This window comes from Acinetobacter sp. NIPH 2100 (genome assembly GCF_000369805.1).
GTDB lineage: Bacteria > Pseudomonadota > Gammaproteobacteria > Pseudomonadales > Moraxellaceae > Acinetobacter.
Genome location: NZ_KB850224.1, coordinates 3,264,692 through 3,322,362, shown reverse-complemented (window position 1 = coordinate 3,322,362; position 57,671 = coordinate 3,264,692). Strand labels below are relative to the sequence as shown.

The 57,671-nt window shown below is 39.8% G+C and carries 57 protein-coding genes and 1 tRNA gene (2 of these 58 running past the window's edge); 28 read left to right on the top strand and 30 right to left on the bottom strand.

Annotated elements, in window-relative coordinates; genetic code table 11:
- From iscX to F887_RS02780, 11 genes are all read left to right on the top strand, one after another.
- Nucleotides 1-171: the 3' portion of a Fe-S cluster assembly protein IscX gene (gene iscX / locus F887_RS02730; protein WP_004652532.1), read on the top strand. 30 nt of this gene lie to the left of the window's left edge; only the last 171 of its 201 coding nucleotides appear in the window; its start codon lies off the left edge, out of view; the stop codon is at nucleotides 169-171.
- Nucleotides 172-278: 107 nt separating this feature from the next.
- Nucleotides 279-710: a nucleoside-diphosphate kinase gene (gene ndk, locus F887_RS02735; RefSeq protein WP_005296864.1), complete on the top strand. Its 432-nt coding sequence runs from the start codon at nucleotides 279-281 to the stop codon at nucleotides 708-710.
- Between the two features lie 121 nt (nucleotides 711-831).
- Nucleotides 832-2,067, top strand: coding sequence for a dual-specificity RNA methyltransferase RlmN (rlmN, locus tag F887_RS02740; protein ID WP_005296862.1), 1,236 nt, complete (start codon nucleotides 832-834; stop codon nucleotides 2,065-2,067).
- Nucleotides 2,068-2,084: 17 nt separating this feature from the next.
- On the top strand, nucleotides 2,085-2,891 hold the full coding sequence (gene pilW, locus F887_RS02745) for a type IV pilus biogenesis/stability protein PilW (protein ID WP_005296860.1): 807 nt from the start codon (nucleotides 2,085-2,087) through the stop codon (nucleotides 2,889-2,891).
- Entirely contained in the window at nucleotides 2,882-3,679 is a 798-nt protein-coding gene (locus F887_RS02750; protein ID WP_005296858.1) for a helix-turn-helix domain-containing protein, read from the top strand. The genes pilW and F887_RS02750 overlap by 10 nt, the downstream gene beginning before the upstream one ends.
- 22 nt (nucleotides 3,680-3,701) lie before the next feature.
- Complete coding sequence (gene ispG / locus F887_RS02755) at nucleotides 3,702-4,817, top strand: flavodoxin-dependent (E)-4-hydroxy-3-methylbut-2-enyl-diphosphate synthase (protein ID WP_005296856.1); 1,116 nt, start codon at nucleotides 3,702-3,704, stop codon at nucleotides 4,815-4,817.
- Nucleotides 4,814-6,106 (top strand): histidine--tRNA ligase, encoded by a 1,293-nt coding sequence (hisS, locus tag F887_RS02760; protein WP_005296854.1) that lies wholly within the window; start codon nucleotides 4,814-4,816, stop codon nucleotides 6,104-6,106. The genes ispG and hisS overlap by 4 nt, the downstream gene beginning before the upstream one ends.
- 29 nt (nucleotides 6,107-6,135) lie before the next feature.
- On the top strand, nucleotides 6,136-6,834 hold the full coding sequence (locus F887_RS02765) for a YfgM family protein (protein ID WP_005296851.1): 699 nt from the start codon (nucleotides 6,136-6,138) through the stop codon (nucleotides 6,832-6,834).
- The gene (bamB, locus tag F887_RS02770; RefSeq protein WP_005296848.1) at nucleotides 6,834-7,976 is read left to right on the top strand and encodes an outer membrane protein assembly factor BamB; all 1,143 of its coding nucleotides are present in this window, start codon (nucleotides 6,834-6,836) and stop codon (nucleotides 7,974-7,976) included. The genes F887_RS02765 and bamB overlap by 1 nt, the downstream gene beginning before the upstream one ends.
- 174 nt (nucleotides 7,977-8,150) lie before the next feature.
- Nucleotides 8,151-9,560 carry a ribosome biogenesis GTPase Der gene (gene der, locus F887_RS02775; RefSeq protein ID WP_005149719.1) on the top strand — a complete coding sequence of 470 codons (1,410 nt, stop codon included), beginning with the start codon at nucleotides 8,151-8,153 and terminating at the stop codon, nucleotides 9,558-9,560.
- A 62-nt stretch (nucleotides 9,561-9,622) separates the two neighbouring features.
- Nucleotides 9,623-10,276, top strand: coding sequence for a 4'-phosphopantetheinyl transferase family protein (locus F887_RS02780; protein ID WP_005296845.1), 654 nt, complete (start codon nucleotides 9,623-9,625; stop codon nucleotides 10,274-10,276).
- 94 nt (nucleotides 10,277-10,370) lie between these two features.
- Here F887_RS02780 and secF read toward each other — a convergent pair whose 3' ends face one another.
- The 7 genes from secF to queA all read right to left on the bottom strand — a co-directional run bounded on the left by secF (nucleotide 10,371) and on the right by queA (nucleotide 18,076).
- Nucleotides 10,371-11,339 carry a protein translocase subunit SecF gene (secF, locus tag F887_RS02785; RefSeq protein WP_005296842.1) on the bottom strand — a complete coding sequence of 323 codons (969 nt, stop codon included), beginning with the start codon at nucleotides 11,337-11,339 and terminating at the stop codon, nucleotides 10,371-10,373.
- A 10-nt stretch (nucleotides 11,340-11,349) separates the two neighbouring features.
- Nucleotides 11,350-13,251 (bottom strand): protein translocase subunit SecD, encoded by a 1,902-nt coding sequence (gene secD / locus F887_RS02790; RefSeq protein ID WP_005296839.1) that lies wholly within the window; start codon nucleotides 13,249-13,251, stop codon nucleotides 11,350-11,352.
- A gap of 51 nt (nucleotides 13,252-13,302) precedes the next feature.
- The gene (yajC, locus tag F887_RS02795) at nucleotides 13,303-13,632 is read right to left on the bottom strand and encodes a preprotein translocase subunit YajC (RefSeq protein WP_005149729.1); all 330 of its coding nucleotides are present in this window, start codon (nucleotides 13,630-13,632) and stop codon (nucleotides 13,303-13,305) included.
- 109 nt (nucleotides 13,633-13,741) lie between these two features.
- The gene (gene tgt, locus F887_RS02800; RefSeq protein ID WP_005296836.1) at nucleotides 13,742-14,872 is read right to left on the bottom strand and encodes a tRNA guanosine(34) transglycosylase Tgt; all 1,131 of its coding nucleotides are present in this window, start codon (nucleotides 14,870-14,872) and stop codon (nucleotides 13,742-13,744) included.
- Between the two features lie 331 nt (nucleotides 14,873-15,203).
- On the bottom strand, nucleotides 15,204-15,773 hold the full coding sequence (locus F887_RS02805; protein WP_005296834.1) for a LemA family protein: 570 nt from the start codon (nucleotides 15,771-15,773) through the stop codon (nucleotides 15,204-15,206).
- Between the two features lie 63 nt (nucleotides 15,774-15,836).
- On the bottom strand, nucleotides 15,837-16,865 hold the full coding sequence (locus tag F887_RS02810) for a hypothetical protein (RefSeq protein ID WP_005296831.1): 1,029 nt from the start codon (nucleotides 16,863-16,865) through the stop codon (nucleotides 15,837-15,839).
- A 173-nt stretch (nucleotides 16,866-17,038) separates the two neighbouring features.
- Nucleotides 17,039-18,076 (bottom strand): tRNA preQ1(34) S-adenosylmethionine ribosyltransferase-isomerase QueA, encoded by a 1,038-nt coding sequence (gene queA / locus F887_RS02815; RefSeq protein WP_005296828.1) that lies wholly within the window; start codon nucleotides 18,074-18,076, stop codon nucleotides 17,039-17,041.
- 180 nt (nucleotides 18,077-18,256) lie between these two features.
- Between queA and F887_RS02820 the strand changes: the two genes are divergently transcribed.
- Nucleotides 18,257-18,343 (top strand) — tRNA-Leu (locus tag F887_RS02820).
- A 139-nt stretch (nucleotides 18,344-18,482) separates the two neighbouring features.
- Here F887_RS02820 and F887_RS02825 read toward each other — a convergent pair.
- The 8 genes from F887_RS02825 to F887_RS02860 all read right to left on the bottom strand — a co-directional run bounded on the left by F887_RS02825 (nucleotide 18,483) and on the right by F887_RS02860 (nucleotide 22,868).
- Nucleotides 18,483-18,968, bottom strand: coding sequence for an NF045616 family extracytoplasmic (lipo)protein (locus F887_RS02825; RefSeq protein ID WP_005296826.1), 486 nt, complete (start codon nucleotides 18,966-18,968; stop codon nucleotides 18,483-18,485).
- Nucleotides 18,969-19,020: 52 nt separating this feature from the next.
- Nucleotides 19,021-19,479, bottom strand: coding sequence for a hypothetical protein (locus tag F887_RS02830; RefSeq protein ID WP_005296823.1), 459 nt, complete (start codon nucleotides 19,477-19,479; stop codon nucleotides 19,021-19,023).
- Between the two features lie 142 nt (nucleotides 19,480-19,621).
- Nucleotides 19,622-20,071: a hypothetical protein gene (locus tag F887_RS02835; RefSeq protein WP_005296819.1), complete on the bottom strand. Its 450-nt coding sequence runs from the start codon at nucleotides 20,069-20,071 to the stop codon at nucleotides 19,622-19,624.
- A 94-nt stretch (nucleotides 20,072-20,165) separates the two neighbouring features.
- The gene (locus tag F887_RS02840) at nucleotides 20,166-20,651 is read right to left on the bottom strand and encodes an NF045616 family extracytoplasmic (lipo)protein (RefSeq protein ID WP_005296816.1); all 486 of its coding nucleotides are present in this window, start codon (nucleotides 20,649-20,651) and stop codon (nucleotides 20,166-20,168) included.
- Nucleotides 20,652-20,788: 137 nt separating this feature from the next.
- Nucleotides 20,789-21,232 (bottom strand): hypothetical protein, encoded by a 444-nt coding sequence (locus F887_RS02845; RefSeq protein WP_005296815.1) that lies wholly within the window; start codon nucleotides 21,230-21,232, stop codon nucleotides 20,789-20,791.
- A 13-nt stretch (nucleotides 21,233-21,245) separates the two neighbouring features.
- The gene (locus tag F887_RS02850) at nucleotides 21,246-21,881 is read right to left on the bottom strand and encodes a hypothetical protein (RefSeq protein ID WP_005296813.1); all 636 of its coding nucleotides are present in this window, start codon (nucleotides 21,879-21,881) and stop codon (nucleotides 21,246-21,248) included.
- A 1-nt stretch (nucleotide 21,882) separates the two neighbouring features.
- The gene (locus F887_RS02855; RefSeq protein WP_005296809.1) at nucleotides 21,883-22,419 is read right to left on the bottom strand and encodes a PAAR domain-containing protein; all 537 of its coding nucleotides are present in this window, start codon (nucleotides 22,417-22,419) and stop codon (nucleotides 21,883-21,885) included.
- Nucleotides 22,420-22,436: 17 nt separating this feature from the next.
- A complete protein-coding gene (locus F887_RS02860; protein ID WP_005296806.1) occupies nucleotides 22,437-22,868 on the bottom strand; it encodes a PAAR domain-containing protein in 432 nt (143 codons plus the stop codon).
- Between the two features lie 354 nt (nucleotides 22,869-23,222).
- Here F887_RS02860 and F887_RS02865 point away from each other — a divergent pair, with 354 nt between their 5' ends.
- The 6 genes from F887_RS02865 (at nucleotide 23,223) to F887_RS02890 (ending at nucleotide 31,301) form a co-directional block, all read left to right on the top strand.
- Complete coding sequence (locus F887_RS02865) at nucleotides 23,223-23,849, top strand: hypothetical protein (RefSeq protein ID WP_005296804.1); 627 nt, start codon at nucleotides 23,223-23,225, stop codon at nucleotides 23,847-23,849.
- A 176-nt stretch (nucleotides 23,850-24,025) separates the two neighbouring features.
- Complete coding sequence (locus F887_RS02870; protein ID WP_005296801.1) at nucleotides 24,026-25,297, top strand: sensor histidine kinase; 1,272 nt, start codon at nucleotides 24,026-24,028, stop codon at nucleotides 25,295-25,297.
- A gap of 72 nt (nucleotides 25,298-25,369) precedes the next feature.
- Nucleotides 25,370-28,117, top strand: coding sequence for a bifunctional [glutamate--ammonia ligase]-adenylyl-L-tyrosine phosphorylase/[glutamate--ammonia-ligase] adenylyltransferase (glnE, locus tag F887_RS02875; protein ID WP_005296799.1), 2,748 nt, complete (start codon nucleotides 25,370-25,372; stop codon nucleotides 28,115-28,117).
- Between the two features lie 29 nt (nucleotides 28,118-28,146).
- Complete coding sequence (locus tag F887_RS02880; protein WP_005149867.1) at nucleotides 28,147-29,073, top strand: branched-chain amino acid transaminase; 927 nt, start codon at nucleotides 28,147-28,149, stop codon at nucleotides 29,071-29,073.
- A gap of 138 nt (nucleotides 29,074-29,211) precedes the next feature.
- On the top strand, nucleotides 29,212-30,372 hold the full coding sequence (locus F887_RS02885; protein WP_005296797.1) for a nucleotide sugar dehydrogenase: 1,161 nt from the start codon (nucleotides 29,212-29,214) through the stop codon (nucleotides 30,370-30,372).
- A 173-nt stretch (nucleotides 30,373-30,545) separates the two neighbouring features.
- Nucleotides 30,546-31,301, top strand: a complete 756-nt coding sequence (locus F887_RS02890) for a hypothetical protein (protein WP_005296794.1) — start codon at nucleotides 30,546-30,548, stop codon at nucleotides 31,299-31,301.
- A gap of 75 nt (nucleotides 31,302-31,376) precedes the next feature.
- Here F887_RS02890 and F887_RS02895 read toward each other — a convergent pair whose 3' ends face one another.
- The 3 genes from F887_RS02895 to F887_RS02905 are packed head-to-tail and all read right to left on the bottom strand — an operon-like array spanning nucleotide 31,377 to nucleotide 34,497.
- Nucleotides 31,377-32,411: an NAD-dependent epimerase gene (locus tag F887_RS02895; protein WP_005296792.1), complete on the bottom strand. Its 1,035-nt coding sequence runs from the start codon at nucleotides 32,409-32,411 to the stop codon at nucleotides 31,377-31,379.
- Complete coding sequence (locus tag F887_RS02900; RefSeq protein ID WP_005296789.1) at nucleotides 32,408-33,577, bottom strand: nucleotide sugar dehydrogenase; 1,170 nt, start codon at nucleotides 33,575-33,577, stop codon at nucleotides 32,408-32,410. Before F887_RS02900 ends, F887_RS02895 begins: the two co-directional genes overlap by 4 nt.
- A gap of 35 nt (nucleotides 33,578-33,612) precedes the next feature.
- Nucleotides 33,613-34,497, bottom strand: coding sequence for an ATP-grasp fold amidoligase family protein (locus F887_RS02905; RefSeq protein WP_005296786.1), 885 nt, complete (start codon nucleotides 34,495-34,497; stop codon nucleotides 33,613-33,615).
- Nucleotides 34,498-34,873: 376 nt separating this feature from the next.
- Here F887_RS02905 and F887_RS02910 point away from each other — a divergent pair, with 376 nt between their 5' ends.
- From F887_RS02910 to F887_RS02925, 4 genes are all read left to right on the top strand, one after another.
- Complete coding sequence (locus tag F887_RS02910; RefSeq protein ID WP_005296782.1) at nucleotides 34,874-35,872, top strand: Stealth CR1 domain-containing protein; 999 nt, start codon at nucleotides 34,874-34,876, stop codon at nucleotides 35,870-35,872.
- A 3-nt stretch (nucleotides 35,873-35,875) separates the two neighbouring features.
- Nucleotides 35,876-36,634, top strand: a complete 759-nt coding sequence (locus tag F887_RS02915) for a glycosyltransferase family 25 protein (protein WP_005296779.1) — start codon at nucleotides 35,876-35,878, stop codon at nucleotides 36,632-36,634.
- Nucleotides 36,635-36,708: 74 nt separating this feature from the next.
- On the top strand, nucleotides 36,709-37,623 hold the full coding sequence (locus F887_RS02920; protein WP_005296777.1) for a glycosyltransferase family 32 protein: 915 nt from the start codon (nucleotides 36,709-36,711) through the stop codon (nucleotides 37,621-37,623).
- 90 nt (nucleotides 37,624-37,713) lie between these two features.
- A complete protein-coding gene (locus F887_RS02925) occupies nucleotides 37,714-38,493 on the top strand; it encodes a glycosyltransferase family 25 protein (protein ID WP_005296775.1) in 780 nt (259 codons plus the stop codon).
- A 38-nt stretch (nucleotides 38,494-38,531) separates the two neighbouring features.
- On the opposite strand, the gene F887_RS02930 is transcribed toward F887_RS02925, so the two are convergent.
- Complete coding sequence (locus tag F887_RS02930) at nucleotides 38,532-39,542, bottom strand: glycosyltransferase (protein ID WP_005296773.1); 1,011 nt, start codon at nucleotides 39,540-39,542, stop codon at nucleotides 38,532-38,534.
- Between the two features lie 69 nt (nucleotides 39,543-39,611).
- On the opposite strand from F887_RS02930, the gene F887_RS02935 reads away from it, so the two are divergent.
- Entirely contained in the window at nucleotides 39,612-40,400 is a 789-nt protein-coding gene (locus tag F887_RS02935; protein WP_005296770.1) for a glycosyltransferase family 25 protein, read from the top strand.
- Between the two features lie 6 nt (nucleotides 40,401-40,406).
- Here the strand turns inward: F887_RS02935 and F887_RS02940 are convergent, their stop codons facing one another.
- The 6 genes from F887_RS02940 to F887_RS02965 all read right to left on the bottom strand — a co-directional run bounded on the left by F887_RS02940 (nucleotide 40,407) and on the right by F887_RS02965 (nucleotide 46,322).
- The gene (locus tag F887_RS02940) at nucleotides 40,407-41,183 is read right to left on the bottom strand and encodes a glycosyltransferase family 32 protein (RefSeq protein WP_005296767.1); all 777 of its coding nucleotides are present in this window, start codon (nucleotides 41,181-41,183) and stop codon (nucleotides 40,407-40,409) included.
- A 321-nt stretch (nucleotides 41,184-41,504) separates the two neighbouring features.
- On the bottom strand, nucleotides 41,505-42,275 hold the full coding sequence (locus F887_RS02945; RefSeq protein WP_005296764.1) for a glycosyltransferase family 32 protein: 771 nt from the start codon (nucleotides 42,273-42,275) through the stop codon (nucleotides 41,505-41,507).
- A gap of 129 nt (nucleotides 42,276-42,404) precedes the next feature.
- A complete protein-coding gene (locus F887_RS02950; protein ID WP_005296762.1) occupies nucleotides 42,405-43,274 on the bottom strand; it encodes a lysophospholipid acyltransferase family protein in 870 nt (289 codons plus the stop codon).
- Between the two features lie 4 nt (nucleotides 43,275-43,278).
- A complete protein-coding gene (locus F887_RS02955; RefSeq protein WP_005296760.1) occupies nucleotides 43,279-43,500 on the bottom strand; it encodes a hypothetical protein in 222 nt (73 codons plus the stop codon).
- Nucleotides 43,501-43,625: 125 nt separating this feature from the next.
- The gene (gene aspS, locus F887_RS02960; RefSeq protein ID WP_005296758.1) at nucleotides 43,626-45,407 is read right to left on the bottom strand and encodes an aspartate--tRNA ligase; all 1,782 of its coding nucleotides are present in this window, start codon (nucleotides 45,405-45,407) and stop codon (nucleotides 43,626-43,628) included.
- 144 nt (nucleotides 45,408-45,551) lie between these two features.
- The gene (locus F887_RS02965) at nucleotides 45,552-46,322 is read right to left on the bottom strand and encodes a DUF4184 family protein (protein ID WP_005296755.1); all 771 of its coding nucleotides are present in this window, start codon (nucleotides 46,320-46,322) and stop codon (nucleotides 45,552-45,554) included.
- A gap of 137 nt (nucleotides 46,323-46,459) precedes the next feature.
- Here F887_RS02965 and znuD point away from each other — a divergent pair, with 137 nt between their 5' ends.
- From znuD to F887_RS02980, 3 genes are all read left to right on the top strand, one after another.
- A complete protein-coding gene (gene znuD / locus F887_RS02970) occupies nucleotides 46,460-48,538 on the top strand; it encodes a zinc piracy TonB-dependent receptor ZnuD (RefSeq protein ID WP_005296753.1) in 2,079 nt (692 codons plus the stop codon).
- Nucleotides 48,539-48,617: 79 nt separating this feature from the next.
- On the top strand, nucleotides 48,618-50,081 hold the full coding sequence (locus F887_RS02975) for a phospholipase D family protein (protein WP_155757588.1): 1,464 nt from the start codon (nucleotides 48,618-48,620) through the stop codon (nucleotides 50,079-50,081).
- A gap of 25 nt (nucleotides 50,082-50,106) precedes the next feature.
- Nucleotides 50,107-50,919, top strand: a complete 813-nt coding sequence (locus F887_RS02980; RefSeq protein WP_005296748.1) for a hypothetical protein — start codon at nucleotides 50,107-50,109, stop codon at nucleotides 50,917-50,919.
- Between the two features lie 81 nt (nucleotides 50,920-51,000).
- Here the strand turns inward: F887_RS02980 and F887_RS02985 are convergent, their stop codons facing one another.
- Nucleotides 51,001-51,438 (bottom strand): hypothetical protein, encoded by a 438-nt coding sequence (locus tag F887_RS02985; protein WP_005296745.1) that lies wholly within the window; start codon nucleotides 51,436-51,438, stop codon nucleotides 51,001-51,003.
- Nucleotides 51,439-51,616: 178 nt separating this feature from the next.
- Between F887_RS02985 and F887_RS02990 the strand changes: the two genes are divergently transcribed.
- Both F887_RS02990 and F887_RS02995 read left to right on the top strand, forming a co-directional pair.
- Nucleotides 51,617-52,108 carry an RcnB family protein gene (locus F887_RS02990; RefSeq protein WP_005296743.1) on the top strand — a complete coding sequence of 164 codons (492 nt, stop codon included), beginning with the start codon at nucleotides 51,617-51,619 and terminating at the stop codon, nucleotides 52,106-52,108.
- Between the two features lie 153 nt (nucleotides 52,109-52,261).
- Nucleotides 52,262-52,657: an RcnB family protein gene (locus F887_RS02995; RefSeq protein WP_005296740.1), complete on the top strand. Its 396-nt coding sequence runs from the start codon at nucleotides 52,262-52,264 to the stop codon at nucleotides 52,655-52,657.
- A 42-nt stretch (nucleotides 52,658-52,699) separates the two neighbouring features.
- Here the strand turns inward: F887_RS02995 and F887_RS03000 are convergent, their stop codons facing one another.
- From F887_RS03000 to F887_RS03015, 4 genes are all read right to left on the bottom strand, one after another.
- Nucleotides 52,700-53,197 carry a phosphate-starvation-inducible protein PsiE gene (locus F887_RS03000; protein ID WP_005296737.1) on the bottom strand — a complete coding sequence of 166 codons (498 nt, stop codon included), beginning with the start codon at nucleotides 53,195-53,197 and terminating at the stop codon, nucleotides 52,700-52,702.
- A gap of 121 nt (nucleotides 53,198-53,318) precedes the next feature.
- Nucleotides 53,319-55,100 (bottom strand): acyl-CoA dehydrogenase C-terminal domain-containing protein, encoded by a 1,782-nt coding sequence (locus F887_RS03005; protein ID WP_005296734.1) that lies wholly within the window; start codon nucleotides 55,098-55,100, stop codon nucleotides 53,319-53,321.
- 162 nt (nucleotides 55,101-55,262) lie between these two features.
- Complete coding sequence (locus F887_RS03010) at nucleotides 55,263-57,065, bottom strand: acyl-CoA dehydrogenase C-terminal domain-containing protein (protein ID WP_005296731.1); 1,803 nt, start codon at nucleotides 57,063-57,065, stop codon at nucleotides 55,263-55,265.
- A gap of 290 nt (nucleotides 57,066-57,355) precedes the next feature.
- Nucleotides 57,356-57,671 carry the 3' portion of a hypothetical protein gene (locus tag F887_RS03015; RefSeq protein ID WP_005296727.1) on the bottom strand. The gene runs 59 nt beyond the window's last position, so only the last 316 of its 375 coding nucleotides appear in the window; its start codon lies beyond the right edge, outside the window — the gene reads right to left on this strand; the stop codon is at nucleotides 57,356-57,358.

The window sequence follows — 57,671 nt, the reverse complement described above, 5'->3', positions numbered from 1 at the left end:
ATTGCGATTGAACTCACCGAAGCACATCCAGATGTAGATCCACAATGGATCCGTTTTACCGATTTACATGCATGGGTTTGTGCTTTGCCTGACTTTAGTGATGATCCAAATAAGTCGACTGAAGGTTTGCTTGAAGCCATTCAAATGGCATGGCTGGATGAAGTTCGTTAAAAATTCGTCAGAAAACGCTTAAGTTTTGCATATTCAAGCTGATTATTAGCGATGACATCGGTATAATGCGGCAAATTTTTTAGTTTAAACCATAATAGGAGTCAATCATGGCGATTGAACGTACTTTATCTATCGTAAAACCAGATGCAGTTTCTAAAAACCACATCGGCGACATCTTTGCTCGTTTCGAAAAATCAGGTTTGAAAATTGTTGCTACTAAAATGAAACAACTTTCTCAAGCTGATGCTGAAGGTTTCTATGCTGAGCACAAAGAACGTGGTTTCTTTGCTGACTTAGTTGCATTCATGACTTCTGGTCCAGTCGTTGTTTCTGTTCTTGAAGGCGAAAACGCTGTTCTTGCTCACCGTGAAATCTTGGGTGCAACGAACCCGAAAGAAGCGGCTCCAGGTACAATCCGCGCTGACTTCGCTGTAAGCATCGACGAAAATGCTGCTCACGGTTCTGACTCAGTTGCTTCTGCTGAACGTGAAATCGCTTACTTCTTTGCTGATAACGAGATTTGCCCACGCACTCGTTAATCCAAAGTATTCAGACCAGATAAGTGGTATACTACTTATCTGGTTTTTTATTTCTTATTGCTTGTGTTGTGCGAATAATGCACAGCAATTTTTAGCGTCGATATTGTTTAGGTAAATATACATGAGTTCTGCAGTGGTCGTTTCATCAGAAAATTTGGATGAAAAACAACAGCCTGTTTCTACGCCTGTCGTTTATGCTGCCGAGAAAAAAGTAAATTTGCTTGGCATGTCGCGAGCTGAATTAGAAAAATTCTTCGAAGACTTAGGCGAAAAGAAATTTCGTGCGGGTCAAGTGATGAAATGGATTCATCAATATTTCGTAACCGATTTTGCTGAAATGAGCAATATCTCAGGAAAATTGCGAGAGAAACTCGAAAAGATTTGTGAAATTAAAGCACCTGATGTCGTGCATCGTAACTACTCTAAAGATGGAACCCGTAAGTGGGTGTTCCGTGTTGGAGATGGTGAAGGATCATTGGTTGAAACCGTATTGATTCCTGCGGAAGACAAGACGGGCGCACGTAAGACTTTGTGTATTTCATCGCAAGTGGGCTGTGCCTTGGATTGTTCATTCTGCTCGACAGGTAAGCAAGGGTTCCAACGTGACTTAACCCCAGCCGAAATCATTGGTCAATTGTGGATGGCAAATTATTCCTACATGGAAGACGTGCCTGTTGCCGAACGTGAGCGTACGGTTACCAATGTGGTGATGATGGGAATGGGTGAGCCATTGTTGAATTATGATGCTGTGCTCAGTTCTATGCGGTTGATGCTGGACGATTTTGCTTATGGCATGTCGAAGCGCCGTGTAACGCTATCAACATCTGGCGTGGTGCCTAAAATTGATCAATTGGCACAAGACATTGATGTGGCATTGGCAATTTCACTGCATGCACCGAATGATGAGTTGCGTAACGAACTGGTTCCAATCAATAAAAAATATCCATTACAGCAGTTAATTGCCGCATGTCAGCGTTATTTAACAAAAGATGGTAATGAAAGTGCACGTCGCCACGTTACCATTGAGTATGTGATGTTAGACGGTGTCAATGATAAGCCTGAACATGCACAACAACTTTTAAAGTTATTGAAAAACTTACCGAGTAAGATCAATCTTATTCCATTTAATCCGTTCCCACATGCACCGTATGGTCGTTCGAGTCGTAACCGCATCATTGCGTTCCAAAAAACTTTGTCGGATGCTGGATTTGTGTGTACGATTCGTCAGACACGTGGTGATGATATCGATGCAGCGTGTGGACAATTGGTAGGACAGGTTGCTGACCGTACTCGTCGTGCTGAACAATGGAAAAAGAAAGTGGCGCAACAACAAGAAATTTTGCGCACACAAGGATAATACTTGGGGAAAAGGCGTTGAATACCACTCGACCAAAAACGATTATTGCGACAGCTGTTGTGTTTACTTTACTTGGCCTAACAGCATGTCAAACACCCTCTACAACATTAAAAAAAGATCCAGAAAAAGCAGTGCAAGTTCGGACTCAACTTGCAGCAGAGTATATTCGTAGCCGTGATTTAGATGCAGCCAAGCGTTCGCTTGACCAAGCTTTAAAGATTGATTCCCGTGATGCCAATGCCAATATGATGATGGGAATCCTGCTGCAACAAGAAGGCAGCGCCACCAATATGGAAAAAGCAGAAGCTTATTTTAAGCGTGCAATTTCCTCTGAACCTGATAATGCTCAAGCGCGTAATAATTACGGTACATATTTGTATCAACAGCAACGCTATAATGATGCCATTGAGCAATTTACCCGTGCGGGTGCAACCTTAGGGTATGAACAACGCTTTCAGTCGTTGGAAAACCTAGGGCGAATCTATTTGAAGTTGGGCGATGTTGCGAATGCTGAAAAATCATTCAAACAGGCGCTGCAAGCGAATCGAAACGCAACCATTTCAATGTTAGAGTTGGCGGAAATTTTCTATTTGCAACAAAATAATAGAGATGCAGCGCAACTATACGAACAATATGTTCGTAACGTGGGACAGAAAAACCAAGGTGCTCGGGCGCTTTGGATTGGTCTACGCATTGCTCGAGCGAATGCGGATCAATTAGGAATGCAAGTGTTAGTCAATCAACTACGTGCGCTATTTCCTGATAGTCCAGAATATCAACGTTATTTGCAATTACAGTACAGTACTGAGGCCGTATGGAAATAAATCCAAATTCACATCAGCCAACTGGCTCAACCTCGCCAGCGTCAACGTTAGGAAATATTCAACGACCTGGTGAGTATTTGCGTCAAATTCGTATTGCACAAAAGAAAGAAATTGATGAGATTGCAAACGTATTGAATATGCCTGTCAAAACATTGACAGCATTAGAGCAAGACGACTATAAATCATTACCTGAAGCCACGTTTATCAAAGGCTATTATCGTGCTTATGCAAAGCATTTAAATGCAGATGCCAGTGCGATCATTCAGCGTTTTGATGAAATTTATGCCAATGATACTGGGCTTAAAGCCAGCCATGCTTTGAATAATTCTCCGATTAAAATTATGGGGAAATTATCAGGTTCGAGAAGTGTGCGTAACCGCATCTGGTTAAAGCGCATTGCGATCGTAGTTACGGTTGCCGTATTGGCTTGGTTAGCGGTTATGGCAGTTCAGAACTGGACATCAAGCCATAAAGATGATGAAGATGTACCGAAGATCAAGAATTCTGACGTTCAAATTCTACCAATGAGTGGGACTACCACGGCTGCAACATCTGGTGACCAATTGGTGTTGAGTTTTAATCGTCCGACCTCTGTGCATATTGTAGATGCAACAGGTAAAGTATTGGCAACAGGTCGCCAAGCATCGACATTGACTTTAAGTGGCGAATCGCCATTTCAAATTCGTTTAGATGATGCGACAGCAGTAGCATTGACTTTAAATCAGGAGCAAATTTCATTGTCTCCATATACAGTTAATGGAAAAGCAGAATTCCGTTTGTCTCGTTAATGCCAAAGAGTAGAGCTATACGATGATTGTGAACCCTATTAAACGCCGTCCAACACGTAAAATTCGCGTCGGTTCGGTGTATGTCGGTGGTGATGCCCCGATCAGTGTTCAAAGTATGACGAATACTGAAACCTGTGATGTCGATGCAACTGTCGCACAGATCCAGCGTTGTGCAGATGCAGGTGCAGATATCATGCGTGTTTCTGTGCCTTCGATGGAGGCGGCAGAGGCATTTGGTGCAATTCGTAGACGTGTGACTGTTCCTTTAGTTGCAGATATTCATTTCGATCATCGTATTGCACTTGCTGTTGCAGATTACGGTGCAGATTGTTTGCGTATCAATCCGGGGAATATTGGTTCGGATCAGAAAGTACGTGAAGTGGTTGCTGCGGCAAAACATCATGGTATTTCGATTCGTATCGGTGTGAATGCGGGTTCATTAGAAAAAGATTTACAAGTGAAATATGGTGAGCCAACAGGACAAGCGTTGCTTGAGTCTGCCATGCGCCATATTGATATTCTTGATCGTTTGGATTTTCATGAGTTCAAAGTCAGTGTAAAAGCATCGAATGTGTTTTTAACCATGGATGCTTATCGTTTACTGTCTCAACAGATCGATAATCCGCTACATCTTGGTGTAACTGAGGCAGGGATTTACCGTACTGGTACGGTAAAATCAGCCATTGCACTGGGTGGATTATTGATGGAAGGCATTGGCGATACCATGCGTATCTCGCTGGCTGCTGAACCAGAAGATGAAATTAAAATCGGTTTTGATATTCTAAAATCGTTGGGCTTACGCTCAAACGGTATTAACTTTATTGCTTGCCCAAGCTGTTCACGCCAAGAATTCAATGTAATTCAAGTGATGCAAGCATTGGAAGAGCGTTTAGAAGATATCCGCACCCCGATGGACTTGTCTGTCATCGGGTGTAAAGTGAATGGTCCAGGTGAAGCCAAAGAAGCGGATATCGGGATCGTGGGAGCATCTCCTCGTTCACTGGTCTACCGTAATGGCGAAAAGAGCCATTTAATTGACACAAATCAGTTGGTTGATGAAATTGAAACAATGGTTCGTCAACGTGTTCAAGAGCTTGAAGAAGCAAAATCTAAAGAAATTATTCGTAGTTCATCATGAGTTCAATCGTCGCTATCAAAGGTTTTAATGACATCCTTCCAACGCAAACTGCGGCTTGGAGAAGTCTGGAACAACAACTTGCATCTTTAATGGATGCTTATGGTTATCAACAGATCCGCTTACCGATCGTTGAGCAAACTGGTTTATTCAAACGTGCTATTGGCGATGCGACCGATATCGTTGAAAAAGAAATGTATACCTTTTTCGACAAAGGTAATCCGCCTGAATCACTGACCTTACGTCCAGAAGGGACTGCGGGCTGTGTACGTGCGTTGCTTGAACATAATTTGTTGCGTGGCGCGACACCGCGCGTGTGGTATATGGGACCAATGTTCCGTTATGAAAAACCGCAAAAGGGCCGTTACCGTCAGTTCCACCAGTTTGGTGTGGAAACGTTTGGTGTGGCAACCCCAGATATCGATGCAGAGTTAATTTTACTCACAGCGCGTTTGTGGAAGCGTATGGGGGTTGCTGACAAGGTTCAACTTGAGTTGAATACTTTAGGTGAAACCGACGAGCGTGCAGAATACCGTGCAGCATTGGTTGAGTTTTTAAATCAGCACAAAGAAGCATTGGATGAAGACTCTCAACGTCGTTTGACCACCAATCCATTGCGTATTCTGGATTCTAAAGTTGAATCAACGCAAAAGATTCTGGAAAATGCGCCAAAGTTGCATGATTTCTTAAAAGAAGATTCAATCAATCACTTCCAGCAATTACAGCAATATTTAACCGATGCTGGCATTGAGTTTGTGATTAACCAAAAGTTAGTACGTGGTTTGGACTACTACAACAAAACCGTATTTGAATGGACCACCACGATGTTGGGTTCACAAGGAACGGTATGTGCAGGTGGTCGCTATGACGGCTTGGTTGGACAGCTAAAAGGTAAAGCAGATCAGTCTGTACCTGCGGTTGGTTTTGCGATGGGAATGGAGCGTTTGCTACTGTTACTCGAGCAAGTTGAACAAGCCAAAACAGTACGTGATTGCGAAATCTTCTTATTGGCTGAACCTGCTTATCAAGCCAAAGCTCTAGTTTTGGCTGAACAGATTCGTGATCAGTTGGAAGCGGCAAATAGCCCGATTCGTTTAAAAACAGGTTCACAAGGCAGCATGAAAAGCCAAATGAAAAAGGCCGATCAGTCTGGTGCGATCTTTGCGATGATCTTGGGTGAGCGCGAGTGGGAATCACAGCAGCTTCTCATTAAAGAACTTGCGACAGCAGAACAGTCACAAGTTGCTTTAACTGAGCTAACGCCATTTTTGATCGAAAAATTTAAACAATAAGTTGAAAAATTTAGGAAAAGGACAATCACATGAGTTTAAGTGATGATGAACAACTCGACAGTTTAAAGTCGTTTGCCAAAAAATATGGTTCTGCAATGATTAGCGGAATTCTCATTGCCTTGATTGCCTTTTTCGGGTGGGAATACTGGCAGAAGAAAAATCTTGCTGAAGCCCAGAACCAAACCGCAAAGGTGCAAAAGTTGATGGATGAGGCAAAAGCTGCATCAGGTCAACCGAATGCCTTTGCAAGCTTATCTGAAACAGCTGATAAAATTGTGAAAGATGATGCAGACTCTGCTCAAGCGATTCAAACACAATTTATCATGGCGAAACTTGCTTATGACAAGCAAGATTATGCTGCTGCTGAAAAAGCCTTGAAGAAAGTTGAAAATTCAAAGGTGAAAGATGCAGGTTTGCTGCAAATTGTTAAAATACGTTTAGCTGATACGCAATTGGCGCAAAGCAAATACGATGAAGCTTTGAAAACCTTATCAAGCGTGACTGATCCAGCATTTAAAGCATCGGCAGAAGAGCTGCGCGGTGATATTTTTGTTGCGAAAAAAGACAACGCATCTGCGCGTAAAGCGTATCAAAGTGCATGGGATAACTTGCTCGAACGTAAACAAGAGCGTCAGCTTTTACAAATTAAACTCGAAAGTGTTGGCGTTTTAGTAGATGATCCTGAGTTTGAGCGCCCGATCTTAGATACCAAAGTGGATGAGTCTTAATGCAGAATAAACTAAAACTACCTTTGGCAATTGCAATTGCTTCAGCTTTATTGGTTGGTTGTTCAAGCAATAAAGTAAAAGAAGTCAAACCAAATCCATTGCCAAAAATCACGCAAGAACAAAGTTTAAACCTTGTGTTTTCACAAAGTGTTTCGTCGACCAATGCCGCTGAAGCTTTACGCCTGCAGTTGGATACCGACAACGGTGTAGTTTTTGCGATTGATCCTGATGGTCAGGTGTCTGCGTACAAAGGTAAAGAACGTCTTTGGAAAAGTAAAATTACCAAACAAGAACTCACTGCTGGTGTAGAAGCGGGTGAAGGGATTGTGGTCAGTGGTAATCGCAAAGGTCAGTTATTTGCTTTAGACCAAGCGACTGGCGAGCAAAAATGGACAGCGAAATTGTCTGGGGCAATTTTGTCTCCATCACTGATCCAGTCTGGTCGTGTCATTACCATTGCCAATGATGGTACGGTATTTGCGCACGATGCAGTGACAGGACAACAGGTTTGGGCATATAAGCTGCCAAATGTACAATTCAGTTTGCGTGGCCAGCCAGCACCAGTTCGTTTAGATGAGCGTACCGTACTCATTGGTTCTGCCAATGCCTATGTGTATGCCCTAGATATCATCAGTGGTGTACCGCGTTTCCAACGTCGTGTCGCGATCAGTGAAGGCCGTTCTGATATCCAGCGTTTGGTGGATGTTGTGGGTGATCCAGTTGTTTCAGGACAATATTTGGTGACTACAAGCTTCCAAGGCCAAGTGACTGTGACGGATCTTGCAACACAACGTGTGGTGTGGAGCGAAGATGCAAGCAGCACCAATAGCGCTGAAGTTGCGGATGATAAAGTCTATGTTGCAACAACTGACGGTAAATTGAATGCTTATAATTTAGCGACAGGTGAGTTGGTTTGGCAAAATGAAGAGTTGCTGAACCGTAAGCTCAGCAATCCTGTGATGTTAGGACAGAACCTTGTCGTGGGTGATTTGGATGGTGTGATTCATCTGATTAATCCAGCTTCAGGTAAGCTGATTGGCCGTGCTAAAACTAGTGGTGAAGTGCGTTCATTGCGCGTGATTGACAATCAACTTTATGTTGCGACGCGTAAAGGTGCATTAAGCATTTGGCAGAATCGTTAATTTTTCCTAAATGTGGTAAAATTAAAATAGCGAATTGCACTTTTAACAAATTCTTCGGGGTATTTGTCAGACAAATCCCCGAATTTTTATTATGATCATTTGATCACCAAAATCTTCCCTACAGTTTCTGATACGATGTCATCAATGATGGCTCGTCTGAATTAAGGTTAATTTATGAAACCCGTTATTGCGCTCATTGGTCGACCAAACGTCGGAAAATCAACGCTATTTAACCAAATCACCAAAAGTCGTGATGCTTTGGTTGCCGATTTTGCTGGTTTAACCCGTGACCGTAAATATGGTGATGCTGTTTTTCAAAATAAGTCATTCATTGTCGTCGATACTGGTGGTATCGGTGAGAATGAAGGTGGTATTGACTCGTATATGGCTGAACAGTCGAAAACTGCGATTCATGAAGCAGATATCATTGTTTTTGTTGTGGACGCGCGTGCTGGCTTATTGGCATCAGATGAACAAATTGCACGTGAATTACGTACGCTAGGTAAGAAAGTTTACTTGGTTGCCAACAAGGTGGACGGTGTCCATGCTGAGGCTGCGTTGGTTGAGTTCTACAAGCTCGGTATGGGTGAACCCTTACAAGTTGCTGCAAGTCACGGACGTGGCGTACAGCAAATGCTTGAAGATGTTTTGGCTGAAGTTCCTGAAGATGAAAATCCAGAAGAACATGACAAGGCGACGGGTTTACGTTTGGCGATTATTGGTCGTCCGAATGTCGGTAAATCGACATTGGTCAACCGTTTGTTGGGCGAAGACCGTGTGGTTGCATTTGACCAACCAGGAACAACCCGTGATTCGATTTACATCCCGTTTGAACGTGATGGACGTCAATATACGTTAATCGATACGGCTGGTGTGCGTCGTAAAGGCAAAGTAGAGGAAATGATTGAGAAGTTCTCAATTGTGAAAACCCTACAAGCCATTAAAGATGCGCATGTCATCGTGGTGGTACTGGATGCCCGTGAAGGGGTGGTCGAACAAGATTTACATTTGATTGGTTATGCACTTGAAGCTGGCCGTGCCATGGTGATTGCGATCAACAAATGGGACAACATGACCGAGTATGATCGTAAGCAATGTAAATTGGATGTTGACCGCCGTTTTGACTTTATTCCTTGGGCCAAAGTTCATTTAATTTCAGCATTGCATGGTACTGGCGTCGGGGAAATGTACCCAACGATCCATCGTGCTTATGATTCATCGCATTTAAAAGTTTCTCCTGCGAAATTAACTCAGATCTTGAATGATGCAACTGAAGCACACCAACCGCCGATGATCGGTGGTAAGCGTATCAAAATGCGTTATGCGCATATGGGCGGACAAAATCCACCAACGATCGTGATTCACGGTAACAAGGTAGACAAAACACCTGCGGATTATCGTCGTTATCTTGAGAATGTGTTCCGTAAAGTTTACAAACTGGAAGGAACGCCAGTGCGTGTTGATTTTAAAACTTCTGAAAATCCATTTGAAGGACGTAAGTCACAAGTGGATGAACGCGTTGCTGCACGTAAACGTCGTTATGTACAGAAATTCAAAAAAGCAGAAAAGAAATTCAAGCGTTAAGCTGATCTTGATGCCAAGAGCCCAAAGTTTGCTTTGGGCTTTTTTATATCAAAGGAGAGTGAGTGGTGACACGTCAAATTGAAATCCATGTTCAGGCATTGGCTCAACTCCTTGAACAAAGTAAAACTGATTTTGCCGATTTAAGCAGCTTTAACCATTATAAAAAAGAGCAAATCAAACAGTATCGCAATGTTCTTTTAGCCGAGCGGCTGCGTTGCCCAGTTGAGGCATTAAGCTTTTCAAAACATGAATATGGGAAGCCTTTTTTAAGTTCTCATCTCTTGCATTTTAACCATACGCATAGTCAGCTGTATTATGTATTGGCCATGAGTGAGCGCGTAAAAGATCTTGGTGTTGATGTGGAAGAACTCGATCGTAAAGTCCGTTTTGATGCTTTGGCTCAACATGCCTTTCATGCCGAAGAATATCAAACTTGGCAGCAACAAGATCAAGATCCTGAATATTGGTTTCGTGTTTGGACCACCAAGGAGGCGGTCTTAAAAGCATCGGGTTTAGGCATTCGTTTAGATCTCAATAGTTTAAATACTCAGGTTCATCCATCCCATCAGGGTGGCATATGTTCTCATCCTTTGATCGGGACTTTTGCGTATCAGAATTTTATTTTAAATCAGACGATTGTGCTGACCGTAGCATGGCGGGCAGAGCAGTCCTGCCGTGGTTTTCAATTTCCGCAGATTCAAATCATTCAGCATTAACCGTAATCCAATGCTTCATTGTTCAATGACCCTAAATAAAAAAATGCCAGCATGTCGCTGGCATTTTTTTATTTGAATGAAGAATTGAAAAGATTTAAGGAATCTCTTCTTCTTCAAATTCAGGTTTAACTTGAACAATAAAGTCCTGACGATTTAGACCGCGCCATAATGCGAATGCAGTACCGATATAGATCGATGAGTAGGTTCCGACAAAGATACCGACAAACATTGCCATAGAGAACCAGTGTAAGCCATCACCGCCTAAGAACATCATGGCAAGGACCACGAGTAATAAGGTCATTGAGGTGTGAATGGTACGACGTAAAGTTTCTGTTAGGGCGATATCTACGATTTCACGAGGGCTTGCACCACGAATCTTACGGAAGTTTTCACGGATACGGTCCGAAACAACGATATTATCGTTGAGCGAGAAACCAATCACAGCAAGCACAGCCGCTAACACGGTTAAGTCGAATGGCCATTGGAACAATGCAAAGGCACCAAAAATGATGATAATGTCATGGAATAATGACATTACAGCACCGACAGCCATTTTAAACTCAAAACGAATGGTGACGTAGATCAACATCAGGATCAATGCCAATGCAACGGCACCCGCAGAGCGTACATATAGCTCGTTACCTACCGCACCGCCCACAGCATCGACCTTATGGACTTCTACTGTGTTATTTGGCAATTGCACTGCTTTGGTAATGCTATTGCTCAGGTCTTCTACATTGAGGTCTTCTTGTACGGGCATACGCACGATTAGGTCAGTACTACTTCCTAAAGTTTGTACCACAGCATCTTTAAAGCCTGCACGATCGAGTGCTTGAACCACTTGAGCAGGTTGGACCCCTTGCTTATAGTTCAATTCAGCTGAAATACCACCCGTAAAGTCTAAACCGAGGTTCAGACCTTTGGTCGCAATAAAGAAGATACTGGCAATGGTAAGCAGGATCGAAAAGATGGCCGCAGGTGTAGCAATCTTCATGAACGGGATGATTTTTAGATCATCTGGGCGACCGTATTGCTTTGAGTCTTGTTGAGTCAGATCAGTCATGTGAATCTCCTTAAATACTCAACTTGGTCAAATTACGGCGTTTGCCATAAATGAGCTGTACGATTGCACGTGTTACGGTAATTGCAGTGAACATCGAACAAATAATACCGATCATCAAGGTAACTGCGAAGCCTTTGATCGGACCTGTACCAATCGCGAATAAAATAAACGCAACAATGAAAGTGGTTAAGTTCGAGTCAAGAATGGTGTTATAGGCCCGATCATAACCCGCAACAATTGCCTGTTTTGGCGAGGCGCCCCAGATCATTTCTTCCCGTATTCGTTCACAGATCAGGACGTTGGCATCGACGGCCATACCAATGGTAATGACGATACCTGCAATACCTGGCAGGGTGAGCGAAGCACCAATCCAAGACATCACCGTTAAGATCATGGCAAGGTTAAAGACCAAGGCGAAGTTCGCGATTAAACCGAATAAACGGAAGAACACAACCATCCAGATCGCAACCAGCAAGAAGCCGATTTGAGTAGATAACACACCCTTGTCAATGTTTTCTTGACCCAAGCTTGGACCAACTACACGTTCTTCAACGAAGTACATTGGCGCAGCCAAAGCACCCGCACGTAGCATGAGCGCAAGTTCAGCAGCTTCTTGTGGTGAATCAAGACCGGTAATACGGAATTGTGAACCCAATACCGCTTGAATGGTTGCGGCATTGATGACTACAGATTCGGTATATGGAGTACGGACTTCAGTTTGTACACCTGTGTTTGGATCGGCAACATAAGAGATTTTTTGTTTATTTTCGATAAACAAAACTGCCATACGTTTACCCACAGCACCACGGGTTGCATCAGCCATGAGCTTACCACCTGAAGAATCTAGGGTGATATTAACTTCTGCACCACCAGAGTCTTGGCTAAAGCCAGAGCTTGCATTTTGAACACGTTCGCCCGTCAAAATACGGTTACGTTGCAACAGTAACTGACGACCACTGTCTAAAGACTGATAAGCAAATACTTCAGTGCCTGGAGGAAGTGGCTGACCATTATATTTACCTGTATATGGATCGATATATTGATCATTGCTGTCTGCAACTAAACGGAATTCCAAGTTCGCTGTACGACCCAAGACACGTTTTGCTTCCGCAGTATCCTGTACACCCGGTAATTCAACCACGATACGATTACTACCTTGGGTTTGTACCAGTGCTTCGGCTACACCCAGTTCGTTAATACGGTTACGTAGAGTCGTTAAGTTTTGGTTCACTGCATAAGATTGAATTTCCTGACGACGTGCGTCGGTATAAGTCAGTCTTAAAGTTGCGCCAGATGATGTTGCAACCGCTTGTTGAGTATATTCATTACCATTACGACGTAAAAAATCAGTTGCAGCATCACGGTCTGCATTGCTGGCAAACTGGACAGTAATGGTGTTGTTACTTAACGCAAGGTTGTTAAATTTGATTTTGTTATCACGGAATTGACGACGCAAATCAGTCGCAGATGTTTCCATGCGCTGACTAATTGCTTTATCCATGTCGACTTCGAGCAAGAAGTGTACACCACCACGTAAGTCCAAACCGAGTTTCATCGGTTTTGCCCCAATCTTTTGCAACCATTCTGGTGTAGTCGGTGCAAGGTTGAGCGCAACAACGTAGTCTTCACCTAAATCACGACGCAATACTTCTTTGGCTTTTAACTGTTCTTCAGAAGAGTTTAAGCGTAATAATGCCGCGTTATTGGTAAAGCTATTGTCGTGACTGCTAATGTCGGCAGTTTTTAAAATCTGCTCAGCTTTTTGCACGATGGTCTGATCAATTTTTGTGCCTGCTTTTGCGCCAGAAATTTGGACAGCAGGTTCATCTGGATACAGACTTGGAAGTGCATATAACGTACTGATCACAAGTACCACAAGGATCAGCAAATATTTCCATGCAGGGTAACGCATTTGCTTTCTTCTTAAATGAAAAAGTCGTGCTGAGGCACGACTATTTTATGATTAAAGGTTATTTAGTGTGCCTTCAGGTAAGACTGAAATGACACTCGCACGTTGAATTTTTACATCAACACCACGAGCAAGTTCAACTACTGCAAAGTCACCTTCAAGTTTGGTAATTCTCCCCATTAAACCACCAGCAAACACGATTTCACTGCCTACACCCAAGCTTTCGATTAAAGAACGGTGTTCTTTGGCACGTTTTGCTTGAGGTCTCCAGATTAAGAAATAGAAGATTGCAATAAAAACAGCAATCATCAAGATGTTTGCCATCAGGCTTGGACCTTGTGCAGCCGCAGGCGCAGCGTGAGCAGTAGAGATTAAGAAGCTCATTTCGTTTTCCTAAAATTAAAAAGCCAAAAAATTAACAATAAATTCCAATTCGTTTTGCAATGTACCTTGTCTTGCGATCAGGCGCAAATCTTGATGCATTTACTTCACATTAGTCTTCAGGGCATGGTGGAACTTCTAATCCACGACGCGCATAAAAGTCCTGAACATATTCATCAAATGTGCCGTTATCCAATGCATCACGCATACCTTGAGTGAGGCGTTGGTAGTAACGCAAGTTATGAATGGTACCGAGCATCGATGCCAGCATCTCACCACACTTCTCTAAATGATATAAATAGGCACGACTGAAGTTTTTACAAGTGTAGCAATCACAATGTGGGTCTAAAGGACCTTGATCATGGCGATAGCGACTGTTGCGGATTCGAACCAAACCATCGGTGACAAAGTAATGACCATTACGTGCATTACGGGTCGGCATCACACAGTCAAACATATCGACACCACGACGAACTGCTTCGACGATGTCTTCTGGTTTACCGACACCCATTAAATAGCGAGGTTTGTCTTGTGGCATTTTATTAGGTAAATAATCAAGCACCTTGATCATTTCCTCTTTCGGTTCACCTACCGATAAACCGCCAATTGCATAACCATCAAAACCAACTTCCAATAAGCCAGTCAATGACTCATCACGTAGGTCTTCATACATGCCGCCTTGAATAATGCCGAATAAGGCATTTTTATTCTTGAGCTCATCATGATGGTGGGTTTTACAACGCTTTGCCCAACGTAAAGAGAGTTGTAATGATTTTTGCGCTTCTTCATGGGTTGCAGGGTAAGGGGTACATTCATCAAAGATCATCACGATATCTGAGTTGAGTACGTGTTGGATCTCCATTGAAATTTCTGGAGATAAGAACACCTTAGAACCATCAATCGGAGAGCGGAAGGTCACACCTTCTTCTTTGATTTTACGCATTGCGCCCAAGCTAAAGACTTGGAAACCGCCTGAATCAGTCAAAATCGGTTTATCCCAGCGGATAAACTCATGCAGACCGCCATGCTCTTTAATCACTTCAAGGCCTGGACGTAAATATAAATGGAAGGTATTTCCCAAGATAATTTGTGCTTGAATTTCTTCAATATCACGCGGGAGCATGCCTTTGACTGTACCGTAAGTACCTACTGGCATAAACACAGGGGTTTCAACCACGCCATGTTCTAAAGTAAGTCGACCACGACGGGCGCGCCCCGACTGGCCTAATTTTTCAAATTTCATGTAATAACCTGAGCAAGATCGAAGTGCTACTATGATTGCAGCGCAAGAAGGCGAAAAAACAGTTCGCTGATCGAAAGCGGCTATTTTCCCCGATTATGGCGTGTAGTTCTACTACTAAATGTAGCCATAACCAAAAAATAATAATCTCCCCTAACCCCCTCTTTAAAAAGAGGGGGATAAAAGGCAATATTTCTGACGATAAACTCAAATGCTCCCTCCTTTTTAAAAGGAGGGCTGGGGAGGATTCACGAGGTGAGATAGTAAATCTAAAGCATCAAACTGAATGATTTTCCACTTATAAAAATGGACTACAGTGATCAGTACTAAAGCACTAAAAATTCGGTTTATAGTCAAAATTTTCAGTCGCCAGATTATCCTTAAATGGGCGAATTGCTTTCTTGGATAATGTCAGGGTATTGATCAAGTTGTTTGGAAACACTTCGATTTGGTTATTAAACAATTCCACGTTGCGGTTAAAAATGGTAATTGCAGCACCGACGTTCTCGTTTTGCTCCTGAATATCATCCATCATCTTGCTGTATAGCGCATCTGCTTTCAGTTCAGGATAATTTTCAACCACTATATTGAGGCTACGAATCAGCTCTTTGCTCATTTTCTCGATCTGTTGTAACTGCGAAATATCCGTGTCATTCACATTCAGATTGAGAATTTGCTGGCGCAATTCAGTGACTTTTTCCAAGGTGGATTTTTCAAACTGGGTGTATTGATCCAGTGTTGCTTCCAATGCTTCTAAGGTCTTTATTTTTTGACGTTCGAAGTTAGCCACTTCTGACCACGCACGTTTGGTGGCATTAAAATACCGTACGATGTTGTTGCGAATAGAAACGCCCCATACAATCAGTACTAGAAAAATCCCCAAGAAGATCAGTAAACCTGTCATCGTCATTCCCCTTATTGTTATTTCCCTTAAATTCTCGTTTTGTTAAAAGAGAGCTCGGGAGAATTATTGAATTACATTGAGCATCAATTGTTGAAATTTCTGATATTGCGGCATGGTCATGGTGCGTAAGTGCCCGCGTAATGCTGGAATATCATGAATTTCACTACGTTTACTGGCGGTTTGGAAAAGATTTTGTTCGCCCACGTAACACAGGATTTGCTCTTCATGATGATAAATTAAATCACCTGTAAAATGTTGAAAAAAATCATGTAATTTTAAAGTCAGACTCGGGCTGATTTCTTTCGCTAACTGATGCTGATTGAGGCCAAAAATATTCAATTCTTGATTAATCAAAATATCACTGCTTTGCCATGAACTGGTATAGGGTTCAAAAAAACGAGAACGCTGATTACTCACTGCAATACCATGAGCAGGCATTTGAAAGATAAATGCGCCCCACAAATCTTTATGGATCTCTTTGACGATTTTTTTATCGTTATCTTGGTCCGGAAGAATCGACATTTCGCTGACATAGTGATACTGGAACAGTAATACCTGATGGTCTGTTGTGCCATCGTTCCATGTGGTAGATGCGTATTGGGTAATTTCGTTCGATTCATTGCCACGATTAAACAGCGGGAAATGTTGCTTTAATTTACTCAGGACCAAGAGGGGCTGGGCTTGAATGGGTAAATAAGCAGGCAATTGCTGGAACTGCAAACCATAACGTAATACGGTCATTCGTTCTTCTAAATAACGAATCACCCGTGTTAATGGTTCTTGTGGCTCATAAAGTAAATAGGCTAGAAAGCCTGTCAAAAATGCGCCGAGCAGACTCCAGATATATTGAATATGCGGATGGAGAAAATAGCCAAACACCAAGGTTCCAATACTGACGAGCGCTAATAAGTAGGGCAGCACATTAAAAAAACGCAGGCTATGGTCATCACGCCACGGATGCAGGGCATCTAACAAGTCTTGATCCGTATGCGACTTTTGCCCTGCCTCCCAAAGCCGGGCAATATTATGAAAAACCTGCGCATTTTTTTTACGTCGGATATGCAGTGCTTGTTGTACAGTGTCGATCGGCATGGAATTAATGGATTCATTATAATTGGTCTATATTGTTTTGATTATGCTTTAAATTTCAGAAACTAAGAAGTCTATAATCTAAATCTGACCGTCTTTTTTATTTTAATAAATAGTGGTTTATTTGAAGTTTTGAGGGGATAGGCTAAACCTTGATTTAGCCTATTAATCTGTTTTTAAGCGTCGAGTTTGTCCACTAACATCGCATCGCCATAACTAAAGAAGCGATAACGTTGTTCTACTGCATGAGTATAAGCAGCCAAGATATTATCTCGATTCGATAATGCTGAAACTAGCATCAACAAGGTTGATTCAGGTAAATGGAAGTTGGTAATCAAACGATCCACGATACAGAACTGATAACCTGGATAGATAAATATTTGCGTATCGCCTGTCCAAGCTGCAATTTGGCCTTGATTGGCTTGTGCTGCACTTTCTAGGGCACGGGTCGCCGTAGTGCCTACCGCAATGACTTTATTACCGCGTGCTTTGGTTGCCAAAATTAGGTTAATGGTCGCTTGTGGCACATCACACCATTCACTGTGCATAATGTGATTGGTTATATCCGTAGTGCGTACAGGCATAAACGTTCCCGCACCGACATGTAAAGTGACAAAGGTTTTTTGCACGCCTTTAGCAGCTAATTTTTCTAATAAGCCTTGGTCGAAATGCAGACTGGCTGTTGGTGCAGCGACACTGGCAATTTTTTCAGGATCATGGAACACAGTTTGATAACGTTCAGTATCAATCTCTTCGGCTTCACGGTTGAAATAGGGTGGAATCGGGAGCTGACCGTATTGATCCAGTACCGACAAAATCGGTTGTGAAAACTCAACTACGAACAGATTTTCGTGGCGACCTTGTACGGTGACAGGTACTGCATCTTCACCGATATACAGTTCTGCGCCTGCTTTAGGTGAGTTGCTTGATTTGATATGGCAATGTGCAGTGTGGGTGTCCAACATGCGCTCAACCAGTACTTCGATTGCGCCACCTGTTGCACGTTTGCCTTTTAAGCGTGCTTTCATGACCTTGGTGTCATTCAGCACCAGTAAATCACCGTCCTCAAGTAAATCCAGAATATCGGTAAACGCATGGTCATGATATTGGCCTTGGGCATCGATATGGAGCAGGCGAGATGCGCTACGGCTGTCTAATGGGTAGCGAGCAATAAGTTCATCGGGGAGATCAAACGAAAAGTCGGAGAGTTGCATACATCTGAAACATTGCAAAAATTGGGCGTAGTATAGTCTTTTTTGTGTTTTCTCGCTGAGTTCGCGTGTTTATAAGCAGAAAAATATCTGAATGATTTAAAAGTGAGCAATAAGCGTGAGTTAGTGTTTGACAATAAAATCAAACAGGTTATTATACGCAACACAAAGCATCGCACTCTTCCCGAGGTGGTGAAATTGGTAGACGCGGCGGACTCAAAATCCGCTGTCAGAGATGACGTGTCGGTTCGAGTCCGACCCTCGGGACCAAGATTCAAAGACCCCAAGCTGGTATTAAAGGCTTGGGGTTTTTTAATGTCCATAAAATGAATTAGGTACATATTTCTAACTAAAAGTCTTTGCTAGCGTACACTCCGTTGAAGTGTACGCAAGCAACTTTTAAGATAGCTTAATTTAATAAACTGACTATCCAATAGTATAGATTTTTTAACTTAGTCCAAAGGCTATTGCTAGAGTAATCATATTGGTTCGTGCCACAATATGTACCTTTCTCTAGGTCTGCTTTAGCTTCTAATAATACAATTTTTCCTTCAGGATTTTGATTTACACATATCCTTTGATTATATTCTTTATCGGTTTCAAGCCAGATAGAATAGGGGAAAGTGCCATTGAATTCTGATTTGTTAATTTTAATACAGTTTTCTTTATTAATAGGCATTTTAAGATTAAAGTACGTTCTTGAATAAGAATCATGAAATGTATTAATTCCATCTACTTTTCCCATATAAAGCAATGTTTCATTTTCAGGTGCTTTATTATAGTCTCCTTTTGTAAACACGCAGACATGATTGTCTTTAACTTTTGCATATAGAGAAGAATATGGAGAAGCACTGGCAGTACTACTAATAAGAAGTAATAGATATAATATTTTCATTAAATTTTATCTCATTTTAAGTAATGACTTATTAATAGAAACATCTTTTGAATTAGTAGAGACAACTAGTAATGAAATTTTCATCATTTTTTTCAGAATAAACTATATTTTTATCTTTAATGCAAAAGTTTGTTGACTGCATTACAATGCCTGGTTCATTAAGGATGCCCTCTCTCGATATAGATATATAATATGGTTTTTTTTCTTCAATCCCATAGCTTTTATAGTTATAAATAATAATATTGGTCATTTTTTTCTCAACACTGGTTTCTAAGATTTTTTTATATTCAAAGCTGTTTTCTTTTTTTTCAAGTAAACTTCTTATTTCATAGCCATGAACAATAACCCCTTCATTTTTTAATAGAAAAGTTATATTTGAGTTGTTGAGGGTAGCTTTTATTTTATTTCCTCCTTTTGCTGATAAAAATCCATAAGCAATATAAAATAAATATAAAATAAAAATAGCGATTGTGATTAATATTATTTTATGGCCAATAGATGAATTATTCATTTTCAATAGTTTCTCACGTAGATAATTAGTTTATTACTTGTCTAATCTTTTCTTCATACATGGAAAGAACTTCCTCTTTGCTTCTTCCCTCTGTATTTTTTCTGTTTCGTTCAAGCATATAGATCATACTATGATTGCTTTTTTAACTTTGATCATGACACTTTGTTATGAAGTCTGAATCTTTTTCTCTACTTTTTTGCATTAATACATAATTGTTTTTTAAGCAAAAACCTATGGAATTTAGTCTTGCATTCAATTCTTTGTCATTCTCTTGTGTCATAACATAAAAATAAGCATGGTTTGATCTAATACTATAGTTGTAAATATTACTTATGCTAATATGATCAACTTTCTTATAATATGATTTTTCCAATATTGTTTTATACTCAGATATCTCAGTTGCATTTGATGAGATGTTTTTTTCAAAATCTTTAATTGCATAGTGTTTGACAAATATTTCATTGGGGAACTCAATGGTTAAATCATCATTAACTAAAGTTATCCTAAATTCTTCATGTTTATCTAAAACAAAAATGATATAAATTAAGAGCAAGGCTATTAAGGTGTAGCCAACTAGTTTTTTCTCTTTCATATTTATTTTCTTAATTGCTTCTTTAATTTTCCTTCATGAGCGGCAAACGTATCTTTTAACCGCTGAACTATGCTTAATTAATTTTTAAGATAGGCTAATTTAATAAGCTGACGAACCAATAATAGATATTTTTTAACATTTTCCAAAGGCTATTACTAGAGTAATCATATTGGTTAGTACCACAATATATACCTTTATCAAGGTCTGCTTTAGCTTCTAATAATACAGTTTTACCTTCACTGGTCCTACTTACGCAAATGCTTTGCGCATATGATCGGCCTGTTTCAAGGACAACATCATATGTAAGAGGCTCTTTAAATTCAGAAGATTTAATTTTAATACAGTTTTTTTCAGTAATAGGCGTTTTAAGATTCAAATAAGTTTCTGAATATGAAGAATGAAAGGCATTAATTCCATCTACTTTGCCTATATAAATTAAGGTCTGATTCTCATATGCTTTGTCATAGCCTACTTTTGTAAATACACATACATCATTGTCTTTAATTTTTACATATAATGTGGAATTTGGAGATGCACTGGCAGTACTACTAAGAAGAAGTAATAGATAAAATAATTTCATTAAATTTTATCTCGTTGATTAGCTATATTGTCTTACTTAAAGCTATTCATACTTTTTAATTCATGGTAAATAGCTTTGTTTTAATCTCAACAGCATTGGGACTTAGTTTGAGCACTTACACAGTACTATTTAGAGTCTCATAGATCATGGCATTTCTGAATAAATGTAGGAGTGTTCTCGCTTTTTTGCTTCGTAAGAATTTTATCTTTATATAAACAAAAACCTACTGTGGTGAATCCAACACCAGTTTTATTTAACCCTTGTTCACCTAACAACATATAGTAAGCATGATTTTCTACAATTTTATTTGACTTGTAGTTCTCGAAAATAATCTCTTTCATTTCTTTGTTAATTTCTTTGGAAATAAATAATCTTTTATAAGTTATACCATCTGATTCAAAATTTTCATAATCATTAATTTCATAATGATAAACCAAAACCTTTTTATCTTTAGGAAATGAAAAGTGAAGATTTCCTCGGTTGCTAGAAACAACAATATCAGTTTTTACACTGTTATGATTTGTACATCCAATAACTAGAAATGAGATAAATGAAATAAGCAGTGTATTAAATGGTTTCATATCAGAATCCTTGTTATGGAATAACTTGTCTAACTTTATCTTCGTAAATTTGAACTATACTCGACCAAGCACCTTTAATATTAGTCTTTATATTTTCTATTTTCATATACTGAACCTGTTTGTTGGTATGTTTGATCAACCAATAATCAGCTAAAATCTCTGCTTGAGATTCTAAGTTGTAATCCAATAATTTTTTAGGTAAATGTTCAACTAAATTTGGCATGATTTCTGATTTATATTTTTTAAGTTCATGTATATCGTATAGATAAGGATCTTTCTTAGTGAAATAAGCACATGCATGGATTGAGCCTGCCACCACTAATACATTTACATCTGATTGATATTGCCATACATGACCCATTTCATGTAAAAAAACTTTTTTAAAATCAGTCGTTGCAGCACTATAGTCTGGTAAATAAATTTCTCTAGGAGCATAAATATTACCGTTAGGCGTTACGAAAGTTGTTGGGTCTTGATTAGGTAAATAGTCACCAGTAAAAATCTTAACTTTAGAATAATCAATACTATCTTTAAAAATAAGCTTAGATAAAGCTATTTCACCAGACGTTAGATTACGTGAAGGCAATGTTATTACTCTCTTCACACTATTTTCAACACTATTGGTTGATGCTTTTATATTAATACCCACACTACTTGTCCTGATCCAATTCATAAAAATAAGGAATTTTTTCTTTAAAGAAAAACTCTATATTGGTTATTTCTTCTGCTTTTTCTGAAGTGACTCGTTGAGTTTTACCTTCGCTATCTAAAAGACCTTCATGTAATTGGTTACCAACTTGAAGTTTGTAACCAATATATTTGAAAAGACTGTTGATACTGGAGTCATCAGCTAATTGAAGCTGTTCATCAAACTTTTCATTGGTAGAAGAAGATTGATTTTCCTTGTTTGAATAAGGGCTACCACTCTCACCAACAACATGTGACTGTTGTGGTTGAATTGTCGCCCCACATGTTAATTTATCACCGACATAAGCCACGGGCTTACCATCAAAAATCACATGATCATGGCTTTTTATTACCGTTGACCAACATTTACATTTAGGACAAAAATGCCCATCTCCAGCACGGACAAATAAATTTCCCATTTGAGAACTTTGCATTTGAGTAGCTGGAATGATCCCACCATGATTCGTGATTGCATTATGGATTGCAAAACCTTTAGCCATGATTTACTCCTAAAAAATTAACCATGACTCAAAAAGTTTTCAGGTATTGGTTGATCCTTGTAAATTCTAATAGCAATAGTCGTATTTGGGCTTTCAACAATTTCATCCCCATTCTCTAAACGACTACCTATTAGAGCTGCTGGCGAGCCATCCACAACACATGCAGTACCTGCACCAGAAATTATTTTAGAAGTTGTGCCATCTGCATAAATGACTTCATCACCAACACGAGCAAGGGATAAACCAGCAACTTTTACGGCATGAGAAGATGCATTGACTAAACCGTCATTTCGAGATTTAGCACCATGTGTAGCGACGTAATAGATGGTATGAGGTTTGTTATTCCAATAGGCTTGTTCAATATTATTATAAATCTCTTGAATCTCACTTTCTGAAAGTGTTTCTAATTGCTCAATAGAAAGCTCATGTAAAAACATACGATCTTTCATTATTTTTTCCTATTTTAATTTTCGGCAGAATAGTAGCAAAAATAAATCAAACTAAAAAATATGTAATATGTAACCAATAACCTTAACGCTTGATAATATTGCTTAATTATCGTTGATGAGATACCAAATAGATCTAAAAATAGTATACGACTTGGGGGTGATGGCGTTGAAGTTTTAAGTAAAGAACTGCTTGTGAATTAAGGGAATGATAGTTTTTGGTTAATCTGGCCTGTGAACCAAGATTCAAAAATTCCAATTTGATTTTAAATATTTTGTTTTTAAAATTTATAAATCTATAAGTTAGATATATTTCTCAGTTAGTATTAGCGGTTCAATTTATCAAGGGGGGGAGACGTGTTAGATTCAATAATAAAAGCATTACCAGTATTCTTGGCTATCGTGCCACTGTTTGTTTGGTTGGATAAAACGAAAAGATTTACTCATCGTAGAAAATTCTATTTAGAGAGATTAACGGCTGTAACTGAATATATTGATCATTATTATGAACAAGATAAAGAAAAGATCGAAAAAGATTGTGCTGCACAGGCATTAGTATGTTCTGAAAAGGTGAGTCATCTTGAAGTAGACTATGTAATTAAAGAATATCCCCAAAGATTTTTCATCATGATCAAGAAGCTGATCACTGCCCGTCATATGGTAGATACAACTTTGGATGATGGAAAAATAGTTTTAAAGGTAAAATCTTCAAAACAGAGTTATAAAAAGAAAAGATGGGTCTTGGCTGGATGCTATCTTTTAGCCATGGTAATTATTGAGTCAAATAACGTATTGGTTTTTTTAATGAACCAATTGGGCTTAGCAACATTTCAAGTTGATGCTTGGGTTCTTTTAATAGGAACTGTGATTACAGTTGTTATTGGAATGTTCGTAGCTATTATTTCTGGATTGCTATTTCTAAGTGTGGATGCATTGATTGAGATTTATGATGATTTAAAAGTACAGCATGTACCTAGAGATTAGCTTATCTATTGGGATTTGATCTAAGTTAAAATTTAATGAAATTTCACGTTTTGTTGCGAATTGATTGAATCAACAATTGCCTTTTCTGTTAAAGTTTGTTAATACTAAGTGATAGTTTTCACATTTTTTTTATAAAACGTAAAGAACCGTATAACGATAATATTCGAGAGGCGGGAATGACGATTCAATTATTAGAACTACAGCAAGCTGAAAAGTTAAGTGCTTGTAAAATCTCTCTTTCTTTGGGGCTAACTTCAGAGCAGAACCTGCTTGAGCAATTTTTACAGTTTAACCGAAAATTGATGCAAGCCAGTACCGCATTACTGTCATTTCACCAAGAACCCTATCTGTGGCACCGTTGTCCTGAAAAACTCAAAGCGATTGATTCTGCAAAAGTTACCAAAAGTTTAAATACCCTATTCGTCAATGGTGATCTGGTCGATAGCGATCATCCGCAATACCAAACACTATTAGCATTTCTTGCACCATTGAAAAAGAAAATCCAAACTGCGATCGCTTTACATCTCAGACATCCAGATCAAACCTCACTTGGGTATATCATTCTTTTTGATGAAGCTGCTCAAGGTTTTAATGAATTACAAAAACAACTTCTCCAAGAACATTGCAGCAACTTCATGCAGCAACTGGAATTGAAGTTTAACCATGACGAGCTGAAAGAATTATACGAACAAGAATCCGCACTGAATTTTAGTAAAACCAAATTTTTTTCCATTATTTCACATGACTTACGTGCACCATTTCATGGTCTATTAGGTTTCTCTGAAATCTTAGCCAAAGAACGTGAAACCTTAGATGAATCCAGTATTCAAAATATTGCGGACTATCTCTACGACACTTCGCAATCGACCTATAACTTATTGGAAAGTTTATTGAATTGGTCGATGGCAGAAGGTGGGCGCTTTGTCTATCACCCGATTAATTTCAAGTTACGTCAAATCACCAGTATTGTGACCGATATTCTTAAAACCTTGGCAATCAAGAAGAATATTCAACTGATTAATGAAGTAGATGAAAATCTAAAAGTCTATGCCGATATGAATATGATCACCTCGGTGATTCAGAACTTAGTCTCCAATGCACTGAAATTTACCGATGTCGATGGTACGGGTAAGGTCTATATCCAAGCACAACACAAAGGCACCTATGTCGAAATCTATGTCAAAGATACTGGCTTAGGTATGACCCAGGAACAAATCAAAGATCTGTTTCAGCCGCGCATCACCATGAGCTATAAAGGTACGGCAGGCGAGAAGGGCGCGGGTTTAGGTTTAAGTTTATGTAAACGCTTTGTGGAAATGAATTTGGGTGAAATCAATGTCAGTTCCAATGAGGGTGAAGGTACGATCTTTACCGTATTGCTGCCGATTGAACGTGAACAGGTTGATTTGTGTACCGATCAACAAAAAACTAAAGCGAAATTAGTCTAAAGAGATTTTAAAGATAAGCTTGTAACTGATATAACTAACCAAGATGACATGACATCAGTCGAGCCTTTTTATATGAATGCGCAACAGCTACAAAAAACCTTAGTTGCAAGCCAATATGCTGAACAAGTTTTAAATTTATACAAAACAGAATTAGAACAAGACTATTCCGAAGCTCAATTTCTTGACTCGTTGTCGACTGAAACCATCCATCAAAAAGTCCAATTGGCTGTAGCTGAAGTTACAGACGAACAGGCGTGGATGAAAGCCTTACGTATCTTACGTGCCAAGTTGATGTTCCGCTGGATTTGGCAAGATGCCAATCAACTGACCAATGTGGTGACGCTGACACGTGAACTGTCTGATTTTGCCGATGCCAGTATTTGTGCAGCCAAAGCCTTTGCATTACCGCCTTTATTAGCCAAACACGGGGAACCGATTGGTTACTCTGGGCAATTACAAGACCTGATTGTGATTGGCATGGGTAAGCTCGGTGCACAAGAGCTGAATTTATCCAGCGATATTGACTTGATTTTCGCCTTTGATGAACAGGGCGAAACCAATGGGCGTAAATGTATTGATGTACAGCAGTTTTGCATTCTGTGGGGACAGAAGCTGATTTATTTGCTTGATCATATTACCGCAGATGGTTTTGTATTCCGTGTCGATATGCGTTTACGTCCGTGGGGGGATGGTTCAGCACTAGCGATTAGCCATAGTGGCCTAGAAAAATATTTAAGCCAGCATGGGCGTGAATGGGAACGCTATGCATGGATTAAGGCGCGGGTGATTACGGGCGGCAAAGCGGGTGCAGAATTACTGGATATGTCGCGTCCATTTGTATTCCGCCGTTATGTCGATTATTCCGCTTTCGCAGCCATGCGAGAAATGAAAGCTATGATCGAGCGTGAGGTCATGCGCCGTAATATTGAAGATGACATTAAACTGGGTGCAGGTGGGATTCGTGAAATCGAATTCATCGTGCAGGTGTTCCAGTTGATCTATGGCGGATCGAAGCGTGAATTGCAAGATCGTCAGTGCTTGGTAAATTTGCATCATTTGGGCGAAGCTGAATTATTAGATCAGCAAGCGGTAATCGATCTGGAAGATGCTTATTTATTTCTGAGACGGGTTGAGCACGCGATTCAGGCTTTGAATGATCAGCAAACTCAATCCTTGCCAACCGAACCAGAACTTCGACAACGGATGTTGGATACGCTTGATTTTGCTGATTGGCCTGCGTTCTTAGCCGTGCTGAATCAGAAGCGTGATAAGGTCAAAGTTCAGTTTAAACAGTTGATTCAGGAAAAAGAATTTTCTGAGCCTGTGGATGATTTTGTTCTCCTTGAGCAAAAACTCAATGCAGTGTTGGATGATAACGCCAAGAACCTGATTCAAAACTTTTGGCATGGGCAAGCACTTCGTAAGATCCCAGCCAGTGCTTTAGAACGCTTAAAGAAATTTTGGCCACATTTGATTGAGGCGATTTTACAGTCTGAGCAACCGCAAGTGGCTCTGTTGCGGTTGATGCCTTTAATCGAATCTGTACTACGCCGTACGGTCTATCTGGTGATGCTGATGGAAAGTCGCGGTGCATTGCAGAGACTGGTCAAGATGGCAACTGTCAGCCCGTGGATTTGTGAAGAGTTGGCGCAATATCCAGTGCTTTTAGATGAATTCCTGTCGATGGATTTTGGCTTGCCACAACGTAAAGACCTTGAAGATTCACTGCGTCAGCAATTACTGCGGATTGAGATTGATCAAGTCGAAGATCAGATGCGTGTGCTGCGCTTATTTAAAAAGAGCAATGTCCTTACCGTTGCTGCCAGTGATGTGTTGGCTGAAAGTCCGTTGATGAAAGTCTCAGATGCATTGACTGATATTGCTGAGGTAAGTGTGCAAGCGACACTGCGTTTGGCTTATGAGGCAGTTGCAGAACGTCATGGTTATCCTGTAGGCAATGATGGGCAGCGGCGTAGTCTGGATAACAAAGGCTTCGCAGTGATCGCCTATGGTAAATTGGGTGGCATCGAGTTGGGTTATGGCTCAGATTTGGACTTGGTCTTTATCCACGCTTTTGAAGAACAAAGTGAAACTGATGGCCGCAAAGGTATTAGTGGGGCTGAATTCGCGATTCGTGTGGCACAAAAATTTATGTCACTCATGACTACACAAACCCTAGATGGGCGTGTCTATGAAATTGATACACGTCTTCGACCTTCGGGTGAAGCAGGAATGTTGGTCACCAGTTTAAAAGCCTATGAGCAATATCAGCAAAAGAGCGCATGGTTGTGGGAACATCAAGCTTTGGTGCGTGCCCGTTCGATTGCCGGTGATACTGGATTATGCAAGCAATTTGAACAGATTCGTTGCCAAATTCTGACTCAAGTTCGTGATGAAAATGACGTGCGTGAAGAAGTGCTGAAAATGCGCCAAAAGATGAAAGATCATTTGGGATCATCTTCTGAGCAAAAAAAACATGGGATTTTTCATTTAAAACAGGACTCAGGTGGTATCGTTGATATCGAATTTATGGCACAGTATGCTGTGCTTGCATGGAGTGGGACGAATACAGATCTCGCCCATTTTTCCGACAATGTAAGAATTCTAGAAGATGCTGCTAAAGCAGGCTGCTTATCCAGTGAAGATGCCACAGCATTAATACACGCTTATCTCCGTGAACGAGCTGAGAGCCACCGTCTAGCGCTTGCAAATCAATCTATGCAAGTCAATGCTGCGGATTGGCACGATACCCGCGAGATCGTTTGCAAGTTATGGCAAAGATTAATTGATCCAACTGCGCAAGCATTGGAAAGTGAATAATTGTGTAAAAAGAAAATGGAGTATGTGCGATGAGTTTGGCTGATCGTGATGGTTTTATTTGGCAAGATGGAAAGTTAGTTGATTGGCGTGATGCAAAAATTCACGTCTTAACTCACACACTACACTACAGCATGGGTGTCTTTGAAGGCGTCAGAGCTTACGAAACACCGAATGGTACAGCAATCTTCCGTTTGCAAGATCATACTAAGCGCTTATTAAATTCAGCAAAAATTTATCAAATGAATGTTCCATTTGATCAAGCGACACTAGAACAAGCACAAATTGATGTTGTGCGTGAAAATAAACTAGCATCTTGCTATCTGCGTCCATTGATTTGGATTGGTTCTGAAAAACTCGGTATCGCAGCGACGGATAACACCATTCATGCAGCAGTTGCAGCATGGGGTTGGGGCGCATATCTAGGTGAAGAAGCAATGGCACACGGTATTCGTGTCAAAACTTCTTCATTCACGCACCACCATCCAAACGTGACTATGTGTAAAGCAAAAGCCTGTGGTAACTACACAGTGTCAATCTTGGCACATCAGGAAGTTGCGCGTTCAGGTTATGACGAAGCTATGTTACTTGACCCACAAGGCTTTGTTTGCCAAGGTGCGGGCGAGAACGTGTTCTTGATTAAAGATGGCGTGTTGCATACCCCTGATTTGGCGGGTGGCGCATTGGAAGGGATTACGCGTCAAACGGTAATTACCATTGCCAAAGACCTAGGTTATGAAGTGGTTGAACGCCGTATTACACGTGATGAGTTCTACATCGCAGATGAAGCATTCTTTACCGGTACTGCTGCGGAAGTAACGCCAATTCGTGAATATGATGACCGTGAAATCGGTTGTGGTTCACGTGGTCCAATCACCACTGTAATCCAAAAGACTTTCTTTGATGCGGTACAAGGTCGCAATGACAAGTATGCACACTGGTTAACGTATATTAAATAAGTTGAAACCATTGAAAAGGCGAAGCTTAGGCTTCGCTTTTTTATTGTCTGACTGTCAACAGATTGCAATCGAAGCATCATCAATCTTTCATTTAACTGGACTAGCTTGAGGCTAAGTACAATTAAAAATCGAGAAAGAATGAAAATTACGGTCGTTGGTGCAGGTTATGTCGGCTTATCAAATGCCTTGTTATTTTCAAAACAACACGATGTCATGATTTTGGACATTGATAAAAATAGAGTAAAAAGCATCAACCAGAAAGTGTCACCGATGAGTGATACCTGTATTCAAAGCTATTTATCCGAATCACATATTGAAGCAACTTGCGATAAAGCGCTGGCCTATCAAAATGCCAAACTCATTATTATTGCGACACCAACCAACTATAATCCTGAAACCAATTACTTTGATACCAGCAGCATTGAAGCGGTGATTGAGGATATTCAGAGCATTAACCCCACAGCCTTGATGCTGATCAAATCTACCGTTCCAGTCGGTTATACTGCTGAGACCTCGAAAAAATTCGGTCTTAAAAATTTAATCTTTTCGCCCGAGTTTTTGCGTGAAGGGCAAGCTTTACAAGACAATCTCTATCCCTCACGGATTATTGTGGGAGAAAAATCCAAGCGTGCGGAAAAAATTGCCAAGCTCTATCTCAAGGCAACCATTACAAAAGATGCGGTCTTGTTGTGTGTCGATTCGACCGAAGCTGAAGCGATCAAACTTTTTTCCAATACATACTTGGCCATGCGTGTGGCGTTCTTTAATGAGCTGGATACCTATTGTATGAAGCATAAGCTGAGTGCGTTGGATATTATTAATGGTGTGGGTTTGGATCAGCGTATTGGCGATCATTACAACAACCCTTCCTTTGGTTATGGGGGCTATTGCCTGCCCAAAGACACTAAACAGTTATTGGCCAATTATCATGAAACACCGCAAGAGTTGATTTCAGCGATTATTCGTTCTAATCAAACCCGCAAGCAGGCCATTATTGAAGATATTTTGAGTCGTAAGGTTTCGAGTGTTGGTATTTACCGCCTGACCATGAAAGCGGATTCAGATAATTTCAGAGAGTCGGCAGTACACGATGTGTTACAGGGTTTGGCTGATCAGGGGATTAAAATCATTATTTATGAACCGACCCTCGATGTGAAAGAATATTTGGGTCATCCTGTGGAAGCGAGCTTGCAAAAATTTAAATCAAAATCCGATTTAATTATTGTTAATCGAATGGTGCCGATGTTTAGTGACGTGATGGAAAAGATTTATACTCGAGATTTATTCGGGGTAAATTAGTCGTAATTTGAGTGGGATAAAAAATAAATAAGCTGAATACGTTGACGAATTAATACTAAAAAAAATGATCAGCTCTATGCTAAGATGAGAATATATTCAGTGCATATGATTGAACGCTCTTGGATTTTTATGACAACGCGAACTTCCATATCTCAAGCATTTAAGGTTATCAGATGGTAGATATTCAACAAAATTCGGCAACTCATGAAGACAATGTGATTTTGTGCATGAAGTGGGGAACCAAATATGGTGCTGAGTACGTAAACCGTTTGTATAACATGGTCAAACGTCATCTGACCTTGCCCTTTAAAATGGTGTGTCTGACGGATCGTAGCGAAGGGATTGACCCGAATATTCAATGTTTCCCAATTCCATCATTAGACTTACCTGCAGGCAGCCCTGAACGTGGTTGGAATAAGCTTTCAACCTTTGAGCCAGACTTGTATGGTCTAAAAGGCAATGCATTGTTCCTCGATCTTGATGTGGTCATCATTGATAATATTGACTGTTTCTTCCAAGCGGAAGGCGAGTTTTTGGTGATTCACGACTGGAAACGTCCATGGCGGATCACAGGAAATAGTTCGGTATATCGTTTTAAATTGGGCGCTTTCCCTAAAATTCTGCCGTATTTCCGTGCAAACTTTAGTGAGATCAGTCAAAAATTCCGTAATGAACAAGAGTACTTGTCTTGGTTTGTCCATAACGAAGGCAAACTGAGTTATTGGAATAAAGACTGGTGCAAGAGCTATAAATATCACTGCTTAAGACGAGTGCCATTTGCTTATTTTCAGCCGCCAGTAAAACCGAAAGGCGCAAAAATTATTATTTTCCATGGCGAGATTAATCCACCTGATGCGATCAGTGGTGGTGGCGGTAAGTGGTATCGCTATGTGTTGCCATCGGACTGGATTAAAGAGTCTTGGCAGTAAGCCAAACCATGTCAAGCACGACAATGATGTGCTTGGCGTAATAAAAAATCAGGCGATATGCCTGATTTTTTATTTTTAGTCGATTTGGATGTTGTGATATTGACGATACCAATCAACAAAGTTTTTCACTCCATCGACAACCGAAGTAGCTGGTTTATAGTCCACATAGTTTTCCAGTGCAGAGCTATCGGCAAAGGTATCAGGTACATCACCTGGTTGTAATGGAAGTAAATCTAAAATTGCTTCTTTACCTGCTGCTTTTTCAATGGCCTGAATATATTCAATCAGCTTCACTGTGCGGTTGTTGCCAATATTAAAGAGTCTAAACGGGGCATTACTGGTTGCAGGATTTGGATGGTTGCTGTCCCATGTCTCATCTGGTGTCGCAATTTTATCGCTGGTACGGATAATCCCTTCAACAATATCATCAATATAGGTGAAGTCACGGGTATGATTACCGTGATTAAATACAGGAATTGGTTTACCTTCAAAGATATTCTTGGTGAATTTAAATAACGCCATATCTGGACGTGTCCATGGGCCATACACGGTGAAGAAACGTAAGCCAGTAGTCGGTAATTTAAATAAGTGGCTGTAGCTGTGTGCCATTAACTCATTGGCGCGTTTGGTCGCAGCATAGAATTGCAGGGGATGATCGACGCCATGCTGTTCACTAAATGGCATGGTGGTATTAGCACCATATACACTACTGGTACTGGCATAGGTCAAATGCGGTGTTTCTGCATAACGACAGGCTTCTAAAATATTGGTAAAGGCAATCAAGTTGCTTTCCACATAGCTATGTGGATTTTCAAGCGAGTAACGTACACCTGCCTGTGCCGCTAAGTGAATCACACGATCAAATGTGTGATCTTTAAAACATTGATCCACTATGGCTTTATTGGCAAGGTTTTCACGAATTAAACTAAAGTTGCCCGTATCTTTACTTTCAGCTAAGAGTTGTAATTGCTTTGCACGTGCTTCCTTGAGAGATGGGTCATAATAATCATTAAAATTATCAAAACCGACCACATCATCACCACGTTGAAGTAGTTTCTGTGCAACACTAAAGCCGATGAATCCCGCAGCACCTGTGACTAGAACTTTCATTCATCGCCTCCAAAAATATCTCGTGTATAAACTTTATCTTGTACATCTAGCAAATCATTGGAGAGGCGATTGGCAATAATCACATCACTGGACTGCTTGAATTCATTCAGATCCTGAGTCACCTTTGACTTAAAGAAGGTATCTTCATGAAAGGTTGGTTCATAAATAATAACTTCAACACCTTTCGCCTTCAGTCGTTTCATGACACCCTGAATTGCTGAGGCGCGGTAGTTATCTGAGCCACTTTTCATGACCAGACGATAGATGCCAACCGTTGTTGGATTTCGAGCAAGGATCGAATCGGCAATAAAATCTTTACGTGTTCGATTTGCATCGACAATCGCTTGAATCAAATTGCTTGGGACATTGTTATAGTTTGCCAATAATTGCTTGGTATCTTTTGGTAGGCAATAGCCGCCATAACCAAAGGATGGATTGTTGTAGTGGCTACCAATACGCGGGTCAAGACAGACGCCGTCGATCACTTGCTTGGTGTCTAAGCCAAAGCTTTGTGCATAAGTATCCAATTCATTGAAGAATGCGACGCGCATTGCAAGATAGGTGTTGGCAAATAATTTAATCGCTTCAGCTTCAGTTGAGTGGGTGAGCAAGACGGGAATATCTTGTTTTACCGCACCCTCCACAAGCAAATCTGCAAATTGTTGCGCGCGCTCAGACTGTTCCCCGACAATAATACGAGAAGGGTAAAGGTTATCGTGGAGTGCTTTACCTTCACGCAGAAATTCAGGCGAGAAAATAATATTCTGGGTTTGATACTTCTGTTTGACTTGTTCAGTAAAACCAACAGGAACCGTTGACTTGACGATCATGGTCGCATTTGGATTGACCACTAGCACGTCCTGAATAACACTTTCCACACTTTGGGTATTAAAGTAGTTGGTTTGAGGATCATAATCGGTTGGAGTCGCAATAATAATAAAGTCGGCATTTTGATAGGCCAAATCTTTATCAGTCGTTGCTTTGAAATTTAAGCTCTTTTCTTTTAAAAAGAGTGAAATATCATGGTCTTGAATCGGTGATATTTTATTGTTCAGTAAGTCTACTTTGCTTTGTAAGATATCAAGCGCAATGGTTTCATGGTGTTGTGCAAATAGCATTGCATTTGACAACCCGACATATCCAGTTCCAGCAATCGCTATTTTCATAAATACCTAACAGATTCTAAATACATGATCGACAGTTAATACGAACGCCAGAGCGCGCCTAATTTTAAATCCCATTCCACTGGTGTGATGACCATTCGCCCTGCATTGGGGGTGAGTGTAATTTCACTGAAGTAAACGTGGTCTTGTGATAATAGGAAGTCTACTCGACTATAACCATAGGCGAAACAAAGTTTTTCAGACAATTCAAGGATATCTTTAAATTGCTGGGGCTTTGCCAAAGCAATGGGCGAGTTTTCTTTCAGATCGACCCGAAATGGTTGTAGTTCCCACTCGGTATCATACATATTTGAGTAGTCTTTGCCTTCAGAATCTTGTACATCAATTTCGAGATACTCTGGCTTACCTTCAAAACAATGTACACGGCAAGTGGTAATTGTTGATTGGCTCTCTGGATCAACGTATAAATCAACATACTGCTCAATCAGAACTTGAGGGCAAATATCTTTGTAGTGCCACTCACGTTTTCTAAAATACATGTTCATTTTGAGGTGGTTTTTGATTTTTGCTCTGGCTGCTGCGATATCAAAGCTGTTTTTATCTCGGCAGACCATTGCACTACCACTGTCATGGGTGCATTTTAAAACAAACTGGTTTGGAAGTTGTTCAAAATCAATTTCATCAAAACATTTATAAATTCCAATCAAGGGGACGAAATATGCTTCCCCAACTTTTGCAGAGACCAATTCTCTTACTGCACATTTATCGGCTAATTTTGTAAATAACGGACTTCGCTCGAAAATCATTCGCGCAGTGACTTTTTCATTGAAGCTTTTTGGTGAGCAAAAATTAGGGGTATAGCCTAATTTGCAGATAAACCGTTTAGTGAGATAGGTTTTATCTGAGACAAATTTAGTTCTAATTATTTTTGCTTGATATTCAAAGTAGTTATAGTCAATCATCAGTCAAAAGGTTAAATCCCGTCAAAGTAACCCATAATTATAATAAAAAGCCATAAATTCGTCTAATGAAAATGTGCTAAATATTTTTGAGAAATGATTCCAAAAGGTTTGATTTTGTTAAGGATTGTGAGGGTTTAAGTTGATGTTAACTAAATAGTTTCAAGCGGTGGAATCGGGTTTTGACTGCGCTGTTGGAAAGTGTAAAAAATTTAAGTAATTATAATATATTGATTTATATGCAATGATTGCCTTTTAAAGGTAAAAAGGCATTACCAAAAGAGACTGCCTGTAGGTAGATGAGTGGTGTTATCATATAGCGTTAAATTAAACATGCTTGGCCGTATTTATGGCTTTTTAATCGTTTAAGAGTGAATTGATGAGTGAAATGATGCAACCGGTTGATGTGGTAATTGCTTGGGTTGATGGCAATGATCCAAAGTTAAAGCAGAAACGCATGCAATATCAGGGCAAAACCCAAGCTTCTGATGCTGTTAGCGATACTCGCTTTGCCAGCAACCATGAAATTTATTACAACGTTGCATCAATTTTGAAATATGTTCCATTTTGCCGACATATTTATATTGTGACCGATGGTCAACAGCCGCAATGGATTGAAGATTTCGTCACTGATGGCATTTGTGAGGCTGGTAAGATTCGAATCGTTGATCACCGCGAAATTTTTGCGGGTTATGAACAATATCTTCCAACCTTCAATACCCGTTCGATTGAAACCATGCTCTGGAATATTCAAGGCTTATCCGATTATTTTTTCTACTTGAATGATGACTTTTTCTTTAATGCACCTGCGCAGTTGGAAGATATTCTTGTCGATCAGAAAATGGTGATTTATGGGCATTGGCAAAGTAGCTTTGCCCTGAAAGCAAAGCTTTGGTATCGACAATTATTAAACCAGTATTTTAATAAGCCTATTCAACCTAAACATATGATTGCTCAAATGTTGGGGGCAGATATGCTTGGATTTAAAAAGTTTTTTGAAATTCACCATTATCCGCATGCTGTTGACCGCACGATCCTACGAGATTACTTACTTGAACATCCAGCATTTTTGCAAAAACAAATTCAGTATAAATTTCGCAGTGTAGAGCAAATTAATCCGATTTCACTGATGAATCATTTGAAGATTAAGAACAATGAAGCACTGTTAAAACCAGATCTTGAAATTGCTTATTTGAAAAATGAATCGAGTTTAGGCAACTTCTTGCAAAGTTTGGGCAATGAACAGATTAAGTATGGCTGCATGCAAAGCCTGGATCAGTTGAGTGCTACTGCAACAAATCAAATTTATACAGCTTTAAATCAAGAGTTGGCTGGCTATTTACCACACGTTTTATTGGCTCAGACAGCCGAAGGATAAATGATGAAAGTAGTAACTTATCTGATTAACCTTGATGGCAGTGATCAACGCCTAGCAAATGCGACAGCACAATTGCAGGAACAAGGCTGGCCATTTACACGTTTTTCGGCCTACGATGGTCGTGGTAAAGCATTATCTGAATTTACCAATTATGATGATACCGAAGCACAGAGAATTTTAGGGCGTAGTCTGATTAATTCAGAATTGGGGTGTTATCTAAGTCACTATGGCTGCGCTGAAAAATTTCTTGAAACAGATGCCGATTATTTGGTGGTGCTAGAAGATGATATTCAGGTTCTACCCAACTTTAAGCAGAATCTTGATTCACTTCTTAATTATCTCGATCAGCATAAAGAGCTGGACTGGTATGTGGTGAATATGGCGGCGAAAAAGAAAAAATTAGCAAAAGACATTATTCAAATAGATCAATATCAACTGTGGCATGCATATTATTTTCCGATTCGTGGAGTTGGTCTGCTTTGGTCTCGAAAAGGGGCGGAGGAGTTTGTGAAATTGGGCAAACAGATACATGTCCCTGTTGATATCTTTTTCCAAGGCTGGCTCAGTAAAAATGGCAAAGGTCTAGGCGTTTGGCCGCCTTTTGTCAAACCAGCTGGGTTAGACAGTGATATTTTAGGTACTGTTGCAACTCAGGGGATTCAGCGTAAAGATTTGGAAAATCGTGATTCATCTCATGGATTGAAGAAGCAGAAACGGATGTGGCGTGACCGTTTTTATGCAGTTAAACATTTAATCTTCTAATCTAGATTGTCTATATAAATCACTTCGGTGAAATCAGGCTTAAAGTGATTTATATCCATGGCTGAGTTACCTCTATGAAAATATTTAAAAAAATATTCTATCTCTTAACGTTTTATTCGATGTATGCGAATAAAAAGAGAGGGGTAAATGAAGCAATAGATAATGATGCAGATCTTATTGTTATAAATCCTGGTATTCCCGATGCTGTGATTCCTAAAAAAATCTGGATGTATTGGGAAGGCTCCCTTTCTGGCTTTGTCGCAAAATGTGTTGAGCAAGTGAAAAAGACCAATCCAGACTATGAGGTCAACTTTTTAACACCTGATACGGTTAAGGATTTCTGTGATATTGATTTTGGTCGTTTCCCGCAGGCGACACCGCAGCAAAAGGCCGATCTGCTCCGTTTTGAACTGATTTATCAACATGGAGGAATTTGGCTGGACGCGAGTACGATTGTGTATGAGAGTTTGGACTGGATCCAAGCCTTGGTGGTGAAGAATCAAACCAACAGCTTTGCCTACTATCGTGCTAAAAATACAACGTTAAAACAATTCCCTGTGCTGGAAAATTGGTTGTTAGCGAGTGCAGAGAAAAACATCTTTTTTAAGTATTGGTTTGATGAATTGGTCAAAGCCATTGAAATGAGTCCTAAGGCCTATCTTCAGCAGCTCAAGGAAACAGAACCGAAATATCAGGACCTATTTCAGCAGATTGGTCGTTTAGAATATTTAGTTGCTTACGTGGCTTGTCAGAAGGTAATGCGTAGTCATTTACCAAGTATGAGTTTGATTAATTGCGATAAAAATGCGTTATTTTTCCAAGTGAAACATCAATGGGTCAAAGAAAAAGTACTGATTGATATGGCAATTCATTACTCACCTGTAGAGATGCCAAGATTGATTAAGCTTGCGGGTAAGGAAAGAAAAACACTGAGCCATTATTATGAAAAGGGAATGTATCTGGAAGGTTCTCTTCTCGATCTCTCTTAACCTCTGGCAACTATGCTGTCGATATGAATTGATGGTGAAGGTTGGGTAAAAAGGTAGTAAAATACAACTAATCTTCAGCTTTTTACGACTATGAAAAAATTTGTTATCAGTCTAGCGACAGCCAGTGAACGTAGAGAGCATATTTCTAGTGAGTTTGCTAAAAAAAGTATAAGTTTTGACTTTTTTGATGCTTTGACCCCAGAGCCAGCAGCACTATTTGCTAAAGAACTGAATTTAAACGTTGATGCACAATCTTTAACAAAAGGTGAAGTTGCCTGCTTCATGAGTCATGTTTTTTTGTGGAATAAAATGATTAACGAAAATATTCCACATATGGCGATTTTCGAAGATGATATTTATTTAGGTGAGAATGTTAAAGCATTCCTTACTGATGATTTTTGGATAGATCAGAACTGGCATTTGATTAAGATTGAAGAATTTACGCCAAAAGTTGCATTAGGACAAAAGATTAAAACCTTTAATGGTGAGCCTGAGAGAGCTCTTTTTGATCTTAAGAGTAAAAACCTTGGGACAGCCGGTTATATTCTGTCTTTGCATGGTGCCAAACAATTAATCAGCTACATCCAATCCTTAGATAAGTTGATTGCCTTAGATCACTTGATGTTTGAAAAACTGATTCAAGATAAAATTTTATCTGTATGTCAGATGAAACCAGCTTTATGCATCCAAGACGTGACGCTTTTTTCTACCAAAGATAGTGTGCGCTTTGCCAGCCATTTGTATAAAGAGCGCTTAACCAGAAGACATTATGATAAAAAAACTGGATTGGATAAGATTCTTTTAGAATTAAGTCGAATTTTTCAACAAATCAGAAATCTTATTTTCTTTAAGACTGTTGGATTTAAATAAGAAGTTTCACCCAAGAAGATATTAATACGCTTGGGTGTTTATTTAATAATTTTGCTCAACTTTCTGGCCAAGTAGTGTCCGAATACGCCAAGGTCACGAAATATAAAGAAAAGTTTTTCTCTTTTGGTTTGTATAATGCTGAGATCTGGTTTTAAACTCTTCATTTCTTTTGCAAGTTTTTTCCAGTTCTTATTGGTTGTAAAATAACCTCTGCTTTTCTTTGATTCATCTAGGTAGATATAGGAAAAATGAAGGAGTGGAATTGCAAAGATTTCGCTCTTTTTAGTGTTTTTAATCAGCTCTTTGATTAAAAGAGAGCAGCTATTTAAGAGTTTATTTTTTGTTGCTAGATTATTCTCGCGAGTAGCACTATTTTCTACGATCCTATAATTATAAATGCTATCTGTGATTATAAATATATTTTCAATTTCAGTGAGTATCTTCGATACAATAAATGCATCTTCAAAATGGGTCATATTTGTTGGAAAGGGGTTTTTGAGAAGTAGTTCTCGTTTATATACTCTTAACCAGGAAAACCAATTGTTCTTACTAAAAATCTCACGAAGTATTTCATCATTTATCTTGTACAGACCAGATGAGAATGACGGTTGGGATAGATGATAATTTTTCTCAGGTGCACTTTCGAAAAAACAATAGGCATTAAACTGGATGAGATCTGGAGATGTCTGTATTGCGGTCAGGATTTTAGAAATATAATCATCTGCAATGATGTCATCAGGGTCGATAAAGGTTATATAGTGACCGTTGGCATTCTGTACACCCTTGTTTCTGGCATGGCTTACGCCCTGATTTTGTTGGTGAAGTACAACAAAATTTTGTTTGAGTGGGTTTGGTATGTTATGTGTAAACTCATCAATCATTTGTGCGGACTGATCTGTTGAACCGTCATTAATAATAATTACTTCAACATTATTTTCTATTTGATTGCATAGACTTAGTAGGCATTCATGAATGTATTTTTCAATATTGTATACAGGAATAATAATACTTAAACAGATCATCGAGTGAGTATGGCTAATTTGAGTCATGGCCTATTTTATCCTATAATTATTCAAATAACAGTATGTTGTTAGTATGATCCTGAGAGAGAGCATTGAATGGATATTTCTGTCGTTAGCTTAAAAAATGCGCTTGAAAGAAGGAAGCATATAAACCAGCAATTCATGACTCAACAAATTGAATTTCAATATTTTGATGCGATTGAACCCCATCAGATTGATGAGGCACTCAAAAATACAGGATTAGAGCTAAAGAATTGCTCTTTAACAAAAGGTGAGATTGGATGCCTTTTAAGTCATCTCACTTTGTGGAAAAAAATAATTGATAATAACTTATCCTATATGGCAATTTTTGAAGATGATATTTATTTAGGCTCACAGGCACAATTATTTTTAAAGGATAACTCTTGGATACCAGAAAATGTAGAGGTTATTAAACTTGAAGCGTTTTCAGATTCAGTCCAAGTCGAACTTTTTTCTAGAAAAGCTCTTATTAGTGATCGATCTCTATTCCTTCTCAAAGGGCGGCATTTAGGAACCGCTGGTTATATTATTTCCAATGCAGGAGCTAAGAATTTATTTAAGTATATTAGTGAGCTGGATGCTGTAAAGCCAATTGATGATATTATGTTTGATAGCTATATTACGCAGAAACTGGTATATCAAATGCAACCAGCACTGTGTGTGCAAGATTTTATTTATAATAAGGAAGTTAAGTTTGTAAGTTGTCTTCAATCAGATCGATCTCAAAGACATCAGAGCGAGATGACTGCTCCACTAAAAATAAATAAAATAAGCTTAAAAATAAAAAGAGAAATTTATCGTTTTTTTATTCAGATTTATAATTTACATTATAAGATTTTTGAAAAGAAAATAGAGTTCAAGTAGTTTAATCTACTTGAACTTATGTTTTATATAATAGCGAATCAAATTAAATAAACTTGAAATATTGATTTTCTTTGCTAACTCTTTTAAGAAAAGTTTGTCTATTGCCACATTTGAGGTTAAAACTTTATTGGTATAGTGTACTGTATGTACTTTCTCTTTATAGCTTTCCTTTTTTTCTTTATCTAGCCACGAGCCAATAAAATGATGAGTGGTATAGTTTTGGGGAAGATCTAAACAAAAATAAGAAGAGGAGAAAATATGAATTTTATTAGACCCGTCATTGCCCACTTGATTTTCATCTTGATGCGGGTCAATCCCATAAAAGCGGGTTAAAAGATTGCTAATCGTGACGGTATTAGGCGGCTCATCATTGCTATACGTCTTGGAGTCATAATAATCTAACATTCTTTTGGTGAGCGAATGCTTAGGCATACTGCCCCAGACAGCAGAAGTAAAAGGGATGCTGTCAATTTCAAAACTGCTAAAAGCTTCTAGTGTTAAAAATTCATCTATAGCGTGTTTAATTTCAACATCAGTATCTAGATAAACACCTCCAAACTCATATAGCGCAGATGCTCTAACATAGTCTGAGACAAAGGCATACTTTTTCTCTTCATAGGCTTTTTGGGCAAAAGGGTGGCTATTGATGTCGAAATTTTCTTCATTCCATAGCTTGATTTCCCAGTCTGGGCATTTTTCTTGCCAACCGTTGATATAGTATTGTAATGGTTCAGGAATTTTTTTCCCCCCAAACCAACAGTAGTGAATAATCTTGGGAATCATGGAACAGAATTTAAGTCTAAGATGTCATCATAATATAGCATTATTTTTTTAGAATTATTATGGTCATCGCATTTTTAGTACATAATTTTATATTCAAGTTGTCTATTTTTTATCGCATTAAAGAAATATTTTTTGCGTAGTGCAAAGAGACTAGTCAAGTGCTTTTAATTTTTAAGTAATTGATTCTAATAATTAAAAATGTCGTATTTACTATGTCTACTCCATTTTTATTGAATATAGTTGACTTTTAATCTAAAAAATTATACTTATCAAAAGGTTGCATATTTTTCAATATGCAACTCAATCTGAATTTAATTATTTTTAAAATTTTGAGCGGATGTAATACCGTAGAATGATTAATAGTTGAGTTAGATTTATGTTTTTAGCTAATTTTTTTAGCTGATCTTTTTGCCAAAGCAAATCATCTTCTATTTTGTTTAAATAGTATTTATTATGTAATTGCTGTTTATAGGGTTTCCTATTATGGTGATCTTCTATCCAAGAACCAATAAAATGGTGTGTGCTATAGTTTACGGGTAAATCTAAGCAAAAATAATGGGATGGGAAAATGTGAATAATATTGTTGTTATCATTTCCAATCTGATATGCGTCAGTTTTTTTATTAATATTAAAGTCGTTAACAAGAATATCTGAGACAAAGAGCGTATTCGGTGGAGTTTGATTAGAATAGGTTTTATCGTGGTAGTAATCTAATATTTTTTTTGAAAAGCTGTGTTTTGGTATTGATCCCCATACTGCAGTAAAAGGTAAATCAACACCCTCAAAACCACTAAATGCTTCATAATTTAAGAAACTATCAATAGGTAATTTAAGTTCAACATCTGTATCTAAGTAAACACCACCAAACTCATATAAGGCCCATGCTCGTACATAATCCGAAACAAAAGCATATTTTTTTTGTTGATACGCAGATTGAGTGAAAGTGTGACTATTAATATTAAAACTTTCCTCATTCCAAATTTTTATTTCCCAATCTGGACATTTTTCTTTCCAACCATTGATATAGTGTTGTAAGGGCTCGGGAATACTTTTTCCTCCAAACCAACAATAATGAATAATTTTAGGAATCATTTAGATAGAGAGTAAGTCAAAACAGAATGATAATATATCATTGTTTTCTCAAGTTTTTGTAGTTCTAGCGTTTTAACGTGAATTATTTTTAGAGTATTAACGATGACCATGGACTGGAATAAGCTTTGATTATTTATAATAATCTCTGTCTGTAGATTCACCTCTAAATCGTTTATAGCCCCACATATATTCAGCAGGGAAGCGGTTGATCATCTGCTCAACGGCTTGATTGAGTGCTGTTGTCGCAACTTCGATATCTCGATCATACAGCTGCGGATCATTCAGATCATCACAATAGACATCAAAACCCTCTCCATCATCGCGACGGAAACAGCTTAATCCAACTAAACGACATTGGGTTTTCTGTGCCATTTTGCTGGCAAGAGTACTGGTTAGACAGGGAATACCGAAAAAAGGAACAATGACACCGCCAGAAGGATCAGGGACATGATCTGGTAGAATCACACTGAAACCGCCTTGTTTTAGATTTTTAAACAAAGCTTTTACACCAGAAGCATCTGTTGGGACTAAGGTTGCATTGAGTCGTTGACGAGCATGCAGGGCAAAAGCATTAAAGCCAGAATCTTTCATGGGCTTGTACATGATGGTCGGGATGCCATATTGATGTACCCAAGCATTCATCATTTCCCATGTGCCCAGATGTGGGGTGATAATCAGCGCACCACGTGGATCTTTTAAAGCATCTGTGAGAACTTCAAGATGATGCACCGTATGGATTTGCTGAATGCTCCATTCTGGTGGCATTGCCCAACATTTTCCAGATTCAATATAACTGAGACATTGTTTGGTGACACTTTCTCGAGCGAGCTGTTCTTTCTGATCTTGACTCAGTTGCGGGTAGGCCAATCCAAGATTGACTCTGGTTTTCCACAGCATACTTTTATCTGGATTTTGATTGATAAAGTAGGCTGCCACTTTTGCGATACTACGCAAAAATGCTAAAGGTAGAAGACGAAGTAAAGTAACGTAAAATGACATGATTTTAATCTTGTTTATTTACATTGCCTTTGAGCACCATATAGATTAACGCAACAAAAATCAGTAATGCGCCTGCCAAGCTACTTACGCAGAAGTATAAAATGCGTTGGTTGGTGGTCATATTGAAGAGTTCATTTGCCAAGATGTAACGCATGAAAAACCATTGAGCAAGTGAAAAAATAATAATCACGATTGCATGTCGACGTACATCAGGACGCATTGCCATAAGACTGACCTCTCAATAAAAAGCAGCTTATTATGCCACTAGCGAGCATGATCGCAAAGTAAAACTCACCAATATAAAAAACCCTGCATGGAGCAGGGTCTTTTATTGAATTATAAACGCAGGGTTTATTTTTCTTCAGCTTTTGGTTTTTCGCGTAAACGAATACCTAAGTCACGTAATTGATTCGCTTCAACTGGCGCTGGCGCTTGAGTCAACGGACATTCAGCAGTCTTGGTTTTCGGGAATGCAATCACATCACGAATCGAAGATGCGCCTGTCATCAACATGATCAAACGGTCAAGACCAAATGCCAAACCACCGTGCGGAGGCGCACCGTAACGTAATGCATTCAATAAGAAGCTGAATTTTTCTTCTGCTTCTTCTTCACCAATACCTAAAGCTTCAAAGATCGCTTTTTGCATTTCGAGCGTATAGATACGCAGTGAACCGCCACCGATTTCAGTACCGTTGAGTACCATGTCGTATGCCACAGAAAGTGCTTCACCTGGGTTGCTCTTCACTTCTTCAACACTTGATTTCGGTAGGGTGAATGGGTGGTGAACAGAAGTCCATTTGCCGTCATCAGTTTCTTCGAACATCGGGAAATCAACAACCCACAGTGGCGCCCACTCACAAGTTGATAGATTGAGATCATGACCGATTTTCACACGAAGTGCGCCCATCGCATCATTTACAACTTTGGCTTTGTCTGCACCGAAGAAGACGATGTCACCATTTTCAGCACCAACACGTTTTAATAGATCGAGTACGATTGGCTCGATGAATTTAACGATAGGAGACTGAAGACCTTCAATGCCTTTTTCAAGCTCGTTGACTTTAATATAAGCCAAACCTTTTGCACCGTAGATACCGACGAATTTAGTATATTCGTCGATTGCACTACGTGGTAATGAACCAGCACCTGGCACACGTAAAGCAACGATACGGCCTTTAGGATCTTTTGCAGGGCCTGCGAATACTTTGAACTCAACGTCTTGCATCAAGTCTGCAACATCAATAAGTTTCAAAGGAATACGCATATCTGGCTTGTCTGATGCATAGTCACGCATTGCATCTGCATAAGTCATACGTTCAAATTTATCGAATTTTACATTCAATAATTCGTTGAACATTTTAACTGTTAAGCCTTCCATTAAATCCATGATGTCATCGTCACTCATGAACGATGTTTCAACGTCGATTTGGGTAAATTCAGGCTGACGGTCCGCACGTAAATCTTCGTCACGGAAACATTTAGCAATTTGGTAATAACGATCAATACCACCCACCATTAACAACTGTTTGAACAATTGTGGTGATTGTGGAAGTGCGTAGAAGCTACCATTTGAAACACGGCTTGGTACTAAATAGTCACGTGCACCTTCTGGGGTTGCGCGTGTCAAAATTGGTGTTTCAACGTCAAGGAAACCATGATCTTCAAAATAGTTACGGATCAAGTTGGTGACTTTAGAACGGAAACGTAAGCGTTCTAACATTTCTGGACGACGGATGTCCAAGAAACGGTATTTCAAACGAATTTCTTCTGAAATATTGGTGTTTTCGTCATTCAATGGGAATGGCGGAGTATCAGAAGCTGCAAGAACTTCGATCTCTTTACCTAAAACTTCAATCTGGCCACTCACCATATTGGCATTTTCAGTACCTTCATAGCGACGACGAACACGACCTGTAATTTTTAAAACAAATTCTGAACGTGCTTTATCTGCTGTTGCGAATGCTTCAGGGGTATCTGGATCGATCACGACCTGTACAAGACCATCACGGTCACGCATATCTAGGAAAATCACGCCACCATGGTCACGACGACGGTGAACCCATCCGCATAAAGTAACTGTTTGATCGATTTGGGCTTCAGTTAAAGAGCCACAGTAATGAGTGCGCATCATATTGAATTATTTATCCAAACTATATTGGCTGTAGAAGGTGAATGCGTAAACAGCGCAGCACCAATGAAGGGGAGATTATGCCTTGTTGAACGTATAGTCTCAAGTCTTAATGTTTTCAAGCGAATTTTAAACAGACGCTTTTTGTTAAAATGGTTTCATACGGCCAGTCCGATCTAAAAACAAGAATAATAGACAAGCCATGGTAAAGACAGTTAAGCCAGCTTGCGTAAATTCATTAATCGATTTGCCAATAAAAAAATAACGTTCAGTATTCCAAAGATCAGTATTGATATGGCGGTTATAGTCAAACACTGAGAATAGTCCATATAAGATGGAAAGGATCATGCTAATCAGTGCAAATCCCTTGAGTCGAGTGGGAACGGGATGATGATGTTTATGCGTTTTATAATAATCCCAGCACATTTTTATCAAAAACGGCAAGGCAATAATTGAAGAGCCAATCTGTAAGACAAAATGTAATGGATAACTAAAACCCCAAAATGAAATGTTCTGAGCCAGAATCTCTTTAAAAGCAAAACTTCGAAAATCAAGATGGGTGAGTCCATCCCAGATCAGATGGGTGCTGATCCCAAGGATAAGTGCCAGACAACTCAGAAAGCTGAAAGAAATGAAATCATCCAGTGAGTGGATATTTAAAGGATCTTTAATCTCAAGGCAACGATAGCTGACAGGGCGATAAATAAAATACCACAATAAGCAAAAGCATAGGCCAATAGGCAGATTCGGAAATAAGATACCTGACCATTGGTGTGTTAATGCGATATTTTCTTGGGTAAATAATCGATAAAGATCAGGTGTCATACAGCCAATTGCCAAGGCTGCAACAGGCAAATGCCCCTGACTTAATTTGGATAAAGGTGGGGCAAGTACGGCATGTGAAAGTGTAAAAGGCATATCGTTGAAAAACGACCATTCATTGAATCATGGAGAAGTAGTGTAGCAAATGTTCATTGTTGCACTGTTTTTTATTGCAAAATAAATGAAATGTTATAATATAACAAAAATAACGATCGACTGATTCGAGACACGATATGTCATTTCCACAGAATATTTTGACTTTATCTATTTTAGCTGTTGTATCTGTATCTACTTTTGCAGCAGAAAATGAGCAAGTTGCAACTTTAGATACCATACGAATTAAAGCGCATCCACTAGAGCAAACATCAAAAGACTTTGCAGTTGCAGATACCGTTGTAGATGAAAAACGTCTGCAACAAGGGGCGGTCACCATTGGTGAGGCGTTGAGTAGTGAGCCTGGTATATATTCAAATCAATTTGGTGCGGGTGCTAGTCGCCCTGTGATCCGTGGTCAAGATGGGCCACGCGTTAAAATTTTACAGAACTCTTCTGAAAATATTGATGTATCTACATTGTCTCCTGACCATGCGGTCACTGTAGATCCTGCACTGGCTAAACAGGTTGAAGTGATTCGTGGGCCATCCACTTTGCTATTTGGTGCTGGAACAGTAGGTGGTTTGGTGAATGTGACGGATAGCAAGATCCCAACCAAAATGCCTGAAAATGGCTATGAAGGCAATGTGGGCTTACGTTACAACACGGGTAGTGATGAGAAGCTGGCTACGGCTGGAGTAACAGTGGCCTTAGGTGACCAAGTGGCGTTGCGTGTTGAAGGTTTAAACCGCGAAGCCAATGACTATATTGCACCAGATTATGTGCATGAAGGTGAGAAGGAACGCCGTGTCGGTAATACCTTTGCCAAAGGTGAAACGGTAAATGTCGGTTTGTCTTGGATTTACGATCGTGGCTTTACGGGAATCTCGTATAGCAATCGTCAAGATAAATATGGTTTACCTGGGCATAGCCATGAATATGAAAGCTGTAGCGCGCATCTTACAGGGCGTCCACATCTACATTGTGGTGAGCACGATCATGATGATGGTGATGATCACGACCATGGCCATGACGATCACGACCATGATCACGCACATGAGGCAGGACCTTGGATTGATCTAAAATCTGAGCGTTATGATGTCCGTACAGAGTTGAATGATCCATTTGCAGGCTTTAAAAAGCTACGTGCTCAAGCCAGCTATACTGATTATAAACATGATGAAATTGAAGAAGATACCATTGCAACGCGCTTTAAAAACAAGGGTTATGATGGACGTTTAGAGTTAGTACACAATCCACTGGGTTCATGGGAAGGTGTGATTGGAACGCAATATGGTCAACAAAAATTAGAATTAACAGGTGAAGAAGCCTTCTTGGCACCAAATACCACCAAGAAGTGGAGTGTTTTTGCCTTAGAACACGCTCAATTCAATGATGTACATGTTGAGTTGGCAGCGCGTGCTGATCAACAAAAAATTGATATTGATGATTCAACTAAAAAAGATTTCGACGGTTCAGCCTTTTCTGTTTCTGGTGCAGCCAACTGGGAGTTTGCACCGAACTATAAACTCTCTTTCGTGACCTCTCATCAGGAACGTTTACCATTAGCGCAAGAGTTGTATGCAAATGGCGGACATTTCGCGACCAATACTTATGAATTGGGTGATGATCAGTTGAAGAAAGAGAAGTCAAATAATGTGGAACTTGGTTTCCATTATGACAATAACAAGTTTGATTACCACGTCCATGTTTATCACAACTGGTTTGATGACTATATCTACGCTCAAACTTTGGATCGTTATAAAGATTTCCGCTTGGTCAAATATACCCAAGATCAGGCACGTTTCTATGGTGCTGAAGCAGAGGCGGGTTATCAGATCTCGGACATCTATAAAATTGGTGTATTTGGTGACTATGTACGTGGCAAAATTGACAATGAAAATGCACCACGTGTACCTGCTGGTCGTCTAGGAACTAAAGTAAATGCCAACTTTGGCGATGGCTTTAGTGGTTCGGCTGAGTACTATCATGTCTTCCAGCAAGACAAGATTGCTGCTTATGAAACAGATACCCAAAGCTATAACATGCTGAATTTGGGTGTGGCATACGCAGGTAAATATAGTAAGGCTACTGATTATCGTGTATTCCTGAATGCCAATAACTTGCTCGATGATCAAGTTTACCAACATGCATCGTTCTTATCGACGATTCCGCAAGTGGGACGTAACTTTACCGTTGGTGTTAATTTTAACTTCTAATTTTTCACTTAAATCTTATTGAAAAATCAAAGCATAAGCTCTAGCCTTAAACCATTAGGCTAGGGCTTTTTTTGTTTATATGCGTATCTTCCAACGAATCCATCGAAAATTAAACTGGTCAGGTCGACGTTACATGGCAGTCATATTGAGTATTTTTGTGATTGGATACATTGCTTCGGCAATCTATCACACCGTAAAACCACTTCCGAAAGGGCTGGATTTTACTGGGCAATTGCGTCATGCCAATGTGAAATTTTTAGCAGATCAGACCTATATCGATGCACAAGGTCAGCAGCAAGTTGATCAGCATATTTTCAAAGAAGTATTTCAGCTGATTGATCAGGCACAAACGACGATTGTGCTGGATATGTTCCTGTTTAATCAGGAAGTGGGTAAGTCCAAAGTCAAACAGTTTCCTTTGATGCAAGAGCTGACAGATGCATTAATTGTGAAGCGTCGTTTGCATCCAACTGTTGAAATTGTGGTGATTACCGATCCAATCAATTCGGTTTATGGTGGGCTCACACCGAAGCATTATCTACAGTTACGCCAAGCGGGTGTGGATGTCATCGAAACTGATTTAAAACCCTTGCGCGCTTCTAATCCACTTTGGTCGGGCTTTTGGTATATCTGCTGTCAGAACTTGGGCAATAATCCAGAAGGTGGTTGGCTCAGCAGTCCATTTGGCAATGATAAAATTACCTTAAGAAGTTATCTGGAATTGTTTAACTTTAAGGCCAATCATCGTAAAACCTTGGTGGTTGATACTGCCGAAGGTTGGAAAAGCTTAGTAACTTCAGCAAATCCACATGATGGTAGTTCGCGTCATAGCAATGTAGCGTTGGTGGTGGATGGGCCAACCGCAATTGATGTGTTGCAAACAGAGCAAGCGGTTGCACATATGTCACAAGGTTCAAGCCCATTTGTGATTATGGGAGGACTGACCGAAGACAAAAGCCTGCCACAAGTGCAAGTGTTGACTGAAAAAGCCATCTACGATGCTGTGCTCAAAATGATTCAGACCGCGAAGAGCAAAGAACATTTGGATATGGCGATGTTCTATCTGTCTGAACGAAATATCATTGAAGCCTTGAAACAAGCCAAGCAACGGGGTGTCAACATTCGAATCATGATTGACCCGAATAAAGATGCTTTCGGGCGTCAGAAGAATGGCATTCCCAATCGTCAAGTGGCTTCAGAGCTGAATGCTGTAGGCATTCCGATTCGTTGGTGTGATACCCGTGGTGAACAATGCCATAGCAAAATGATATTCACATATAATGAACAGCAAGCCGAGATGATCCTCGGTTCGGCCAACTTAACCGCACGTAATTTGAAAAACTATAACCTTGAAACCGATATGCATGTGATTGGTTCAGCGCAAGCGCAAGTGTTTAAAGATGTAGGACAGTATTTTAATTCTGCATGGACCAACGCCAATGCACGTCAAATCACGGTTGATTATGCAAAGTATGCAGATGAATCGAAAGTGAAATACTGGATTTATCGTTTTATGGAATGGTCAGGTTTATCCACTTTTTAATTCAGCATATATAGAGTTCTACACAATGGCGAAAATTAAACTGAATATCAGACAGGATGAGCAGATTGATTTAGATGTACATCAATTTAATCATTATGCAGATATTATTGAATTGAAAAATTGTGCAGAACTCTTAGAGTGCTATTTAACGCTAAAACAAGACGTTAAACCGAAGAAAGTATTTTTGGTTTTAGATGATAGATCACAAGCAGAATACACTTCTATGCATGCTCAGTTGGGTGATCAGCTTTATTTTGACGATAGCCAATATTTTGAAGGAATCGAAGATATTGGCAGTCGAGACAGTCATTTAATTGAAAGTAATATTGTCACACCTTTAGTGTTTCAGCATCATGTTCAACAACTGACTCATTTAGACCATCAGCGAAGCTTTGAAAGCCTTGCTGAAAAAATGCAGCACTATGATGAGAATGATTTAGAGGCACTGCTTTATTTCAATCAAAATCTATTGATCGCTACCAATACTGAAATTATGGTTAAAATTGCCGCTGTTGAAACAGAAGCACTTAAATTGGCGATGATGCCGAATGGTTATTTTTCGTGTGATTTTGATTCATTTGAAAACTTTGCCATTATTCAGCAGATGCAGCATTATGGCTTTGAATTTATGGGGCTAGGCGCATCTTTATTGGGGTGGATCAAAACATCAGATTTTAAATCAGATAAAATTGAAGATTTAATTCAGGATCTCGCTTTAATTTATCCTTTAGACTCATCTCATCAAATGGCAATGAAAGCCCTGATTTTAAAAAATAATTATTTGATTTTACCTTATTCTGAATCACCACAAGAATATTTAGGTTACGACTTATCTTGAACAGAATGTGATTTCAACAAGCTGAATTAGGGCGTTTGCTCGGTATTCAACTTGTTGAAAGCTACATCAGCAATAAAAAAATTAAGGGCTTGGCGGAATCAATTGATCTAAATCTTTATCTGCCATTTGATCAAGTTCAGTTAAATCTGTTTTGATTTTCCACTGTTTTTCATCATCGACTGGATTTGGCAAACGTGCTTCTAACCAATCGCAGACCACATCTGGACTAAATTCTGTATGATTGCATTGAATCACCCATGCCAAAAAGTCTTTGGCTTCACCATTCATATAAGGTGGAGGTGAAACTGGAAAAAATTGGGTCGGTAAACGTTCGTTGGTGGATAAATAATTGAGAACATGTCCGAGCTCTTGAACGGTTTGCCATGCGAGAGGATGCTCAACATCAATGTTAAATTTAAACCACCATGCATGTTGACCATCAGCACCATGCGCAACAATTCGCGCTTCTTGTACACTCGGAACTTTGCAAAAGAACTGATAAAGACGATCAAAATTCATTTCAGCCACAGATGTTGTCTCAAAAGCAAAAAAATGATTTTAGCATATCTAGGCAAGGATACAGGTAGATGCAGTTTATCTCAGGAATTGGACAGTTAATCTGAAAAAATATTATTACAACAGTGCTGTTTATTTTTTATTCTAAAATAAAGAGATACTCTGATTTTGGGAGACCTCGATGAAGCACACTAAACTTTATAGCTATGGCTTGACCGCTATGCTGGGCTATCTCCCTGTGATGGTATTTGCGGACAATGCGTGGAGTGGCTATAGCGGGGTCGAGCGTCGTTCTTATCATCAGACTTCTCCTACATATCAGCAACCCGCACAAGATCCATTTGCGTTCTCTAATCAGCGCTCTACACCGACAGCGCCACCGAAAGGCTATTATTACCAGCCCAATCAAAATAACTACTATCCTCATCCAAATCATCGACCTGGCGTTCGTATCGAATATTATCCAGAGACTCAATATGAGCGTAGCTATCGTCGTGAGTCTTTTGTGGTCGGGAATGAATTACCAGGTGAGTTCCGTAGCGAACGTTATGTGGTTCGGGACTGGGGCTATTATTCGTTGCGGGAACCACCGCGTGGTCGACATTGGGTGGTTGTGGATGGACGTTATCTTTTAGTGACTGATGATAATTTTACGATTGAGATTATTCGCTGATTTGAAATCGTTTTTTTCAAAGTAGTATGGAGTGTGTTCTCCATAATTTCTCGCTATTCATTACAAAGCTTTGCAATGTCGCGGGTTTTATTCATGCTTTCTCCCAGAGTTTTTCTTAATCTGATCTCAGATCGAAAAACAGAGGATCAAACAATGAAAAAGACAGTGGTATTGCTTGTATCAACCCTTATGCTCGGTGTATCTGCCTCGGCCATGGCGGATTCAAATCGTTGGAATCATGATCATAAAGATCGCTACGATAACCGCTATGATCGTTATGACCACCGTTATGACCACCGTTATGACCACCGTTATGATCATCGTGAACAACCACGCTGGTCCAATGGTGATCGTGGTAATCATTATGGTCAACGTATTAACTTCAAGCGTGGTGAGCGTTTACCTTCAGAATTCCGTAGTAACCGCTATGTGGTTTCGAACTATCGTACCCACCGTTTATATGAACCACCTCGTGGCTATAACTGGATGCAAGTACAAGGCAAATATGTACTGGTTGATTCCAAATATCGCGTGTTCCGAGTGGCTTAAACGAAGCAATAAAAAAGCAGGCAACCCGCCTGCTTTTTTTGTTTATGCTAACTCATCGTCTTGTGGTCGAGGGGTTTTGTTGGAAGGCAATTGTTGTTCTTGATCTTTACCACGGATTACAGAAGGGTAGTTCCACGACGCAAAACGTACCACCAGAATTGCAAACGCTAAAATTAAGATCGAACCTGTGGTAATCACCAAATCCATCGATGCTTTATGATTGTGCTGAATATCGGCAATCAGTAATCGGGTCAGTGCAGTAATCGCGACATAGATCAGAAAGCGCACTGGCATATGATTAGTTTTGAAATAAATCCCGACCATGGCACCTAATTCTAGATAGATAAACAGCAGCAAGATGTCATCAATGGTGGCGTATTGTTTAACTGTCAGAATTTCAATAACAGTATGCACGGCTGACCATGCAATCATACAGCCAATAATAAACAAGGCTAAGTAATGAAAAGCTTCAACTGCGTAGTGACCAAAGCGGTCAAGTAGACGAGGTAAGCCTTCAAGCTTCTCTTTAGAGTTCGACATAGAGATTTATATTCTCGACAAGATCATTAGAATGTTATGCAAGTTTTATGCTGGTTTTATTATAGCCATAAAAAAACTGCCTCAACCAAATGACTGAGGCAGTTTTTATTAGCAAACTAAATTAAGCTTGATTAGTGAAGTAATCTTCGCTGAAGTTCATGATCAAGTCAGAACCCGCTTTGATTTTCGCTAAACGCGCGTCTAATTCAGGCAAGATACGGTCTACAAAGTATTGTGCTAAAGCAACTTTGTTCTGGTAGAAATCACCAGACTTGTCTTTTGCAGCAGCAGCGATTTTTGCAAACATATATGCAAAGCTGAGTAAACCAACGGCATGTAAGTAATCAACCGCAGCAGCATTCGGGAAATCTACGTTTTCAGCTGCTTGCTCAATGACGAATTGAGTGATTGCTTCAATTTCAGTTGCCGCATCTAAAGTGGCATCTTTAATGAAGTTTAAGTCAGTATCTAATGCGTTGGCAAAGTCACGAATTTCAGTGATGTACTCAGCAATGAATGCACCGCCACATTTAATCGTTTTACGACCAATTAAATCTTGAGACTGAACGCCATTTGTCCCTTCGTAAATCTGAGCAATACGAAGATCACGGATACATTGTTCCATACCCCATTCACGGATATAACCGTGACCGCCAAACACCATTTGTGCATCTAAGGTTGCTTGGAATGCAGTATCAGTGAGGTAAGCTTTTGCGATTGGTGTTAACAGCGCAACACGGTTGTTCGCTTGCTTTACAGCTTCCGCATCAGTTGAGAACTTGGTGATATCTAGTTGTTGACCCACATAGACTGCAAATGCGCGTGATGCTTCGTTGTTGGCACGTACGTTAAGTAACATACGACGCACATCACCGTGAACTAGAATGCTGTCCGCTGGTTTGTTTGGTGATTGAACACCTGTTGCACTACGACCTTGTAAACGGTCAGTCGCGTATTGTGCTGCATTTTGATAAGCAAATTCAGAAGCACCGAGACCTTGAATACCCATCGACAAACGTTCGTAGTTCATCATGACGAACATCGCAGCAAGACCTTCGTTTTCTTTACCAACAAGGTAACCTTTCGCACCATCAAAGTTCATCACGCAAGTTGCAGAAGCTTTAATCCCCATCTTGTGTTCGATAGAACCTGGGCCAACTGGGTTACGTTCACCTAAAGAACCATCTGCATTCACCAAGAATTTAGGTACGATGAATAACGAGATACCACGTGAACCCGCAGGTGCATTTGGTGTCTTCGCAAGGACCAAGTGAATGATGTTTTCAGCTAAATCGTTATCACCACCAGTGATGAAGATTTTCGTACCCGTAATGTTGTAAGTACCATCTTCATTAGGCTCAGCTTTAGTCTTAATAATCCCTAAATCTGTACCTGCATGTGGTTCAGTTAAGCACATGGTGCCTGACCATTCGCCAGAGTAGATTTTAGGTAAAAAAGTTTCTTTTTGCTCTTGTGATGCATAGCTGTTTAAGGCCATACCTGCACCCACAGAAAGAAGCGGGTAGAGCATGAATGATGGATTGGTCGCGAATAGCATTTCATCAGACAGTACAGTCAGCATTTTCGGCATGGCCTGACCGCCCCATTCCTCATCTGCACCTAAGCCGATCCAGCCGCCATCAGCATATTGACGGAATGCTTCTTTGAAGCCTGCAGGGGTGAAAACTTCGCCATTTTCCCAACGTGCGCCTTCTTCATCACCCGTACGGTTTAACGGATGTGTCACATTTTGGGCAAACTTCGCCATTTCTTCTAAAATTGCTTCAGCCGTTGCAGCATCTACATGAGCAAGTTTCTCATTAGACTGCCAAAATTGTTCTGCTTTAAATACATCATTTAAGATGAATTTCATGTCTGCTAAAGGAGCATTGTAAATTGGCATAATCGTTCCCTTCTACGCACAGTTTGATGTGCAAAGTGATCAAATAAAACGAACAAATAAATTGAATAGTGTAAATTTAGCATTGATTAAACAAAAAAAGGACGGTCAAAACTGACCAGTCCTTTTTCTGTGATGAACGTTGCATCTCATTCTAAACTATGTTTAGAAAGAGAAGTGTTCCGCATCGAGTTCAAACAATGGCGCAACGCCAGTTGAAAGTACGTCTACATGCGAACGAACACGTGGCAAGATCTTCTTGAAGTAGAAGCGAGCAGTCGTCACTTTTGCATTGTAGAAGTCAACTTCAGTTGTACCTTCAGCTAATTTCTCTTGAGCAACAAGTGCCATACGCGCCCATAAGTAAGCAAGCGTTACATAACCAGAGAAGTATAGGTAGTCAACCGCAGCTGCACCAACTTCATCAGGGTTTTGCATCGCACGCATACCGATTTGCATGGTGATGTCGCCCCATTCTTTGTTGGCAGCAGCCAATGGCGCAACGAATTCTTGCATCGCAGCATTGTCTTTGTTTGCTTCAACAAATTTGTGGATGATCTTGGTGAAGTCTTTCAACATTGCACCTTGAGTTTGCAAGACTTTACGACCTAACAAGTCAAGTGCTTGAATCTCAGTTGTTCCTTCGTATAAGCAAGCGATACGTGTATCACGTACGATTTGCTCCATACCGTGTTCAGAAATAAAGCCGTGACCACCAAAGACTTGTACACCGTGCTTCGCAGATTCAGAACCTGTTTCAGTTAAGAATGCTTTTGCAATTGGCGTTAACAAAGACAAGATGTTGTCAGCAAACTTACGCTCTTCTTCAGTTTCGCCTTTTTCAACGATATCTGCATATTGAGCCAATAAGTAAACCAACGCACGACCGCCTTCAGCAAATGATTTCTGCGTTAAAAGCATGTTACGAACAGCTGGGTGAACGATAATTGGATCGGCATCTTTCTCTGGTGCTTTAGGACCAGAAAGAGAACGCATTGCCAAACGATCTTTCGCATACGCCAAAGCGCCTTGGAAAGAAGATTCAGATGCAGATAAACCTTGAACCGCTGTACCAATACGTGCTGTGTTCATGAATGTGAACATGCAGTTTAAGCCACGGTTTTCAGGTCCGATCAAGTAACCTTTTGCTTGGTCAAAGTTAATGACACAAGTTGCGTTACCATGAATACCCATTTTGTGTTCGATTGAACCACAACGAACCGCATTACGCTCGCCAACTGAACCGTCAGCATTGACGTGGAATTTAGGTACGATGAATAAAGAAATCCCTTTAGTGCCTTTTGGCGCACCTGGCAAACGCGCAAGTACGATATGGATGATGTTCTCAGCCATGTCGTGTTCACCAGCAGAGATAAAGATTTTCTCGCCAGAGATCGCGTAACTACCATCAGCATTTGGTTCAGCTTTAGAACGGATGATACCCAAGTCTGAACCTGCATGAGATTCAGTTAAGCACATGGTACCTGTCCAAACACCTGAAACAAGGTTTGGCAAGTAAGTGTTCTTTTGCTCATCAGAACCGTGGTGTTCTAAAGTACGAACAGCACCGTGAGATAGGCCAGGGTACATACCCCAAGACCAGTTTGCTGTACCAACCATTTCAGAGATCGAGATCCCTAAAGAGTTTGGTAATGCTTGACCGCCAAATTCTTCATCAGCAGAAAGAGATGGGAAGCCAAGTTCGATATATTTTTGATACGCTTCTTTAAAGCCTGTAGGTGTCGTTACAACACCATCATTCCAAGTACAACCTTCACGGTCGCCGACTTGGTTTAACGGAGAAAGTTCATTCTCACAGAAATCAGCCGCTGCTTCTAAATATTGATCAACCAATTCACGGCTTACAGTGTCTTGAAATGCAGGAAGTTTCGCGTAATGTGCTTCAGCATTTAATAATTCGTGCAATACGAACTGCATATCACGTAAGGGTGCTTTGTATTGTGGCATAGCGGGTTCCTCAATACTGGTTAAACCAGAGTTATAATCTTAGTCAATGATAAATATGCCCAACGGCACCATTTTGTACTGCTAATCGTGCAACAAGTTATAGTTCGGTACAAGCTTTTGCAGGTCATTTCTTAGTGACTGCTAAGTCAAAGTTTATGATTCAACCTGTTTAAGCGTTTAGATTGTAGGTGTTTTTTTAGCTTTTGACTCAAACTGCTTATTTAAAAATCGTAAGCAGCTGTGTAAGTAAAAAAAGGCGCTATAAAAGCGCCGATGAGGAAGAGGGTGAATTAAGTTGTTGCGTTGGCTTGACGCTTGAATTGCGATTTGTCTGGGGTGAAACGAACTTCACAGGTGCCTTGAATTACACGCTTATTCCATTGAATATTCACGCGATCTCCGATGCGTTTCCCTTGGCAAGCTTGCTCAATCTGAGCGCGTTGTGCTTGATGTTCCTGACGCATCTGTTCGCGCTGCTCTAGGCGTTGCTCTCGTTTTGCTTGCCATTCAGCACGTTGCTCTGGTGTTAGGGGCGCACGTTGCATATTATGGCGGTGGTGGTCACGGTTCATCGACTGTTCTGCTGGCGTCGTCGATTGACAGGCA

Coding starts and splice junctions, on each gene's coding strand:
- ndk (WP_005296864.1), top strand. CDS start 279: ATGGCGATTGAACGTACTTTATCTATCGTAAAACCAGATGCAGTTTCT.
- rlmN (WP_005296862.1), top strand. CDS start 832: ATGAGTTCTGCAGTGGTCGTTTCATCAGAAAATTTGGATGAAAAACAA.
- F887_RS02750 (WP_005296858.1), top strand. CDS start 2,882: ATGGAAATAAATCCAAATTCACATCAGCCAACTGGCTCAACCTCGCCA.
- ispG (WP_005296856.1), top strand. CDS start 3,702: ATGATTGTGAACCCTATTAAACGCCGTCCAACACGTAAAATTCGCGTC.
- hisS (WP_005296854.1), top strand. CDS start 4,814: ATGAGTTCAATCGTCGCTATCAAAGGTTTTAATGACATCCTTCCAACG.
- F887_RS02765 (WP_005296851.1), top strand. CDS start 6,136: ATGAGTTTAAGTGATGATGAACAACTCGACAGTTTAAAGTCGTTTGCC.
- bamB (WP_005296848.1), top strand. CDS start 6,834: ATGCAGAATAAACTAAAACTACCTTTGGCAATTGCAATTGCTTCAGCT.
- der (WP_005149719.1), top strand. CDS start 8,151: ATGAAACCCGTTATTGCGCTCATTGGTCGACCAAACGTCGGAAAATCA.
- secF (WP_005296842.1), bottom strand. CDS start 11,339: ATGACTGATCTGACTCAACAAGACTCAAAGCAATACGGTCGCCCAGAT.
- secD (WP_005296839.1), bottom strand. CDS start 13,251: ATGCGTTACCCTGCATGGAAATATTTGCTGATCCTTGTGGTACTTGTG.
- yajC (WP_005149729.1), bottom strand. CDS start 13,632: ATGAGCTTCTTAATCTCTACTGCTCACGCTGCGCCTGCGGCTGCACAA.
- tgt (WP_005296836.1), bottom strand. CDS start 14,872: ATGAAATTTGAAAAATTAGGCCAGTCGGGGCGCGCCCGTCGTGGTCGA.
- F887_RS02805 (WP_005296834.1), bottom strand. CDS start 15,773: ATGACAGGTTTACTGATCTTCTTGGGGATTTTTCTAGTACTGATTGTA.
- F887_RS02810 (WP_005296831.1), bottom strand. CDS start 16,865: ATGCCGATCGACACTGTACAACAAGCACTGCATATCCGACGTAAAAAA.
- queA (WP_005296828.1), bottom strand. CDS start 18,076: ATGCAACTCTCCGACTTTTCGTTTGATCTCCCCGATGAACTTATTGCT.
- F887_RS02825 (WP_005296826.1), bottom strand. CDS start 18,968: ATGAAAATATTATATCTATTACTTCTTATTAGTAGTACTGCCAGTGCT.
- F887_RS02830 (WP_005296823.1), bottom strand. CDS start 19,479: ATGAATAATTCATCTATTGGCCATAAAATAATATTAATCACAATCGCT.
- F887_RS02835 (WP_005296819.1), bottom strand. CDS start 20,071: ATGAAAGAGAAAAAACTAGTTGGCTACACCTTAATAGCCTTGCTCTTA.
- F887_RS02840 (WP_005296816.1), bottom strand. CDS start 20,651: ATGAAATTATTTTATCTATTACTTCTTCTTAGTAGTACTGCCAGTGCA.
- F887_RS02845 (WP_005296815.1), bottom strand. CDS start 21,232: ATGAAACCATTTAATACACTGCTTATTTCATTTATCTCATTTCTAGTT.
- F887_RS02855 (WP_005296809.1), bottom strand. CDS start 22,419: ATGGCTAAAGGTTTTGCAATCCATAATGCAATCACGAATCATGGTGGG.
- F887_RS02860 (WP_005296806.1), bottom strand. CDS start 22,868: ATGAAAGATCGTATGTTTTTACATGAGCTTTCTATTGAGCAATTAGAA.
- F887_RS02870 (WP_005296801.1), top strand. CDS start 24,026: ATGACGATTCAATTATTAGAACTACAGCAAGCTGAAAAGTTAAGTGCT.
- glnE (WP_005296799.1), top strand. CDS start 25,370: ATGAATGCGCAACAGCTACAAAAAACCTTAGTTGCAAGCCAATATGCT.
- F887_RS02880 (WP_005149867.1), top strand. CDS start 28,147: ATGAGTTTGGCTGATCGTGATGGTTTTATTTGGCAAGATGGAAAGTTA.
- F887_RS02885 (WP_005296797.1), top strand. CDS start 29,212: ATGAAAATTACGGTCGTTGGTGCAGGTTATGTCGGCTTATCAAATGCC.
- F887_RS02890 (WP_005296794.1), top strand. CDS start 30,546: ATGGTAGATATTCAACAAAATTCGGCAACTCATGAAGACAATGTGATT.
- F887_RS02895 (WP_005296792.1), bottom strand. CDS start 32,411: ATGAAAGTTCTAGTCACAGGTGCTGCGGGATTCATCGGCTTTAGTGTT.
- F887_RS02900 (WP_005296789.1), bottom strand. CDS start 33,577: ATGAAAATAGCGATTGCTGGAACTGGATATGTCGGGTTGTCAAATGCA.
- F887_RS02905 (WP_005296786.1), bottom strand. CDS start 34,497: ATGATTGACTATAACTACTTTGAATATCAAGCAAAAATAATTAGAACT.
- F887_RS02910 (WP_005296782.1), top strand. CDS start 34,874: ATGAGTGAAATGATGCAACCGGTTGATGTGGTAATTGCTTGGGTTGAT.
- F887_RS02915 (WP_005296779.1), top strand. CDS start 35,876: ATGAAAGTAGTAACTTATCTGATTAACCTTGATGGCAGTGATCAACGC.
- F887_RS02920 (WP_005296777.1), top strand. CDS start 36,709: ATGAAAATATTTAAAAAAATATTCTATCTCTTAACGTTTTATTCGATG.
- F887_RS02925 (WP_005296775.1), top strand. CDS start 37,714: ATGAAAAAATTTGTTATCAGTCTAGCGACAGCCAGTGAACGTAGAGAG.
- F887_RS02930 (WP_005296773.1), bottom strand. CDS start 39,542: ATGACTCAAATTAGCCATACTCACTCGATGATCTGTTTAAGTATTATT.
- F887_RS02935 (WP_005296770.1), top strand. CDS start 39,612: ATGGATATTTCTGTCGTTAGCTTAAAAAATGCGCTTGAAAGAAGGAAG.
- F887_RS02940 (WP_005296767.1), bottom strand. CDS start 41,183: ATGATTCCCAAGATTATTCACTACTGTTGGTTTGGGGGGAAAAAAATT.
- F887_RS02945 (WP_005296764.1), bottom strand. CDS start 42,275: ATGATTCCTAAAATTATTCATTATTGTTGGTTTGGAGGAAAAAGTATT.
- F887_RS02950 (WP_005296762.1), bottom strand. CDS start 43,274: ATGTCATTTTACGTTACTTTACTTCGTCTTCTACCTTTAGCATTTTTG.
- F887_RS02955 (WP_005296760.1), bottom strand. CDS start 43,500: ATGGCAATGCGTCCTGATGTACGTCGACATGCAATCGTGATTATTATT.
- aspS (WP_005296758.1), bottom strand. CDS start 45,407: ATGATGCGCACTCATTACTGTGGCTCTTTAACTGAAGCCCAAATCGAT.
- F887_RS02965 (WP_005296755.1), bottom strand. CDS start 46,322: ATGCCTTTTACACTTTCACATGCCGTACTTGCCCCACCTTTATCCAAA.
- znuD (WP_005296753.1), top strand. CDS start 46,460: ATGTCATTTCCACAGAATATTTTGACTTTATCTATTTTAGCTGTTGTA.
- F887_RS02975 (WP_155757588.1), top strand. CDS start 48,618: ATGCGTATCTTCCAACGAATCCATCGAAAATTAAACTGGTCAGGTCGA.
- F887_RS02980 (WP_005296748.1), top strand. CDS start 50,107: ATGGCGAAAATTAAACTGAATATCAGACAGGATGAGCAGATTGATTTA.
- F887_RS02985 (WP_005296745.1), bottom strand. CDS start 51,438: ATGAATTTTGATCGTCTTTATCAGTTCTTTTGCAAAGTTCCGAGTGTA.
- F887_RS02990 (WP_005296743.1), top strand. CDS start 51,617: ATGAAGCACACTAAACTTTATAGCTATGGCTTGACCGCTATGCTGGGC.
- F887_RS02995 (WP_005296740.1), top strand. CDS start 52,262: ATGAAAAAGACAGTGGTATTGCTTGTATCAACCCTTATGCTCGGTGTA.
- F887_RS03000 (WP_005296737.1), bottom strand. CDS start 53,197: ATGTCGAACTCTAAAGAGAAGCTTGAAGGCTTACCTCGTCTACTTGAC.
- F887_RS03005 (WP_005296734.1), bottom strand. CDS start 55,100: ATGCCAATTTACAATGCTCCTTTAGCAGACATGAAATTCATCTTAAAT.
- F887_RS03010 (WP_005296731.1), bottom strand. CDS start 57,065: ATGCCACAATACAAAGCACCCTTACGTGATATGCAGTTCGTATTGCAC.